We start from the raw sequence: 56,988 nt of genomic DNA, 5'->3' as shown, positions 1-56,988 counted from the left end.
CACGCTGTCGCCTCGCCGTCGCGAGGCCGCGCAACCGGGAAAAGGAATCGCCATGCGCACGCAACACATCCGGCTCGACGCCGGGCAAAGCCACTTTGCGTGGTTCGACAAGGGCAGCCAGGTGATCGTGCTGGACGGCGCGCTCGCGGTCACACTGCGTCATGGCGGGCTCGACTGGCTGCCCGACGCGCCGCGGTACGTCCGCCGCGTGCTCGACGAAGGCGAATGCCTGATGCTCGAGACGGCCGGTCACGCGGCGCTGTCGGCCGATGGCCCCGGCGCGGTCAGCACGACGATCGTGGCGCCTGCCGGCCGTCCCGGCATGTTCGCGGCGTGGCGAGCAATTCTGCGCCGGCTGTCCGGGCGGGTGCGCGGCGGCCATCACGTGCGCGAGCACTCCTGACATCGCGACTCGCCGCGCCGCGTGAAGCGTCGGGGCGCTATCGCATCATCCAGCGGTGGGCGATCCGATCCAGCCGTGCTCATGTCGATCGACCCGCTCGCCCCCTGCAGCCGGCCCGGCCCGCAACAACGGCCTCGTCACCCCGCGCCCTTGCGACGTTCGATCCACTCGAACGCAGCCATCCCGACCAGCATCGCGACGACGAACACGATTCCCTTGGCCGACCCGAGGCCGATCGACACGATCGCGGGCCCCGGGCAGAACCCGGCCAGCCCCCAGCCGATGCCGAACACGGCACTTCCGGCGACGAGGCGCACGGTGATCGCGCGCAAGGCCGGCAACTGCATCGGCAAGCCGAGCCACGACCGCGTGCGGCGCTTCGCCCATGCGAACGCGAACACGGCGACGCCCGTCGCGCCGGCCATCACGAACGCGAGCGACGGGTCCCAGCGGCCCGCCAGGTCGAGAAAACCGAGCACCTTCTGCGGATTGGCCATGCCCGACACGATGAGGCCGACGCCGAACAGCAGCCCGGCCAGAAACGCGAATCCTGCCTGCATGTCAGCCTCCCAGCACGTGCCGCCGCACGAATACGGTCACGAAGCCCGCGACCATGAAAGTCGCCGTCGCCACCACCGAGCGCAGCGCACCGCGCGACATCCCGCAAACGCCGTGGCCGCTCGTGCATCCGCCCGCATATCGCGTGCCGACGCCGACCAGCAGGCCGGCCGCCAGCAGTTCGGGCCACCCCGCATCGACCTGCGGCGTGAGACCGGCTCCGGCGACACGCATCACCAGCGGCGCTGCGATCAGCCCGACGACGAATGCGGCGCGCCAGTCCCGCTCCCCCGCCCCCGCCGTCAACAGACCGCCGACGATGCCGCTGATGCCGGCAATCCTGCCGTTGAATGCGACGAGCCACGCGGCCGCGAGCCCGATCAGCACGCCGCCTGCCAGCGACAGCCAAGGCGTGAAGTGAAACGTATCAAGCTGCACGGCGCTTCCCCTTCGCGGCCGGGCCGCAGAACTGTTCGTACAGCACGCCCATCACCGCGATCGCGGCCGGACTGTCGAGCGAATAGTGGATGTTCTTGCCTTCGCGGCGCGTACGGACCAGCGCGTGGTCGCGCAACACGCCGAGCTGCTGCGACAGCGTCGGCTGGCGGATGTCCAGCGTCGTCTCCAGATCGCTGACGCAGCGCTCGCCCTGCGACAGTTCGCACAGCAACAGCAGCCGGTCGGGATTCGACAGCACCTTGAGGAGCGCGCAGGCCGATTCGGCGGCGGCGCGCATCTGGGCGGGCTCGGGCAGCCCGGCGGGAAGATCGTCGTTCATCGGGGCGGGCATCAATTAAATAATCAATATTATATTGATTTATATAATATCGGCACTCACTGCAGCCTTGTCGCCCCTTCTTGCGCCCTCCTGCGCTCAGGCTTGCTCGCCCGCGATTCCGTCGGCGCTCGACGCACGCGCCGCACCTGCGCGGACCATGCCGAGCGCCAGCACCGCGATCGCCGCGATCACGCACGGCGCCGCGACGACGGCAAACGCGGTCGTCAGCGGCACGCCCATCGCCAACATCGCGCCTCCCGCCATCGAGCCGACGACCGATCCGCCGCGACCGATCCCGTTCGCCCAACTCACGCCGGTGGTCCGGCACTCGGTCGGATAGAACGCGGCCGACAGCGCGTTCGCGCCGACCTGCGAGCCCGACACGCAGAAACCGGCAGCGAACACGGCGAGCGCGGCGCCCCACGGCGATGCGGCAAACACACCGATCGCCGCGACGAATACGCCGGCCGCCGCGTAGCTGCACGCCAGCACGCGGTGCGGGTCGAAGCGGTCCATCAGCCAGCCGAGGACGATCGCACCGAGCGTGCCGCCAACCTGGAACATCGCGGTCACCCGCGCGGCCGCCTGCAGGGTCGCGCCGGTCGTGCGCAGCAGCGTCGGCAGCCAGCTCGACAGCAGGTAGATGACGAGCAGACTCATGAAGAACGTGAGCCACAGCAGCAGCGTGCCGCGCAGCAGGTCGGCGCCGAACAGGCGGCCGAGCGGCGACCCGCCCGGCTTGCCGGCAGGCGCGACGAACGAGGCGCGCGCGAGATGCGGGTCCGGCGCGATGCGGCCGAGCATCGCCGCGATCCGCCCGGGGGCCGCGCCGGCATTGACGAGATAACGCACCGACTCCGGCAGCCGCCACGCGAGCACCGGCAGGAGCAGCAGCGGCGCCGCACCGCCGACGACGAGCACCGCGCGCCAGCCGTCCTGCTCGATCAGCGATGCGGCCACGAGCCCGCCGAGCGCGGAGCCGATCGTGAAGCCGCAGAACATCGTCGTCACGAGCAGCGAGCGGCGCCGCGCCGGACAGTATTCGGACGTCAGCGTGATCGCATTCGGCATCGCGCCGCCGAGCCCGAGCCCGGTCACGAAACGCCACGCGATCAGCTCGGTCAGGCCGCCCGCGCTCGCCGACGCGGCGCTCGCGATGCCGAAGCACGCCACGCACGCGAGCAGCAGGCGCTTGCGGCCGAACCGGTCGCCGAACGGCCCGAACACGAGCGCGCCGGCCATCAGTCCGGCCAGCCCCGCACCGAATACGGGCGCGAGTTGCGCGGGCGACAGGCCCCACTCCGCGCGGATGACGGGCGCGATGAAACCGATCGACGCGGTATCGAAACCGTCGATCGCGACGATCAGAAAGCACAGTACGACGATCGCGATCTGAAACGGCGCGACGCGATGCCGGTCGATCCATTGGCTGACGTCGATGGACAGCGTATCGGCCATGATGGTGTCTCCTCCATGAGGGCGGTCGCGCGTCGTATCGTTGAAATGCGCGCCGCCGGTATCGGGTTGAAAGCGCGTGTTATGCGACCGGCTTCAGGCAATCCTCCGCGCGCCAGCCGTGCAGCCAGTCGAGCGCTTCGTAGAACTGCGCCTGCGTGCGGCCGACCCAGAGCCCGTTGCGCACCTCCCGCTCGACGCCTTTCGCGTGATAGACCCGTCCCATTTCGCGCGCCGAATACAGCACCCGCGCGGTACGCGGAATCCGCACGCGCTCGACCAGCGCGAACGCGGCCTCGAAATCGCCGTCGGTCTGCGCGACGGCGGCGCCGAGCGTCACGGCATCCTCGAGCGCCTGGCATGCGCCCTGTGCGAGGTATTGCGTCATCGGGTGCGCGGCGTCGCCGAGCACCGTCGCACGGCCCGCGCTCCAGCGCTCGACCGGGTCGCGATCGGCGGTCGCCCAGCGCTTCCACGACGTCGGCCGGTCGAGCATCTGCTTCGGCAACGGATGCACGCCGTCGAAGTACGACAGCACCTCTTCCTTGCTGCCTTCGCGCACGCCCCAGGTCTCCCGCTCGCGGCTGTGGAACGTGACGACGAGGTTGTATTGCCGTCCGCCGCGCAGCGGATAGTGGACCAGATGGCAATGCGGGCCGGCCCACACGACCGGCGCGTTGATCCGCAGATCCTTCGGCATGTTGTCGGTGTCGACCACCGCGCGATACACGACGTGCCCCGTCACGCGATGCGCGTCGCCGATCAGCGCCTGACGGATCACGGACTTCACGCCGTCGCAGCCGATCACCGCCTCGGCACGATGGCGTTCGCCGTGCTGGTCGGTCACGGTCACGCCGTTGCCGTCCTGCTCGAATCCGCACACCTGCGTACTCGTCCGGAATTCGATCAGCGGATGGTCCTTGACCGCCTCGTAGATCGACAGATGAATGTCCGCGCGATGGATCACCGCATACGGATTGCCGAAGCGTTCGCGATACGCGGCACCCGTGTCGATCCGCACGACCTCGCGCGCATCGACCGCGTCCATCAGCTGCAGCCGGTCGGTGAACACCGCGCGGCCGCGCGCGGCTTCGCCGACACCCAGCGCGTCGAGCGCGTTGAACGCGTTCGCGGCGAGCTGGATTCCCGCACCGATCTCGCCGATCTCGGCAGCCTGCTCGAGCAGCTTCACGCGAATGCCCTGGCGCGCGAGTGCAAGCGCCGCCGCCAGCCCGCCGATCCCGCCGCCGATCACGAGTACGCGCCGGCCGTGGTTGTTTGTCTCGTCCATGTTGTCTCCTGCTTCGTGTTACGCGACGTAATCCGGTTGCCGCTGCGGTTGCGCAGCGTCGAAAGCCGGCTCGCGCCGCGCGTGTTCATAGATCGCGAGGCAGCGCGGATACGCGCTCAGATCGCAGTCCATCCGCAATGCGTTCGCGACCTGCGGCACGAGACACACGTCGGCCAGCGTCGGGGCGTCGCCGAAGCACCAGGGCCCCTCGTCCGTGCGGTCGAGCAGCCGCTCGACGGCGGCCATCCCCTCCGCGATCCAGTGCCGGTACCACGCGGTCTTCTGTTGCGGCGTGACCTTCAGCTCGACGTCGAGATAGCGCAGCACGCGCAGGTTGTTGACGGGATGGATGTCGCACGCGATCGCCGACGCCAGCTCCAGCACGCGGGCGCGACGATGCGGCTCGAGCGGAATCAGCCGAGGCGCTGGCTGAATCTGGTCGAGGTAATCGAGAATCGCGAGCGACTGGCCGAGACGGAAATCGCCGTCGACCAGCGCCGGCACCGCCGCCGACGGGTTCACCTGCGCGACGTAGTCGGCGTCGCGATGCTCGCCGGTGCGGATGTTCACGGGCAGCGTGTCGTAAGACAGCCCTTTCAGCGCGAGCGCGATGCGCACCCGGTAGGACGTCGAACTGTTGAAGAAGCTATGCAGTTGCACGATGTGACCTTTCTGGGAAAGCGCGTCAGACCACGCGCACGGTCAGTTCGCCGAGCCGCTCGACGCCGACCTTCATCACATCGCCCGCGACCACCGCGCCGACACCCTCGGGCGTGCCGGTAAAGATCACGTCGCCCGGTTCGAGGCGGAAGAACTTCGACAGGTCGGCGATCGTCTCCGCGACCGACCAGATCAGGTGCGACACGTCGCTCTTCTGCTTCGTCGCGCCGTTGACGGTCAGCCACAGCCCGCCCTGCTCGAAATGACCGACTTCGCTCGCCGGATGCACGGGCCCGATCGGCGCGGAGCGGTCGAACGCCTTGCCGATCTCCCACGGCCGGCCCATCTCGCGCATCTTCATCTGCAGGTCGCGGCGCGTCATGTCGAGGCCGACCGCATAGCCCCACACGTGTTCGAGCGCGCGCTCGAGCGGGATGTCCGCGCCGCCCTTGCCGATCACCGCGACGAGTTCGGCTTCGTAGTGATAGTTCTGCGTCTGCGACGGATAGGCGAGATCGAGCGTTTCGCCGTACGCCACCGGCACGATCGAATCGGCCGGCTTGCAGAAGAAGAACGGGGGCTCGCGATCGGGATCGAAGCCCATTTCGCGGGCATGGGCCGCGTAGTTGCGGCCGACGCAATAGACGCGGCGCACGGCAAATCGGGCATCGCTGCCGGCGACGGGCAGCGCCACCGGGGCTTCGGGCGGGAAAACGAAAGTCATGAGGGGCTCCAGCGTAGACATGAACGAAGGGACGCGCGCCGCGCGGCGGCGCACGGAAAACGGATCGATGAAGCGGCCGAAAGACGGGCCGGCGTCAGTCGCGCGCTTCGCGCAACAGGTTCAGCGCGGACAGCACGGGCCGGTCGGAATAGCTGAACAGCACGCTGTCGGACGACGCCGACAACCGCACGGGCGCCCACGACGGCGCGACGAAGATGTCGTGCGGCTCGAACGGGAAGGCATCGCCGCCGATGTGCGCGGTGCCGCTGCCTTCGACGACGCAGTAGATCGTCGCGTCGGTGCTGCGGTACGTGCGGCCGTCGAAGCCGGCGGGCAGGAACTGCATGAAGGTCGCGATGGTCGGCATCGGCCAGCCGCCCGTCGCGGGGTTCACGTAGCGCAGCTTCACGCCGTCCCACGCATCGAGCTCGCCGCTGCGGTACAGCGTGTCGAGCGCCTCGCGGGTACGCGCATACGGGTAGCTGAACACCGGCGACGTCGGGTCGCTCGCGCGATGCCGCACCGGCGCCATGTTGTGGCCGAAGCGCGCAAAGCTGTCGCCTTCCGGGCGATTCACGGGCTGCACGGCTTCCGGGTAGTTCTCCGCAAAGCCCGCATCGAGGCTCGCGACGAGCGGAATGTCGAGCCCGTCGAGCCACACGACCGGCTCGCCGCCCTCGTCTTCCGACGGGTTGCCGTGGTCGTGCCACGCCCACGACGGCGTGATGATGAAGTCGCCCGGATGCATCGTCGTGCGTTCGCCGTTCACGGCCGTCCACGCGCCGCGCCCTTCGACGATGAAGCGCAGCGCCGACTGCGTATGCCGGTGGCTCGGCGCGATCTCGCCCGGCAGGATCAGTTGCAGCCCCGCATACAGGCTCGGCGTCATGCTCGACTTGCCGGGCAGCCCCGGGTTCTCCAGCACCAGCACGCGGCGCACGGCCTCCTCCGCGCTGATCACGCTGCCGGCCTGCATCACGAGGTCGCGCACCTGCGCGTACTTCCAGATCGCGGCCTGTGCGGCCGGTTGCGGGGAGGTCGGCACGAGGTTGTGCAGCGATTCCCACAACGGCGCGAGGCGCTGCTCGGCGATCCGAGCGTAGTAGGCGGCGCGCGGCACGTCCGGATGGCGGGTCGTCATGATGTCTCCTTGGAGTCGGCCGATCGGCGTCGGCGCTGTGTCGGGTCGGGGACCGTGCTGCGGTCCGTCAACCGATTTATATTCGACCCAGACATACCCGGTAAAATGGTTAAATCATCTGATCCATATTGTTCTGGATATACCTTTTTGCGACGAGGCATGCGATGGACTGGACCCACCGGCTGCGATTGCGGCATTTGCAGGTACTGCTGAGCCTGGCCGGCACCGGCAACCTGAGCCAGTCGGCGGCGGCGCTCGCGACCACGCAGCCCGCGCTGTCGAAATGGCTGAAGGAACTGGAGGAGGATGTCGGGCTGCCGCTGTTCGAGCGGCATGCGCGCGGCCTGCGGCCGACGCCCTACGGCGAAGCGCTGATCGAGCACGCGCGCCGTGTCGAGGCGCAACTCGACGTCGCGCGCGACGACATGGCCGCGCTGCGCGAAGGCGGCAGCGGCCTCGTGACGATCGGCACGTCGGGCGTCGCGGCGGCCGACACGGTGCCGCTCGCGGTGTCGCAACTGCTGAAACGGATGCCGCGCGCGCAGGTGCGGCTCACCGAAAGCACGATGAACCAGTTGATGCCGCAGCTTGCGCACAGCGAACTGGACATCGTCGTGGGCCGCTCGGGCTCGACGTCCGTCGATCCGCACCTGCGGGCCGAAGCGCTGTATGTCGATCCGGTCGTGTTCGTCGCGCGGCCCGGTCACGCGCTCGCCGGCGCGTCCTCGGTCGGCTGGGACGACGTACTCGCCTACCCGTGGATCGTCTGGCCGTCGGGCACGCCCGTGCACAACGCGCTGCAGGCTGCGCTGACGGCCGCCGGCCGCGTACAGCCGCCGCACTGCGTCGAATCGAATTCGTCGATCCTCAACCTCACGCTGCTGAACAATACCGACCTGCTGGGCGTCGCGTCGCACCGTGCCGCGCGGCGCTTCGCGCAACTGAACGCGATCCGCATCCTGCCGATGGAGCTCGAGGGCCAGGGTGCGGTATCGATGTACTGGCATCCCGACAGCGCGAATCGCGCGGCCGTGGCCGCGACGATCGAGTGCCTGCGCGCCTGTGCGGCGCCCCAGGTGGGCGGATGGGAGAAAGTGAAGGTGGAGTGAATGGCGCGGCCCGGCACCGACCGGGCCGCTTCGCCGCAATGCGTCAGGCGCCGTCGCAGGAGGCGCTGCCGTCCAGCATCAGCGTACCGACCCGTGCGGGCACGAGCGGCGTACGCGGCACGGGCGGCGTCCAGCCGAACAACGCCTGCGCGGCCGCACCGCATACGCGCCCCTGGCACGCGCCCATCCCGCAACGCGACTGCAGCTTCGCGGCCGTCCAGCCCGGCTCCTGCGCGACCGCGTCGAAACGCACGTCCTCGCAACGACACAGCAGCGTATCGGGCCGCGCGAGCCGGCGGATCGGCTCGCGGATCGCGAAACGCTCGCGCACGGCATCCGCGAAGGCCTGCCAGTGCGCTCGCCGCGCGACGAGCGCGGCGAGCGGCGCCGTCTGCCCGGTCGCCGCATAACCGGCGATCTCGCCTTCGACCATCGCCAGCTCGCTGCCGCCGACACCCGTGCACTCACCGGCCGCGAAGTGGCCGTCTCGGCTCGTGCGCTGGTGCGCGTCGACCGCCACCGCGCCGTTCTCGATCCTGCAGCCGAGATGGCTCGGCAGCACGGTGTTCGGCACGAGCCCGAAACCGCACGCGAGCCGGTCGCAGTCGACGTCGAACTCGCGGCCGCCCTGCCAGATTCGCACGCGTTCGAGCCGCTTGTCGCCGAACGCTTCGACGACGTACGCATCGGGCCGATAGGCAGGCGTGACCAGCTTCGCGGCCTGCGCGAGCTTCGACGGCCAGCGCCACAGCCCAGCGCCGAAACCCGTCACGTCGCCCCACGCGGCCTGTTCGAGCACGTGCGACACGCGCGCGCCGGCCTGACGCGCCGTTGCCGCGCTCGCGAGCAGCAATGGCCCGCTACCGGCGATCACCGTGCGCTGCCCGCGCACGTCGAGGCCGTACTTGATCAGCGCCTGCAAACCGCCCGCACCCGTGACGCCCGGCAGCGTCCAGCCCGGGAACGGCAGCAGCAGTTCGCGCGCGCCGCAGCAGAGAATCAGCGTCCGGTAGTCGAGCAGCAGCCCGCGTTCGTCATCTTCGAGCAACAGCGTGCCGGGCTGCGTTTCGGCGACGATGCGCGTCGCCGCGAGATGCGTGACGTTCGGCAGCCGCAGCCCGGCGAGGCGCTCGGCGGCGGCCGGCGGCGCAGCGGCGGCGGCGCCCTGCCGCCAGATCTGCCCGCCAGCACGCGGGTTGTCGTCGACGATCGCCACGGTTGCGCCGCCTTGCGCGGCGGCGCGCGCGGCCGACAACCCGGCCGGCCCCGCGCCGACGATCGCGACGTCGACGCTCAGTCGTTCCTGTTTCATCGTGTGCGCTCCACCCGCATCCCGTCGCGGCACAGCGTCTGGCACGCCAGACGGCGGCGGCCATCGATCGTCATCCTGCACTCCTGGCAGATGCCCATCCCGCAAAACGGCGCGCGCGCCGCCCCCGTGCACGACACGCGCGTCGTGTCGTCGCCGCTCGCGGCGACAGCGGCCGCGACGGTCGCACCGTCGGCGATCGTCAGCGCGCGGCCATCCAGGTGAATGATCATGAAAGCGCTCCGGCTACGGGGGACGTCGTCAAGAAACGTCCCGGCAAATACGGTTCGATGTCGATGGGCGGCCGTTCGCCGGCCATCAGCGCGGCGACGAGCCGCGCGCTGCCCGGCGCGGTCGTCACGCCGAGCCCTTCGTGGCCGACTGCGAGCCACACGCCCGGCCGCGCCGGGTGCTCGCCGAGCAGCGGCAGGCCGTCGGGGCTCGCGGAGCGGAACCCCGTCCACGCGCGGATTCCGTTCAGGTCGGCCAGGCCGGGCAGATAGTCGCCCGCGCGACGCAGCATGCGCGCGAGCACGGGCGGCTCGACGCGCGCATCCTCGGTATCGAACTGGCGCGACGAGCCGATCAGCAACTGGCCGGTCGGCCGCGGCTGCACGTTGAACGCGACCGACGTGCCGTCGCTCGCATGCGCGCTCGCGGCATAACCGAGCTCGACGAGCTGGTGCGACACCTGGCCCGGATAGCGATCGGTAACCAGCAGATGGCCCTTCTTCGGGCGCAGCGGCAATTCGGGCAGCAGCGTGCGCGCCGCGACGCCGTTCGCGACGACCACGCGCTCCGCGCGCAGCGTCTCACCGCTCGCGAGCGTCACGCTCGGGCCGTCGACGGCCACCGCGCGGTCGCGGCGCAACGTGATGCGCGGCGCGCGCTGCAGCAACCAGTTCGCGGTGACCGGCGCATAAAGGATCGCATCGCCGGGAATCTTCAGCGCGCCGCCGAGGCCCGCGCGCAGCATCGGCTCCAGCCGCGCGAGCGTCGCCGCGTCGATCAGCTCGCCGGCCACGCCGTGCGCGGCGAGCGTCGCCTGCTTCGCGCGGGCGAGATCCATCTCGTGCGCATCGGCCGCGAGCCACAGCGTGCCGCAGTTGCGGTACGCGCAGCCTTCCGGCATTTCGCCGCTCAGCGCGCGCCACAGTTCGATCGAGTAATGGCTCAGCGCGAGCTCGGCCGCGTTGTCGTCCATCGCGACGAGGTGGCCCATCCCCGCGCCGGTCGCGCCGCCGCTCGCGTCGTCGACGACGAGCACGCGCAGCCCGCGCTGCGCGAGTTCGTGCGCGCACGCCGCGCCGACGATGCCGGCGCCGATCACGACGACGTCGTAACGCACGTCGCTCACGACACGATGCCCCAGCCGAACGGATCGTCTTCCTCGATCAGCAGCGTCGCTTCCGCGCTCAGGTGCGCGCTGCCGCGGATCGTCGGCACGATACCGGCGTCGGCCTGTTCGTAGCTTGCCTGGAACACGCTGCCGATCACGCTCGCCTGCCGCCACACGGCGCCCGGCGCGAGCTTGCCGTCCGCCGCGAGGCACGCGAGTTTCGCGCTCGTGCCGGTGCCGCACGGCGAACGGTCGTACGCGAGGCCCGGGCACAGCACGAAGCTGCGGCTGTCGTGGTCGGGATCGTCGGCGAACAGCTCGATGTGATCGATCTCGCCGCCGTTCGCGCCGGTGATGCCCGCGCGTTCGAGCCCTTCGCGCACGGCCGATGCGTACGCGGTGAGCGCCGCGACGTTGTCGCCGGCGACGCGCTGCCCGTGGTCGCTGATCAGGAAGAACCAGTTGCCGCCCCACGCGATGTCGCCCTTCACGGGGCCGTAACCCGGCACGTCGAGCGCGACGTCTTTCGCGTGGCGATACGCGGGCACGTTGCGCACGCTGACCGACAGGTCGTCGTGCAGCGTCGCCTCGACGGTGCCCACCGGCGTTTCGATCAGATGAATGCCGGGCCGGATGCGCCCCATGTGATGCAGCGTGCGCACGACGCCGATCGTGCCGTGCCCGCACATCCCGAGATAGCCGCTATTGTTGAAGAAGATCACGCCGGCCGCCGCGTCGGGCGACACCGGTTCGCACAGCAGCGCGCCGACCAGCACGTCGCTGCCGCGCGGCTCGAGGATGCACGCGGTGCGATAGCGGTCGTGCTCGCGCGCGAGCACGTCGCGGCGCTCGGCCATCGTGCCGCTGCCGAGCGAAGGAAAACCGGACACGACGAGCCGCGTGGGTTCGCCGCCCGTGTGCGAATCGATGATCTGGATGCGCTTCATCATGAGCTGTCCGAAGTGGGGAAAGGAGCATAGCTTCCTCCGTCGCGCGTCCGTCCGCTTGTGGCTTTTCGATGACGACGACGACGAAATCGGCATAGTGCGGGGCGCCCTTCCCGCCCCGTCCGGCCGCTGTGCCGATTTCGTCATTTTGCTCCGCGATAGGACTCAAGCGTGATGGGCGTTTGCGCGGCGATACTGGTTGCCACACCGACACACCTGTCGGCCGACCGATACGAACGTAGGAGATTTCAGTGAGCCGCAAAGCCATTCAATGGACCGGGGTTTTCCCGGCCGTCAGCACCCAGTTCAAGCCGGACTTTTCCCTCGACATCGACGCCACGCACCGCGTGGTGAAGAACCTGGTGAACGACGGCGTGTCGGGCCTCGTGGTCTGCGGCACGGTCGGCGAAAACACCTCGTTGTCGACGAGCGAGAAGCTCCAGGTGATCGAGGCCGCACGCGACGCGGCCGGCGGCAAGATTCCGGTGATCGCCGGCATCGCCGAATTCACGACCGAATTCGCGCGCAACACGGTGCGTGAAGCGCAGCGCGTCGGCGTCGACGGCGTGATGGTGATGCCCGCGCTCGTCTACTCGGCGAAGCCGCACGAAACGGCCGCGCACTTCCGCGCGGTCGCGACGAGCACCGACCTGCCGGTGATGGTCTACAACAACCCGCCGATCTACAAGAACGACGTGACGCCCGACGTGCTGATCGCGCTGCAGGACTGCGAGAACATCGTCTGCTTCAAGGATTCGTCGGGCGACACGCGCCGCTTCATCGACCTGCGCAACGCGGTCGGCGATCGCTTCGTGCTGTTCGCGGGCCTCGACGACGTCGTGGTCGAGAGCATCGCCGTGGGCGCCGAAGGCTGGGTGTCGGGCATGTCGAACGCGTTTCCGAAGGAAGGCGAGACGCTGTTCCGCCTCGCGAAGCAGAAGCGTTTCGACGAAGCGCTCGCGCTGTATCGCTGGTTCATGCCGCTGCTGCACCTCGACGCGCGCCCTGACCTCGTCCAGTGCATCAAGCTGTGCGAAGAGCTGGTCGGCCGCGGCAGCGCGATCACCCGCCCGCCGCGCCTCGCGCTGCAGGGCGACACGCTCGCGGAAGTGAAGGCGATCGTCGCGAAGGCGCTCGAAACGCGCCCGACGCTGCCCGACGTCGGTCTCTGACCGACGCTCCCCGGCGGCGGCGCAAGGCTTTCCCCCCTCGCGCCGCCGCTTCCGGTCCGGCATGGCCTGCGGACCCGTTCGCCCCGGCGCCTGCCCGCGCCGCGCGTGAACGGCCCGCGGCCCGCCCCGGTCGTTCGAACCGGGCGATGCCGGCCGGCAGGCGTGCGCCGCTGCTCCGTCGGAGCGCGGCGCACTCGACGCCTGTGCCGATATACCCCCCAGGAGACAAGCCCATGCCAGGCCAAGGCAACGCTCATCCGTCCGTCCCGCTTTCCCGTTCCGCGCACCCCGACGCGGGTCACGGCAAGTTCAAGAAACAGTTGTCGCTGACCGATCTCACGTTCATCGGTCTCGGCGCCATTTTTGGTTCGGGGTGGCTGTTCGCCGCGAGTCACGTGTCGACGATCGCGGGCCCGGCCGGCATCTTCTCGTGGCTGCTCGGCGGCTTCGCGGTGCTGCTGCTCGGCATCGTCTACTGCGAGCTCGGCGCCGCGCTGCCGCGCGCGGGCGGCGTGGTGCGCTACCCGGTGTTCTCGCACGGCCCGCTGCTCGGCTACCTGATGGGCTTCATCACGCTGATCGCGTTCTCGAGCCTGATCGCGATCGAAGTCGTCGCCGCGCGCCAGTACGCGGCCGCGTGGTTTCCGGGCCTGACCGCCGAAGGATCGAGCGACCCGACCACGCTCGGCTGGCTCGTGCAGGCCGCGCTGCTGTGCTTCTTCTTTTACCTGAACTATTCGAGCGTGAAGACGTTCGCGAAGGCGAACAACATCATCAGCATCTTCAAGTTCATCGTGCCGCTGTCGGTGATCGCGGTGCTGTTCACGTTCTTCAAACCGGCAAACCTGACCGTGCACGGCTTCGCGCCGTTCGGCATGCCGGGCATCGAAATGGCCGTGTCGGCCGGCGGCATCATCTTCGCGTACCTCGGGCTCACGCCGATCGTGTCGGTCGCGAGCGAGGTGCGCAATCCGCAGCGCACGATCCCGATCGCGCTGATCCTGTCGATCCTGCTTTCCACGCTGATCTACGTGCTGCTGCAGCTCGCGTTCATCGGCAGCATTCCGACCGCCATGCTCGCCGGCGGCTGGCACGACGTGAGCAAGGCGTTCTCGTTGCCGTACCGCGACATCGCGCTTGCGCTCGGTGTCGGCTGGCTCGCGGTGATGGTCGTCGCCGACGCGATGATCTCGCCGAGCGGCTGCGGCAACATCTACATGAATGCGACGCCGCGCGTCGTCTACGGGTGGGCGAAAACGGGCACGTTCTTCAAGGTGTTCACGCGCGTCGACGAAGCATCGGGCATCCCGCGCGCGGGCCTGTGGCTCACGTTCGGCCTCGCGATCTTCTGGACGATGCCGTTCCCGTCGTGGGAAGCGCTGATCAACATCGTGTCGGCCGCGCTGGTGCTGAGTTACGCGGTCGCGCCGGTATCGGTCGCCGCGCTGCGCCGCACCGCGCCCGACCTGCCGCGGCCGTTCCGCGCAATCGCGTTCGGCATCACCGGCCCCGCATCGTTCGTGATCGCCGCGCTGATCGTCTACTGGTCGGGCTGGAGCACGGTGTCCTGGCTGCTCGGGCTGCAGATCGTGATGTTCGTCATCTATCTCGCGTGCCGCCGCTGGGTGCCGACCGCGCACCTGAGCCTCGCCGAACAGGTGCGCTCGTCCGCGTGGCTGATCGCGTTCTACGCGGCGATGATCGTGCTGTCGTATCTCGGCGGCTTCGGCGGCACGGGCCGGCTTGCGCATCCGTACGACACCGTCGTGGTCGCGGCCGTCGCGCTCGTCATCTACTACTGGGGCGCGAATACGGGCGTCCGGTCCGACAAGCTGCAACTCGACGACGACGAGGACTGAAGCCCCTTCGTTTCGCACCATCCCTTCGGCCGGGCGCCTCACGCCCGGCCCCTGCTTTTTACGAGGAAAACCATGCAACTCACAGGTCAGCTCCTGATCGGCCAGTCCGCCGTCGCCGGACAGAACGGCACCCTTCACGCGATCGCCGCCGCCACCGGCGAACGGCTCGAACCCGCTTTCGGCGGCGCAAGCCTGCACGACCTGGAGACGGCCTGCGCGCTCGCCGACGACGCATTCGACACGTACCGCGAAACCCGTCCCGACGCGCGCGCCGCGTTTCTCGACGCGATCGGCCGCCACATCATGGCGCTCGGCGACGACCTGATCGAGCGCTGCGTCATCGAAACGGGCCTGCCGCGCGCGCGCATCGAAGGCGAGCGCGGCCGCACCGTCGGCCAGCTCGCGCTGTTCGCGTCGCTCGTGCGCGACGGCGGTTTTCTCGACGCGCGGATCGATCCGGCGCGCCCCGAGCGCAAGCCGCTGCCGCGCGTCGACCTGCGCCTGCGCAACGTCGCGGTCGGGCCCGTCGCCGTGTTCGGCGCATCGAACTTCCCGCTCGCGTTCTCGGTCGCCGGCGGCGACACCGCATCGGCACTCGCGGCCGGCTGCCCGGTGATCGTCAAGGCGCATTCCGCGCATCCGGGCACGTCGGAGCTCGTCGGCCGCGCGATCCAGCAGGCCGCGCGCGAGTGCGGGATGCCGGCCGGCGTGTTCTCGCTGCTGTTCGACGCGTCGCGCGAGATCGGCCAGGCGCTCGTCGCCGATCCGCGCATCAAGGCGGTCGGCTTCACCGGCTCGCGCCGCGGCGGCGTCGCGCTGATGCACATCGCGGCCGCGCGCCCCGAACCGATTCCCGTCTATGCGGAAATGAGCTCGATCAATCCAGTGCTGCTGTTTCCCGCCGCGCTCGACGCGCGCCACGATGCGATCGCGCCGCAGTTCGTCGCGTCGCTCACGCTCGGCGCGGGCCAGTTCTGCACGAACCCGGGCCTCGTGCTCGCCGTCGACGGGCCCGCGTTGCGCGCGTTTGAAGCCGCAGCGGCCGAGGCCGCGCGTGCGGCGGCCGCGCAGACGATGCTGACGCCGCACATCCACGCGAGCTATGTGCAGGGCGTCTCGGCGCTGCGCGATCACGACGCGGTCGAGCTGCTGGCGCAAGGCGCCGAAGGCGGCCGCTACCAGGCGCGCGCGGCGCTGTTCGCGACGTCGGCCGAGGCGTTCATCGCGCGGCCCGAACTGCGCGAAGAAGTGTTCGGCCCCGCGTCGCTGATCGTGCGCTGTCCGGACGCCGACACGCTGCATCGCGTGCTGAAGTCGCTCGAAGGCCAGTTGACCATTGCCGCGCACCTCGCCGACGGCGACGCGACGCTGTTCGCCGCGCTGCGCCCGACGCTCGAACGCAAGGCCGGCCGCATTCTCGTCAACGGCTTCGGCACGGGCGTCGAGGTCGGCCATGCGATGGTGCACGGCGGCCCGTTCCCGGCGACGTCCGACACGCGCACGACGTCCGTCGGCGCCCGCGCGATCGAGCGCTTCCTGCGGCCCGTTTCGTACCAGGATCTGCCGGACGCGCTGTTGCCGGACGCTATCCGCGACGGCAATCCGCTGAACGTGCCGCAGCGCATCGACGGCGTGCCCGCGCCGCGGGAGGTGAAGCATGTCTGAGCAAACCGCCGAAGTCGTCCTGTCGCTCGATGAAGTCCATGCGCTCGCGCTGCGCGTGCTGACGCACAACGGGATGTCCGACGCGCATGCGCGCGCGATCGCCAACGTGATCACGCAGGGCCAGCGCGACGAATGCCATTCGCACGGCGTGTACCGGCTGCTCGTCTGCGTGCGTTCGCTGACGAAGGGCAAGGTCGATCCGCAGGCCGTGCCGACGCTGCGGCGGTTGTCGTCGTCGATCGTCGCGGTCGACGCGCATCGCGGTTTCTCGCTGCTGAGCTTCGAAACCGGGCTGCCGGTGCTGGTCGAGATGGCGAAGCAGCACGGGATCGCGGCGATGGCGATCAACCACTGCTACCACTTCTCCGCGCTGTGGCCCGAGGTCGAGGCGATCGCGGCCGAAGGGCTGGTCGGCATCGCGATGAACCCGAGCCATAGCTGGGTCGCGCCGGAAGGCGGCCGCGAGCCCGTGTTCGGCACGAACCCGATCGCGTTCGCGTGGCCGCGCCCGGGCGGCGAGCCGTTCGTGTTCGATTTCGCAACGAGCGCGATCGCGCGCGGCGACATCGAACTGCACGCGAAGCAAGGCAAGGCGATTCCGCCGCACTGGGCGATCGACGCGAACGGCCAGCCGACCACCGACCCGAAGGCCGCGCTGCAGGGAGCGATGCGCACCTTCGGCGGCCACAAGGGCTCGGCGCTCGCGGCGATGGTCGAACTGCTCGGCGGCGCGCTGATCGGCGACATGACGAGCCAGGAGTCGATGGACTTCGACGAAGGCGTCGGCGCGACGCCGTGCCACGGCGAGCTCGTGATCGCGTTCGACCCGAAGGTGTTCCTCGGCGACGATCTCGACGCGGGGCTCGCGCGCGGCGAACGGATGTTCGAATCGATCGTCGGGCAAGGCGCGCGGCTGCCGTCGCAACGGCGCTTCGACGCCCGCGCGCGCAGCATCGCGAACGGCGTGCGGATTCCGAAGGCGCTTTACGACGAGATCCTGACGCTGCTCGATTAATCGCCGGCGCGCGGGGCGGCTGTGCGGATTCATCGTCGATGAACCTGCGATCCGGCCGCCTCGCGCACCGAACCGGTCGCGCGGGCATGCCGCGCCGGGCACGCCGCCCGCGCCGCTCACCGGCCCCGCAGGCGCCACGCGCCCGGCGGCTGTGGGATAATCGCCCGGTTTGCCCAGGGCGCAGCTCAAGAGGTTGTTCGCACGGGCGCGAGAGAGGCCTTTATTCCCGTGCCTCCACCCTTTTCCGCGATATTTCTTCAGCCACAACAATGCCCACTTACCGTTCCAAAACCTCCACCGCCGGCCGCAACATGGCAGGCGCGCGCTCGCTGTGGCGCGCCACCGGCATGAAAGACGACGATTTCTCGAAGCCGATCATCGCGGTCGTCAACTCGTTCACCCAGTTCGTGCCCGGGCACGTGCACCTGAAGGATCTCGGCCAGCTCGTCGCGCGCGAGATCGAGGCCGCCGGCGGCGTCGCGAAGGAGTTCAACACGATCGCGGTCGACGACGGCATCGCGATGGGCCACGACGGCATGCTCTATTCGCTGCCGAGCCGCGACATCATCGCCGACTCGGTCGAATACATGGTGAACGCGCACTGCGCGGACGCGATGGTGTGCATCTCGAACTGCGACAAGATCACCCCGGGCATGCTGATGGCCGCGATGCGCCTCGACATTCCGGTGATCTTCGTGTCGGGCGGCCCGATGGAAGCCGGCAAGACGCGCCTCGCGAACCCGGTCACCAAGACCGTCGAACTGAAGAAGCTCGACCTCGTCGACGCGATGGTGATCGCGGCCGACCCGGCGTATTCGGATGCCGACGTCGCCGAAGTCGAACGCTCGGCCTGCCCGACCTGCGGCTCGTGCTCAGGCATGTTCACCGCGAACTCGATGAACTGCCTGACCGAAGCGCTCGGCCTGTCGCTGCCCGGCAACGGCACGGTGGTGGCCACGCACGCCGATCGCGAACAGCTGTTCAAGCGCGCCGGCCGCCGCATCGTCGAACTGACGCGCCAGCACTACGAGCAGGACGACGCGCGCGTACTGCCGCGCTCGGTCGGCTTCAAGGCGTTCGAGAACGCGATGACGCTCGATATCGCGATGGGCGGTTCGACCAACACGATCCTGCACCTGCTCGCGATCGCACTGGAAGCCGGCATCGACTTCACGATGAAGGACATCGACCGCCTGTCGCGCACCGTGCCGCAACTGTGCAAGGTCGCGCCGAACACGAACAAGTACCACATCGAGGACGTGCACCGCGCAGGCGGCATCATGGCGATCCTCGGCGAGCTCGATCGCGCCGGCAAGTTGCACACCGACGTGCCGACCGTGCACGCACCGACGCTGAAGGACGCGCTGGACCAGTGGGACATCGTCCGCACGCAGGATGAAGCGGTCCGCACGTTCTACATGGCCGGCCCGGCCGGCATTCCGACGCAGGTCGCGTTCAGCCAGAACACGCGCTGGCCGAGCCTCGACCTCGACCGCGCCGAAGGCTGCATCCGCTCGTACGAGCATGCGTTCTCGAAGGAAGGCGGCCTCGCCGTGCTGACGGGCAACATCGCGCTTGACGGCTGCGTGGTGAAGACGGCCGGCGTCGACGAGAGCATCCACGTGTTCGAAGGCTCGGCGCACGTGACCGAATCGCAGGATGAAGCGGTCGAAAACATCCTGAACGACAAGGTCAAGGCCGGCGATATCGTGATCGTCCGCTACGAAGGTCCGAAGGGCGGCCCCGGCATGCAGGAAATGCTCTACCCGACGAGCTACATCAAGTCGAAGGGGCTCGGCAAGTCGTGCGCGCTGCTGACGGACGGCCGCTTCTCGGGCGGCACGTCGGGCCTGTCGATCGGTCACTGCTCGCCGGAAGCGGCAGCGGGCGGCGCGATCGGCCTCGTACGCAACGGCGACAAGATCCGCATCGACATCCCGAATCGCACGATCGACGTGCTGGTGTCGGACGAGGAACTGGCGCGCCGCCGCGAAGAGCAGAACGCGAAGGGCTGGAAGCCGGCGCAGCCGCGTCCGCGCAAGGTGTCCGCGGCGCTGAAGGCCTATGCGAAGCTGGTCATGTCGGCCGACAAGGGCGCGGTGCGCGACCTGTCGCTGCTCGACGACTGACGTCACGGGCGGCGGGCCGCACGGCCCCGCCCGCTCGCCTGACTGATCCCGAAGCCGCTCTCCGGAGCGGCTTTTTTTCGTCCGGCGCCGGGAGGAAGCCGCGGCGCCGGCGCCATCAGTGACGGAGTTCGTCGGGGCCGCCACCACCACCACCGCCGCCACCACCGTGGTTCCCGCCGCCGTTTCCACCGCCACCTTGCGGCCGCGCGCCGTAACCGCCACCACCACCTTGACGCATCGGCGGCGGCATCGAGCGGGCTTCGCCGCCCGGCGCGGCCGGCGGATGCAGCACGGCCGGCGGTGGCCCCGCCGGACGCGCATTGCCGGCACCGCCCGGCATCGGCGCAGGTGCCGCCGGGGGCGGCGTGCGGATCGCGCCATTCCAGCCGCCGCGCGCGGCCGACGGCCGCGCATCATGCTGCGCGGGAGGCGGGCCGCCCTGCGCGCCCGGCATCGGCCGGCCCGGTTGCGGATGGCCCTGTCCCGGCGGGAATCCACCGGGGCCGAGCCGTGGCTCCGGACGATGCGCCCAGCGATCGCGGTCGTGATACCACGGCCGGTTGCGATAGTAGCGATCCCAGTATGCGGCGATCGCGAACCCGGTTATCGGGACGCCGATGATCGCGCCATATTCGAGCATGGGCACGTAGCTGCCCTGGTACGGATATTCGAGCAACTGCGCGTCGATCCAGCCGCGCACGCCCGGCAGGGCGACGTCGCACCACGAGTAGTCGCTCAGGCAGCCGAATACGTCCAGCGCCGTGTCGGGCGGGATCTGCGCGACGACCGGGTAATCGGGCGCCGGCCCGGCGTACAGCTCGGCCGGCGAGTTCGTGTAAGCGCTGCTCTGCGCATCGGCGACGCCCGGCGCGGCCGCGAGGCCAAGCAGGACGACGCACAGACTTCGGACAATCGTGTTCCTCATGATGCTCTCCCGCGCGGTGCCACCGCGCGCCGGTCAGTGCCGATGGCCGCCACCCCAGTGCCCACCGCCCCAGTGCCCGCCGCCCCACGGACGATGCCAGTACCCGCCGCGCCCGCCCCAGTATCCGCCGCCCCAGCGGCCCCAGAAGCCGATCGTGACGGGCGGCCCGTACCAGCCCGGGTAGTACGCGGGGTAGTAGACCGGATACGGCGGCGGCACATAGGCCGGCGCGACATAAACCGGTGCCTGCGCGACGACGTCGGCCGGCGCGTCGGGCGCCGTCGAAAGGGCCGGACCGGGTGCGGCCGGCGCAACCGGGGTTTCACGCTGTGTCACCGTGGCCGGCACCGGCGCGTAATATGGCGCATAGCCATACGGGCTCGTGTAGTAACAACCGCCAAGCGTCAGCACGGCAAGTGCAATGACGACGGGCCTCGCGGCGGGAATCGGGTTCATCTCGTGCTCCGGCAGAATCCGCGCGTCGCCGCCAGGCGCGCGCCTGACTGTAGCTTACGTCCCCTGCAGATTTCCGCAGGTATGATCGGTTACTTTTTGTTTCCTGCACCGGGCGATCGTGCAGGCATGCCGCGTGCTGGCAGGTCAGCCGCGCCCGCGTTGAAGTTGGCGCAAATGCCCTCACCTTGAACGATGTCAGGCAGACCGGCGCGGACGGGCGTTCGCGGCCAACCGGCAGCCCGAACCCGGCGGACTTCGGCCCGCCCAGACAGGAACGCGGCTCGCGCCGCCATCGACATGACTACGCCACGCCCCACTCCTCGGGCGGACACGCCGCTCGATCCGATCATCCAGTTGCTGGCGCTCGCCGGCGAACAGGGTTATCTGACACACGCCGACCTTGTCGACGTGCTGCCGCCCGAAAGCGACAGCCCCGACGCGCTCGAGGTCGTACGCGCCGCGCTCGCCGACATCGGCATCGCCGTGCTCGACGAGCCGGCCGTGCCTGCGCCGTTCGCCAGCGCGGCACCGGTCGACGTCGATCGCGACGCGCTCGACGAAGGCCGGGCCGTGCTCGGCGATCTCGCACGCGGCACGAGCGCGTCGACCGATCCGCTCGCGCTCTACATGCGGCGCATGCACGCGGTGCCGCTGCTCACGCGCGAAGGCGAAATCGTCCTCGCCCGCGAGATCGAGACGGGCCGCCATCAGATGCTGCACGCGATCGCCGGTTATCCAGCGGCGGTCGACGCGCTGCTTGCGCGTCACCGCGCAACGGGTGCCGCCGGTGCAACCGGCGCGGCCGATGACGACGACGCCGACACGCCGGCGCCCGCCAGCTACGACGCGCTGCACGCTGCCGTCTCGGCGCTGCGCAGCGCATTGCTGCAGCATGGCTGCCGTTCGGCCGAATACCGCGACGCACGCAACGCCATGGCCGCCCTGCTCGGTTCGCTCGCATGGAACGCGCCGGCCGTCGACGACGCAAGCCGTGTCGTACGCGCGCTCGCGGCCGCGCCGCGCGACATCGCCACGGGTGAAACCGCCGGCTTCGACGCGGTCGCGCGGCGGGCACTCGGGGCCGCGCTGAGCGATGGCCAGCAGAAAGTGCGCGACGCGACGCGCGCAATGCTCGAGGCGAACCTGCGGCTCGTGCTGTCGATCGCGCGCAAGTACCTGAACCGCGGCGTCGACCTGTCCGATCTCGTGCAGGACGGCTGCGTCGGCCTGATGCGCGCGATCGAGAAATTCGAATACCGGCGCGGGTTCAAGTTCTCGACCTATGCGACCTGGTGGATTCGTCAGGCGGTCACACGCGCGGTCGCGGATCGCGCACGCACGATCCGCGTGCCCGTGCACGTCGGCGACCAGTACCAGCGCGTACAGCGGCATGCGCTGCGCTTTCGCCAGCGCACGGGCCGCCGCGCGACGCCAGCCGAACTCGCGGCCGAAACCGGGCTCGCCGAGGACAAGCTGCGCGCAGTGCTCGCGCTGCCCGCCGAACCTGTCTCGCTCGACACGCCGCTGCCCGACGCGGACACCGGCCTCGTGGAACTGATCGAGGATCAGGCGTCGCCCGGCCCGTTCGAGCAACTGGCCGACACGCGCATGCGCGAATGCGTGACGGCGCTGCTGCGGTCGGTCACGACCGCCGAGGCCGACGTATTGCGCCGGCGGTTCGGCCTCGGCGGCGGCGAGCCCGATACCTACGACGCAATCGCGCAGGACGCGGGCATGTCGCGCGAACGCGTGCGGCAGATCGAAAAACGCGCGCTCGCCGCGCTGCGCACGGCCGCCGAAGCCGAAAACGCGCAGTCGTTTCTCGACGCGTAACCGCGTCGCGCCACACACGGTCGTGCCTGCCGGCACGACCGTGGCTTCACGCAAGCGTTTGCCATTGACGTGCATCAAGTTTTGTTGATCGTGTGTCACGACAATGGAGAAAAGCCGACCGGCGCATCGCTCGCCGCGTTAATTTCGTTTGTGCTTCCCCACGTCCCTCGTCATGCAGACGATCGCCAGCCAAACGTACGAGGAAAACCGGCATATCGCGGCATGCCTGCGCGAGGCCGCGCAACGCCTTGCCGAACAGGGCGCGAATCCGTATCGCGTCGCCGCGTACCGCGCGTCGGCTGAAACGGTCGATGCGCTCGACCACGACATCCGCGCGCGGTTCGAGGCCGGCGGCGTCGACGCGCTCGGCGCGCTGCCCGAAATCGGCACGGGCGTCGCGCAGGCGATCGCCGAGTTGCTGGTGACGGGACACTGGCGCCAGCTCGACCGGCTGTGCGGCGACGCCGAACGCGCATCCGCGTTCGAAGCCGTGCCCGGCATCGGCCACGGGCTCGCGCTGCGCATTCACGACCTGCTGCACATCGATACGCTCGAGGAACTCGAACGGGCGGCCCGCAACGGCCAGCTCGAAACGATCACGGGCGTCGGCCCGCGGCGCGCGGCCGGCATCCGCACCGCGCTCGACGACGTGCTGAGCCGCCGCCGGCGCTGGCAAGGCCACGTGCAGGACGCCGGCCCCGGCACGGAGCCCCCCGTCGAGCTGCTGCTCTACATCGATCGCCTGTACCGCAACAAGGCCGCCGCCGGCGTCCTGCCGACGCTCGTGACCCGGCGCCTGAACGCGGACATCAGCGAGCCGCCGCCCGTGATGCACATGACGAAAGGCGGCTGGCACTTCACGGCGCTGTGCCTGCACGCGGCCGCGCGCGCGCCGGAATCCGGCCGCACGACGGACTGGGTCTCGCTCTATTTCTACGACGCGGTGCAGTGCGAGCATCAGCGCACCGTCGTCACTGAAACGTTCGGATCGCTCGCCGGCAAGCGCATCGTGCGCGGGCGCGAGATGGAGTGCCGCGTGTATTACGCGGGATAACGCATCCGTCGATCACGGAAACAGCGTGTGACGTCGCGCAGGCGCGCCGCTCAGGTGCCGTTCGTCTTCGTTGCGCGGCGCGCCGGATGACGTTGCGCGACGATGCGCAGCAGCTTCTGGAACGACGGGCATTCGAGATGGCTCGGCGCCGGGCACACGGCCGCATGCCGCAGCGCATCGCGCACGGCACCGAGACGGCGGATCGTGCGGTCGAGTTCGTCGGCCTTGTCGTCGAGCTTCGCGCGATCGATCGCGGGCCGGCCGTCCGCGCCGAACATCGCGAGAATGTCGTCGAGCGAAAAACCGGCCTCGCGGCCGAGCGCGATCAACGCCAGGCGCTCCAGCACCGATTCGTCGTATTGCCGACGCAAACCGTGGCGGCCGTTCGCGACGATCAGCCCCTTTTCCTCGTAGTAACGCAGCGTCGATGCAGGCAATCCCGTGCGCCGCGCCACCTCCGCAATATCCAGACGGCTCATGCTTGACCTCAAGTGAACTTGAAGTTGCAAGATAGTCGCTCGACTTCGTAAAGACAAGCCTGGATTGCCATGAAACCGCTGAAACCCAACCCCATTCCGCTGCGCCGCGCAGCCGTCGCCGTTCGTTCCGGAGGCGTGCAATGAATATGCTCGACGTCCTGCTCGACGTGCTGCTGATCGGCGCGGGCGCCACGCTCCTGCTGGATCTGTGGACGGTGTTCCGGCGGCGTGCGTTCGGCGTTCCGTCGCTCGACTACGCGCTGGTCGGCCGCTGGATCGGCCACATGATCCGCGGCCGGTTCCGCCATGTGTCGATCGTGGCCGCGCCGCCCGTGCCGGGCGAGCGTGTGCTCGGCTGGATCGCGCATTACGCGATCGGCATCGCGTTCGCGACACTCCCCGTCGTGATTGCGGGAACGGCATGGATCGGCGCGCCGACACTGCTGCCCGCGCTCGTCGCCGGCCTCGTGAGTATCGTTGCGCCGTTCTTCGTGATGCAGCCCGCGTTCGGCTTCGGCATCGCGGCGTCGCGCACGCCGCATCCGGGCGTCGCGCGCCGGCGCAGCTTCGTCACGCACCTGTCGTATGGCGTGGGGCTCTATCTGGCGGCGCTTGCCCTGTCCGCGCTCGTCCGCTGACGCGTGACGCGTTGACGCGCAACCGGCTGCCGCGCCGCCACATCATCGACGGCCACGCGCGCCGGATGGAAGGCAGCCGGCTCATGCCGATCTGGCGCGAAACGGACCGATGACCGGCGTCAGTCGCCGTCGCTTCGTTGCGCCGTTTTCTCGTAATGGTCGAGCGCGTCGAGCAGTTTGCCCGGCCGGCTCATTTCGGCTCGCAGCTTCGCGGCTTTCTCGAGATCCGCCGGCGCGGTGAGCTTCGCGCCCTGATCGAGATACGGCTGCGCGCGCGTGTTGCCTGCGGCGGCGGCCAGCTCGAAAAGCACGTTCGCGACGATCGGATCATGTTCGACGCCGCTGCCCACGTAGTACAGCATCCCAAGGCGGAAAAGCGATGTATTGACGCCCTCCGCCGCGGCAAGTCGATACCAGCTCGCGGCCTCGGCGTCGTCTCGGCGCACGCCCTGCCCGTTTTCATACATCATGCCGAGATTGTTCTGCGCGCTTGCGTTGCCCTGTTCCGCGGCGAGCCGATACCACTTGAACGCCTCGGTGTCGCTCCGGGTCACGCCCTGCCCGGCGTCGTACAGGTAGCCGAGGCTGTTCTGCGCCTGCGGATCGCCCTGGTCCGCCGCGCGCCGATACCATTTGGCGGCTTCCGCGAAATCCTGCCGCACCCCGGTTCCGGCGTCGTACATCATCGCCAGATACAACTGCCCCCTGGCCAGCCCCTGTTCGGCGGCGAGGCGATAGAGCCGCACCGCTTCCGCACGATCCTGCGGCGCGCCTTCGCCGTCCTCGTACGCGCGGCCGAGATTGCACCACGCGTTCGCATTGCCCTGCGCGGCCGCGCGCCGATACCAGCTCACGGCCTCCGAACGGCTTTGCGCCACGCCGGTTCCGGTTTCGTAAAACGTGCCGAGATTGTTCTGCGCGGACGCATCGCCATGATCGGCGGCCCGCTTGTACCACTTCGCCGCTTCGACGGGATTGCGCTCGACGCCGTCACCGTGCTCGTACATCAGCCCCACGTTGAACTCGCCGCTCACGTCGCCGAGCTTCGCCTTCGCCATCGATTCGTCGAACGTCTCGGGCGCATCGCCCTGCGCAAGCCACACGATGCCGATCACCAGGCTCAGCACCAGTGCGAGCGCAGTGAAAATCGCGATACGGGCCTTCCGGCCGATTCGTCGTGCCTGGGTCATCTCTCAGTGTTCTCTTTGTTTTTGTCATGGGCGGCGCGCCCGAGCGGGCGCCCGCGTCACTCGCCGCCGCAGTCGATCAGGTTGTGGCGCACGCGCCCGAGCAACCGCACCAGCGTGTCGCGCTCGTCGCGCGTGAAGCCGCGCAGGCCGTCGTCGGCGACGGTATCGCCGACTTCGAGCATCTGCGGAAAGATCTCGCGCGACTTGTCGGTCAGCCGGATCACGAACGCGCGGCGGTCGTCGTCGTTCGCGATGCGTTCGATCCAGCCATAACTTTCCATCCGGTCGAGCAGCCGCGTGAGCGAGATCGGCGTGATCTCGAGCCATTCGGCGAGCCGCGCCTGATTCATCTCGCCCTTCCACGTCAGGTACGCGAGCACGCGGCTTTGCGCGCGCGTCAGCCCGATGCGCTTCGCGCGCCGGTCGTACAGGCGTCCGTGCAGGCGGGCCACGTCGGAAATCAGGTAGCCGATCCGGTTCTCGTAGGTCTTGTCCATCCGCGGATTATAGGGTCAAGCCGCGAATGGCCCCGGTCTCGAGACCAGGCGATGAGCGGATATATAATAAGCGTGCTTATAATTTGAGCCATACCGGATCGCCGCCCACGGCGACCGCCCCACGGAGACACCCGCTTGAACCCCGCCGCCGACGCCCCCGCTTCGCCCGCCCTGAACCGGCCGATGCTGACCTTGTCGATCATGCTCGCCACGCTGATCCAGACCCTCGACAGCACGATCGCGAACGTCGCGTTGCCGCACATGCAGGGCACGCTGTCCGCATCGCAGGACGAGATTACGTGGGTGCTGACCTCCTACATCGTCGCCGCGGCGATCGCGACGCCGCTCACCGGCTGGCTGTCCGACCGGCTCAGCATGAAGCGGCTGCTGATCATCTCGATCGGCGGCTTCACGATTGCATCGGCGCTGTGCGGGCTGTCCGAATCGCTCGTGCAGATCGTCGGCGCGCGGCTGCTGCAGGGCGTATTCGGCGCCGCGCTGGTGCCGCTGTCGCAGTCGATCCTGCTCGACATCAACCCGCGCGAGAAACAAGGCCAGGCGATGGCGATCTGGGGGATGGGCGTGATGGTCGGCCCGATCCTCGGCCCGACGCTCGGCGGCTGGCTCACCGACAGCTACAACTGGCGCTGGGTGTTCTTCATCAACGTGCCGATCGGCGCGTTCGCGCTCGCCGGCGTGCTGACCTTCCTGCCCGCGCGTGCGCCGCGCCCGCACGTGAAATTCGACGCGTTCGGCTTCGCGACGCTCGCGCTCGCGATCGGCGCGTTCCAGGCGATGCTCGACCGCGGCGAACAGCTCGACTGGTTCGGTTCCTACGAGATCCGCATCGAGGCGCTGGTCGCAATACTCAGCTTCGCGTTCTTCCTCGCGCATACGGCGACCGTCGGCAAGGCGTCGTTCTTCAAGTCGGAGCTGCTGCGCGACCCGAACTTCGCGACGGGCACGCTGTTCATCTTCGTGGTCGGCGCGGTGCTGTACGCGACGCGCGCGCTGCTGCCGCCGATGCTGCAGAACCTGATGGGCTACCCGGTTGCAACGACCGGGCTCGTCACCGCGCCGAGCGGCGCGGGCACGATGATCGCGATGCTGTTCGTCGGACGGCTGCTGAAATACGTGGATGCGCGAATGCTGCTGCTCGCGGGGCTATCGATATCGGCGCTCGCGCTATGGCAGATGATGCAGTACACGATCGTGCTGTCCGAATCGGACATCGTGTGGCCGGGCGTGGTCCAGGGCTTCGGGCTGGGGCTCGTGTTCGTGCCGCTGAGCGCGCTGTCGTTCTCGACGCTGCCGCCCGAGTTGCGCGCGGACGGCACGGCCACCTACAGCCTGATGCGCAACATCGGCAGCAGTATCGGCATCTCGATCGTGCAGACGCTGATGACGCGCAACACGCAGGTGTCGCACGCCGATCTCGCCGCGCAGATCACGCCGTTCAACCCGGCCGTGCAGGCGATGTCCGGCAGCCACCTCGACATCGCGCTGCTCGACCGCACGATCAACCAGCAGGCAACGATGATCGCGTACCTGAACGACTTCAAGCTGATGTTCGTCGCGACGCTGCTGATGATTCCGCTGTTGCTGCTGATCCGCCCGCCGCAGAAAGCGCCGAGCGTCGATCCCGCGCACGCGGTGATGGATTGACGACGACGGCGGGCGCACGCGCGCCCGCCGCGGGCCGCGTCAGGCCTTCATCGTCCCCGTGCGCACGTAGCGCTCGTGCCACGACAGCGCTTCGGCGAGCAGGTGCGGCGTGTGCTTGCCGAAGCTCTCGCGCGACGCGCGCTCGAAGTAATCCTCGAGCATCGGCCGGTAGTCGGGATGCGCGCAGGTCGCGATGACCTTGCGCGCGCGCTGCCTCGGCGACAGGCCGCGCAAATCGGCCAGGCCCTGCTCGGTGACGACCACCGCGACATCGTGCTCGGTGTGGTCGACGTGGCTCGCCATCGGCACGATCCGCGAGATCGCGCCGCCCTTCGCGGTACTCGCCGACATGAAGCACGACAGGTAGCCGTTGCGCGCGAAGTCGCCCGAGCCGCCGATGCCGTTCTGGATCTTCGTGCCCATCACGTGCGTCGAGTTCACGTTGCCGTAGATGTCGGCCTCGATCATCCCGTTCATCGCGATGCAGCCGAGGCGGCGCACGAGTTCCGGATGGTTGCTGATCTCCTGCGGGCGCAGCACGATCTTCTCGCGGAACGTCGCGATTTCGTCGGCGAAGCGCTGCACGGCGGCCGGGCTCAGCGACAGCGCGGTAGCCGACGCAAAACTCAGCGTGCCGTCGTCGAGCAGGTCGAGCATCGCGTCCTGGATCACTTCGGTATACGCGGTCAGGTTCGAGAAACCGGCCGAGCTGAGTTCCGCGAGCACCGCGTTCGTGATGTTGCCGACGCCCGACTGCAGCGGCAGCAGGTTTTCCGGCAGGCGGCCGCGCTTCACTTCGTGGCGCAGGAAGTCGATCAGTTGCAGCGCGATCTGCTTGGACGTTTCGTCCGGCGCGGAGAACGCATTACTGCGATCCGGCGCATCGGTCTCGACGATCGCGACGATCTTGTCGGCCGGGCAGCGCAGGTACGGCTCGCCGATCCGGTCGTCGCTCTTCGTCAGCGGAATCGGCTGGCGATGCGGCGGCAGCGCGGTGCCGTAATAGACGTCGTGCATCCCGTCGAGGCCGAGCGGCTGGCGCGAGTTGACCTCGAGGATCACGTGCTTCGCACGTTCGAGCCACGTCTTGTTGTTGCCGATCGACGCGGACGGGATCAGCAGCCCGTCCTCGCGGATGCCCGCGACTTCGACGATCGCGACGTCGAGATCGCCGTACAGCCCGAACCACGCGTATTGCGCGACGTGGCTCAGGTGAACGTCCTGGTAATCGACTTCGCCGGCGTTGATCTTGTCGCGCAGCGTCGGGTCGGACTGGTACGGCAGCCGCATCGAGATGCCGTTGGTGCGGGCGAGCGCGCCGTCGAGTTCCGGCGCGGTCGATGCGCCCGTCAGCACGTTGATCCGGAAGTCCTCGCCGCGCGCGTGCGCCGCGTCGATGTGGGCGGCAAGCGCGGTCGGCACGGCCTTCGGATAACCCGAGCCCGTGAAGCCGCTCATGGCGACGGTCATACCGGGACGGATCAGCGCGGCGGCTTCGTCGGCGGTGCGGACGAGCGAACGCAGGGCGGGAGCGAGGATGCGTGATGAAGACATGGCTGGTTTCTGACGCGTGGGGTCTGTCGTTGACGTCGCGGGGGGTGTCTCCTGAGCGACATGAAGCCCTTGGGGCCGCTAGGCGCGGCCGGCACCACAGGCACGGTCGGAGTATCGCAGAGGCAATCGCCGCGAAATGTCCGCCGGATGCAAAAGATCCTTGCCGAATTTGCCGGGTATCGAACGACCGTTCTGTGACAGACGATGCGCGTGCGCCGAATGCACACGAAAGGTGCGCGAAAGCGTCGGTCCGAATGACCGGCCGGCAATCGCCAACCATCCCGCATTAATTCACTGATTTCGGCCGGCATTGACCGCCTGCCGATCAACAATCGCCGATACCCGTCCGGCGCGGCCAATTGTCGCCCGATGCGCCTTTTCCCGACCTGACGTACGTCAAGGTCGCACGTACCGCGCGCCGTCCGCCGGCATCCGCGAAAACCGCCGCCACGCGGGCCTCCGAGGCCCGCCCGTCCTTGACAGCCGCACGATGCGAACCACACTGGAATACGGGTGCGGCCGCTCCGTTTTCGCGTCCTTCCGAGCCCCTGGTTTTCGACCGGCCGACACCGGCAAGACGCCGTAACACTCCCGTATGTCAGGACATTGATCGAATAAAAAGCAACAAATTACAATTCCGTATATATTTCGCCGATGGACCAAAGAAAAACCGCCACACGTTCAGAACCGCCCCTGCCACGCACCTGGGATGCGCGGCTTGCGCGCTCGCTTGTCCGGCCGCTCGTCGACACGCCGGTCACCCCGAATCACCTCACCACCGTTCGTCTGATGATCGGCCTCGCCGGCGCCTGGTGCCTTGCGCACGGCGGCTTCGGCTGGAGCAACGCGGGCGCTTTCCTGATCGTATTGTCGAACTTCGTCGACCACACCGACGGCGAGCTCGCGCGCATCAGCGGCAAGTCCAGCAAGATCGGTCATTTTTACGACCTCGCGGCGGATGCGCTCGTGACGATCGCGCTGTTCGTCAGCATGGGCCTCGGCATCGTCGCCCAAGGCGGGCAAATGGCCGCGTCGCCGGTGCTGCTCGGCGCGGTGGCCGGTGCGGCCGTCGCGCTGATCTTCTTCCTGCGCATGCGGATCGAATCGATCGCCGGCAAGGCGGGCACCAAGCAGGCATTCGCCGGCGGCTTCGAGACGGAAGACGTGCTGTACCTGCTGCCGATCGTGACGCTCGTCAACGGCGTCGAGCCGTTCCTGCTCGCGGCGTCGATCGGCGCCCCGCTGTTCGCCGCCTGGGTCGTGATCGACTGGTGGCGCGTCGTCCGGCGCGGCAACCTCCCGCAGAACCCAACCGAAATCCAGGCTTCCAAATGACTCAGAGCACGCGCGACGACTCCGTGCTGAGCCCGGCACGCCCCGCGCCTGCGCGCGCGGCCGCGTCCGGCCCCGATCGCACCGTGGCCGACAGCGTCGGCCAGCTCGATCTCGACCGCCTGCGCGGCGACTACACGCGCCAGGGGTCGTTCCTGTATCTCGACACCTTCCTGCCGGCCGACGCGCACGCGAAGCTCGCAGCGGCCGCACGCGCGATGCAGCCCGGCCTGAACCGCAATTACCTGCCCGGCCACAAGCAGGGCGGCAGCGTGAGCCGGCACACGATCGACGAGCAGGCGCCTTACATCGCCGAGCTGTACCGGTCGAAGGCGCTGATCAGCTTTCTCGAGAAGGTCACGGGCGACAAGCTGATGCTGTCGCCGGACGACGATCCGCACGCCTACGCGCTGTATTACTACACGAAGCCCGGCGACCACATCGGCTGGCACTACGACACGTCGTACTACGACGGCCGCCGCTACACGCTGCTGATCGGCGTGATCGACGAATCGTCGTGCCGGCTCGACTACGAACTGCACACGCGCAACCCGGACGTGCCCGATCAACCGGGCTCGGTGCAGATCGCCGACGGCGGCATCGTGCTGTTCGACGGCGACAAGCTGCGCCACCGCATCACGCCGCTCGGCCAGAACGAGACGCGCGTGTCGCTCACTTTCGAATACGTGACGAACCCCGGCATGCGGCCGTGGAAGCGCTTCATCTCGAACATGAAGGACGCGATCGCGTATTTCGGTTTCCGCCAGGTGTTCAAGCAACTGGCGACGCGACGCACGACCGGGTCATGACACGCGCCGGCCTGATCCTGCTGTCCCTCGGGACGGCGCTGTTCGTGGCACTGCTGGCGTGGCAGGGCGTCGGCGCGGTCGCGTCCACGTTCCTCGCGGCCGGCTGGGGGCTCGCGCTCGTCGCGGCGTTCCACGTCGTACCGCTCGTGATCGACGCCATCGCGATTTCCGTGATGTTCCGCCCCGGCCAGCCGGGCGCCGAACTCGGCAACGCGCTGCGCGCGCGCTGGGTCGGCGAATCGGTCAACAGCCTGCTGCCCGCCGGGCAGATCGGCGGCCCGGTGCTGATGGTGCGCCACCTCGCGCAGCGCGGCACGCGGATGGCCGATGCGGCGGCGGCCGTCACTGTCAGCACGACGATGCAGGCGCTCGCGCAGATGGCGTTCGCGCTGATCGGCATCGCCGCGTTCAGCCTGTATGCAACACACGAGTCTGTCGCGCACCTGCGCACGCCCGCGCTGATCGCGACCGGCGTGCTCGGCGCCCTCGCCGCACTGTTCTATCTGGCGCAGCGGCGCGGGCTGTTCGGCCGCGGGCTGCGTCTCGCGTCGAAGCTGCTCGGCCCGCGCGACTGGTCGTCGCTCGCGACCCGCGCCGATGCCATCGACGACGCGGTCACCGCGTTGTACCGCGATCGTGCGAAGGTCGCGAAGACGTTCGCACTGAGCCTCGTCGGCTGGATCGTCGGCACCGCGGAAGTGTGGCTCGCGCTGCATTTCCTCGGGCACCCGGTCAGCTGGCTCGACGCGCTGCTGCTCGAAAGCGTCGGCCAGGCGATCCGCGGCGCGGCCTTCGCGATCCCGGGCTCGCTCGGCGCGCAGGAAGGCGGCTACCTGCTGCTCGCGCCGCTGGTCGGCCTGCCGCCCGACGCGGCGCTCGCGCTGTCGCTCGCGAAACGCGCGCGCGAACTGGCACTCGGCCTGCCCGGGCTGCTCTATCTGCATTTCAGTGAAAGAAACTGGCAGCGGCGTCGTGCGCCGCAGCCGCTCGCCGACTGATCGTTCAGATCCGCCGGCTTTTTGGTTGGAGAACCCATGCGAGCCATCATTCTTGCGGCAGGCCTCGGCTTGCGCCTGCAACAACCGCCCGAAGCGCAGTTCCCGAAGTGCCTGCTGCGCTTCGACGACGTATCGCTGCTCGAGCGCCATCTGCGTGTGCTCGATGCCGCGGGCGTCGACGAGATCGTGCTCGGGCTCGGCTTTCAGCACGAGAAGGTCGAGCAGGAACTGAAGCGCCTCGGCCGCCAGGCCGAGATCGTGATCAACGACCGCTACGACCTCGGCAGCGTGCTGACCGTGCATACCGTCGCCGACGCGATGACGCGCGGCGGCGACGTGCTGCTGATGGACGCCGACGTCCTGTACGACGAGAACATCCTGCACGCGCTGGTGGCCGATTCCGACAAGACGGTCGATCGCCTGCTGATCGACCGCGACTTCGAAGCCGGCGACGAGCCCGTCAAGCTGTGCCTGAAGAACGGCGTGCCGGTCGAGCTGCGCAAGCAGCTCGCGGTCGACCTCGACTACGACACGATCGGCGAATCGGTCGGCTTCTTCCGCTTCACCGAAGGCACCGCGCGCCGCCTCGCGACGATCGTCGCGGGCTACGTCGACAGCGGCCGCGCGAACATGCCGCACGAAGAAGCCGTGCGCGACCTGCTGCTCGAAGGCGGCCACTCGTTCGACGTCGCCGACGTCACCGGCTCGCCGTGGATCGAGATCGACTTCCCGAACGACGTCGCACGCGCCACGCAAGACATCCTCCCCCTGATTCAACGTACTACCGCCGGAGCCGCACGATGAACGCACGCGAACCCAACTTCACCGAATCGCGCAGCGCACGCCTGCGCCGCATGCTCGTCAGCAGCGACCTCGAATTCCTGATGGAAGCGCACAACGGCCTGTCCGCGCGGATCGTCCGCGAAGCCGGCTTCAAGGGGATCTGGGCATCGGGCCTCGCGATCTCCGCGCAGTTCGGCGTGCGCGACAACAACGAAGCGAGCTGGACGCAGGTCGTCGACGTGCTCGAATTCATGGCCGACGCCAGCGACCTGCCGATCCTGCTCGACGGCGACACCGGCTACGGCAACTTCAACAACGTGCGCCGCCTCGTGAAGAAGCTCGAGCAGCGCGGCATCGCCGGCGTCTGCATCGAGGACAAGCAGTTCCCGAAGACCAACAGCTTCATCGGCGGCGAGCGCCAGCCGCTCGCGGAAATCGACGAGTTCTGCGGCAAGATCAAGGCCGGCAAGGATTCGCAGACCGATCCCGATTTCTCGATCGTCGCGCGCGTCGAGGCGCTGATCGCGGGCTGGGGGATGGACGAGGCGCTGCGCCGCGCGAACGCGTATGCGGAAGCCGGCGCCGACGCGATCCTGATCCACAGCAAGCTGTCCCGCCCGGACGAGATCCTGCAGTTCGCGCGCGAATGGAGCGGCAAGGCGCCGCTCGTGATCGTGCCGACCAAGTACTACAGCACGCCGACCGACGTGTTCCGCCAGGCCGGCATCAGCACCGTGATCTGGGCGAATCACCTGATCCGCGCGTCGGCCTCCGCGATGCAGGCGACCGCGCGCGAGATCCACGAGAGCGAAACGCTGATCAACGTCGAGGACCGCGTTGCATCGGTCAACGAGATCTTCCGCCTGCAGGACGCCGACGAGTACTCGGCCGCCGAACGTATCTACCTGTCGTCGTCGTCGCGCGCGTCGAACGCCGCGATCGTGCTCGCCGCGAGCCGCGGCAAGGGCCTCGAAGCCGTGACCGAAGACAGGCCGAAGGTCATGCTGCCGGTCGCCGGCAAGCCGCTCTTGCGCTAGCTCGTCGACGGCTTCAAGACGCACGGCGTGAACGACATCACCGTGGTGGGCGGCTATCGCGCCGACGCGATCGACACGTCGGGCATCAAGCTCGTGGTCAACGAACGCCATGCGCAGACGGGCGAGCTCGCGTCGCTCGCATGTGCGGCCGAACGCCTGACCGGCGACACCGTGATCTCGTACGGTGACCTGCTGTTCCGCAGCTACATCGTGCGCGACCTCGCGGAGAGCGAGGCCGAGTTCAGCGTGGTGGTCGATTCGTCGCTCACCGAAACCAACCAGAGCGTGCGCGATTTCGCACTGTGCTCGGCGGCGGACGATCGCGGCCTGTTCGGCCAGAAGACCTACCTGCAACGCGTGTCGAGCGACGTCGCCACCGGCACGCCGCACGGCCGCTGGATCGGCCTGCTGAACGTGCGCGGCGCCGGTGTCGAGCGCCTGAAGGCGATGCTCGCGACGCTGCAGGCGCGCGACGATTTCGACACGCTCGACATCCCGTCGCTCCTCAACGAACTGATCGCCGCCGGCGAGAAGATCGAGGTGCAGTACGTGCACGGCCACTGGCGCGGTGTGAACGATCTCGAAGACTTCCGCCGCGCGGGCGACTTCGCGCACGGCCAGACGCCGCTGTCCGAACCGGGCACCGGCAACGGGGGCGCGCAATGATCGAAGCGGCCCAGTTCGTCGAGGCCGCGCGCGAACGCGGCTTCGACTGGTACGCGGGCGTGCCCTGCTCGTACCTGACGCCGTTCATCAACTATGTGCTGCAGGACCCGACGCTGCACTACCTGTCGGCCGCGAACGAAGGCGACGCGGTCGCGCTGATCGCCGGCGCGACGCTCGGCGGCAAGCGCGGGATCGCGATGATGCAGAACTCGGGGCTCGGCAACGCGGTGAGCCCGCTGACCTCGCTGACCTGGACGTTCCGCCTGCCGCAACTGCTGATCGTCACGTGGCGCGGCCAGCCGGGCGTCGCCGACGAGCCGCAGCACGCGCTGATGGGCCCGATCACGCCCGCGATGCTCGACACGATGGAGATTCCGTGGGAGACGTTCCCGACCGACCCCGAACAGGTCGGCCCGGCGCTCGACCGCGCGATCGCGCACATGGACGCGACGGGCCGCCCGTACGCGCTCGTGATGCAGAAAGGCAGCGTTGCACCGTATGAGCTGAAGGCGAACCCGGCGGCGCAGCCGCGCGCGCATGTCGCCGCGCAATCGTCGTCGCGCGCCGCATCGGCCGAGGCCCGGCCGACGCGCCAGGCCGCGCTCGAGCGCGTGATCGCGCACACGCCGGTCGATTCGACCGTCGTGCTCGCCTCGACCGGCTTCTGCGGCCGCGAGCTCTACGCGATCGACGATCGCCCGAACCAGCTGTACATGGTCGGCTCGATGGGCTGCGTGACGCCGCTCGCGCTCGGCCTCGCGCTCGCGCGCCCCGACCTGCGCGTGGTGGCCGTCGACGGCGACGGCGCCGCGCTGATGCGCATGGGCGCGTTCGCGACGCTCGGCACCTACGGCCCGGCGAACCTCACGCACGTGCTGCTCGACAACGGCGCGCACGAATCGACGGGCGGCCAGGCGACCGTGTCGCAGCATGTGTCGTTCGCGGGCGTCGCGGCCGCATGCGGCTACGCGTCGGCGGTCGAAGGCGACACGCTCGACGTGCTCGATGCCGCGCTGGCCGCGTCGGGTAACGGCGCGCAGTTCGTGCGTCTCGCGATCCGCACGGGCGTGCCCGACGGCCTGCCCCGCCCGATCGTCACGCCGGTCGAGGTCAAGACCCGTCTGATGCGGCACATCGGCGCCGCGCAGACCGAAGCCCACGTTGAAGGAGCCCTTTGATGCTGCTGCTGAACCCCGGCCCGGTCACGCTCACCGAACGCGTGCGCCGCAGCCTGCTGCAACCCGACCTGTGCCATCGCGAAAGCGAATTCTTCGATCTGCAGGATGAGGCGCGCGCGCGCCTCGTCGCCGCATACGAACTCGATCCGGCCGAATGGACCGCCGTGCTGATGACCGGTTCGGGCACGGCCGCCGTCGAGAGCATGATCGCGGCGCTCGTGCCGCAGGACGGCAAGCTGCTCGTGATCGAGAACGGCGTGTACGGCGAGCGGATCACGCAGATCGCGACGCAGTACGGCATCGCGCACGATGTGCTGAAACACGAATGGATGCAGGCGCCCGACCTCGCGCAGATCGGCGCGCGTCTCGATGCGGGCGGCTACTCGCACGTCGCGGTGATCCATCACGAAACGACGACGGGCCGCCTGAACGATCTCGGCGCGATCGCGGAAGTCTGCCGCGCACGCGGCGTGAAGCTGCTCGTCGACGGCGTCAGCAGCTTCGGCGCGGAAGCGATCGACTTCGCCGGCGGCGACATCGACGCCGTTGCCGCGACCGCGAACAAGTGCCTGCACGGCGTGCCGGGTGCAGCGTTCGTGATCGTGCGCCGCAGCGCGCTCGCGAAGGCCGCGAGCCGCACGTACTACCTCGACCTCGGGCGTCTCGCGAAGCTGCAGGACCAGCGCAATACGCCGTTCACGCCGTCCGTGCACGCGTACTACGCGCTCGTCGAGGCGCTGCGCGAGTTTGACGAAGCCGGCGGCTGGCGCGCGCGTCATGCGCATTACAAGGCGCTCGCCGACCAGGCACAGGCCGGCCTTGCCGCGCGCGGGATGCCGCTCGTGCTGCCGGAAGGTGCGTCGTCGGTCGTGCTGCGCGCGTACCGGCTGCCGCAAGGCGTCACGTACGAGACGCTGCATGACGGGCTGAAAGCGCGCGGCTTTGTGATCTACGCGGGGCAAGGCGGGCTGTCGAAGGAGTTGTTCCGGATCTCGACGATGGGTGCGATTCAGGCGGCTGATGTTGAGCGGTTGCTGGAGGGGTTTACGGCTTTGACGCGGTAAACGTTGCTCGTACCTTCGTCTATGAAAGGCCCTTCTCGCGAGGGCCTTTTTTTATTCTTTGTGGATTTCTTGGAAACTCTGGGCGAGGTGTCGGCATTTGGTCGTGCGGGGACACTCGATGACACCGTCCGGATCGTCGACAATCACTTCATGCGCCACAGGAAAATCCTCGTTAGCGCTTCGCCTCCCCGCTATTGCAGAGCGTTACATTGATCGATAAAACCCGCGATCACGCTCGTAAGCTCCTGTGGCCGTTCGAGGGACGGCAAATGTGCGGTTCCTGATATCTGGTGGAACGTCCCACGGGATACGTTAGCCGAAACGTAACGACTTCGCTCCTGAATTCCGGGAAGATCCAGATCCCCACACATCACCAGCGTCGGTACTAATAGTTCGCCCAACCGTCCGTACGCGACCGGTGAATCAGTGTTCGTGCCCGTCGGCGGCAAACCGAGAGCCGCAACGTTCATCTCGTCAAACAGCTTGCGAGCTTCACCCGTCACACGCCCCTCGGGTTGAAACGGACCATCAAGCCAGAGCGTCGCTCGAATCGCGACGGCCTCCTCAATATCTTTCCTCGCTTCTGCCGCCGCCAAACGGGTGACCCAGTCTTCAACCCGCGCTGCATGAGTCATTTTCGGCGCACCTGGCACACTCGGTGCGACAAGAACGAGACCGCGAACATACGACGGATACCGAAGAGCGGCGTCGAGGGCTATGCCTCCACCTTGAGAGCAGGCAACGAGTATTGCAGGAGATCCACCTGCCACCGATTGGAGAACGGCGATCAAATCTTCAACGGCAGAGTGGTCCTCTGCCTCGGCAACTGTTTCGCCAAATCCACGTCGATCATAGGCGATAGTTTGGTTGCTAGCGCCAATTTCGCGAATCTGCTGGCGCCACATCCGGCGGTCCGCGACCCGCGCGTGCAAAAATACAATCGGTTCTCCACTTCCGAAGACTTCCGTTGCCAGCTTGGCACGACCTGAAGCGACTAGAAGGCTTTTCATCGCGAGCCACCGCATGTTTGAGAATGTGCATGGTACACGCAGCGCTGACTTGGAGTCTTCGCCGCTGAATGGTCGCTTTGCAGGAGATCGGGAGCCTGAAATGGGTCGGGTTAAGCCAGTCGCGGTTTGTCCGAGCGGCCACCGACCGGGTGCGGCCAAGAGTGGACATCTCCAGAACCGCTCACTATCGTTATGGGCGGTTATGGTGCATATCATTGCCACTCGGAAAACAACCAAGGGAACGGGTACTAATGAGCATTCGAGGGAAAGACCGTCAGATTGATAACATCGAATTCAATGTCAGCGACATTCGACAAAGCAAGGCCTTCTATGGCAGCGTTTTCGGCTGGACCTTCACCGATTACGGTCCGACCTATACCGAGTTTCGCGACGGCCGGATCACGGGTGGATTTACAACCGGCGAGCCCATCAGGCCGGGCGGCCCACTAGTCATCCTCTACGCTGATGATCTGGCTGAAGTCCAACGAAGGATCGAGGCGACGGGTGCCACCATCAGCCGTCAGACTTTCTCGTTCCCGGGCGGCCGACGCTTCCACTTTACCGATCCCGACGGTTATGAGCTGGCTGTATGGTCAGCAGACGAATCGAGCAAGTAACCAAGACGAGTATCCGTAGACGATGAGATCCGTCGCCTCAAAGACACCCAAAACCAAGGAGCTTTGAGGCTCACGGTGTCCGCTCCGGTTGGCGGCTTCGGCCGATCGCGTTGGACGACAGTCGGCCACAACCGGTCGTTGGGCACGGGCCGCTCGATCGTTCACCATCCTCGCCAAGGTCGCTTCGTGCTTAGGCCGCACTGAAGCCCAAATCAGGACGCCACCAGCCTACCGTCGTCACCGCGCCATATCACGCCTGGCAGGCTATAGAAGTAGTCAACGAGCAAGAGGTCATGCTCGTGCCCTGCATCTTCTGGCCATCTAGCTCGGAGATAGGAAATTATCTCGTGAGGAGAAGCCTGCCAATACGCGTCACAGTCGTGGATCGTAAATCGGGGATTGGGATGTTCGGGCGAGACGTAGCAATCCGCTCCCGGGGCAATGAACTTGATTCTTCCCGTCTGAAGCAGATACTCGACAATTCGAAAGAACGCATCCCGGTGACTATCGAACGCGATACCGGGTGAGTTTCCGCTGATCGCGCTGAAAAGCCCGGAAATCCAAAGGCCAAATGAATTTTTTACAATCTCGTCGATTTTATTGGGATCATCCATGACGGAACGGGAACGAAAGACGGTCGATCGAGAACGACACCATCGATTCAGTGTACTGCTGGATGACCGGCTCCGGACAAAACTGACAGACTGCTTCGAATCGTAAGCAACATCCCCTGCATCAATGAAGAACCTTTGGACTATGAGAATCCTTCGTTTCGCCCCGCTGCTGGCGCTCGTCGCCGCCTCCGCCGTTCAGGCTGCCGACAACCAGCCTTGCGGCGACGCTACCGTCACGGCCGTCGCCCGCTGGGCCGGCATCGCAAGCGCGCGCATCGCCACGCGCGATGCGGACCGGCTCGTCGTCGCGTCGGCGTGCAAGGTCATGCCGAATGCGCCGGACACGACGATCGCGGCCATCGCGTTCGATTCGCTTTCCAAAGGCAAGAACCCGGACGACAGCGACAAGCTGCAGGTCGTCGCGCTCGTCGAGGGCGGCAAGGTCGTGGCGGCCGAAAAATCGGTAATCGAAGAAGACTCCGCAACTGAGATCGGCGAGAACAGCTATCGCATCGATACGGCGCCCTACCGGCTGTCGCCTGACGTGCGCGCATTCGGCGTCGTGTTCACGAGCAGCGCGCGCGGGGCGAGCTGCCCCGATGCAGACGCCAGCGAAGAGCTGACGCTGTGGGTGCGCGAAGGCAACCGCATCCGTCCGGTGTTCGGCACCAATCTCTACGGATGGGTCAGCATCGAAGGCGAAGCCTGCGGCCCCGGTGTCGGCGACGCGAGCAGCGAAGATGCCCGTATGACGATCGCTGTCGAGAAAACATCGAGCCACGGCTTCTCAGACCTGTCGATCACCGCACACATCACCAAGTCGCAGCGCAAGGACCGCGAATACTCGGTTACGGGCAAGCGCACCGCACGCACGACCGTCCACTACGACGGCAAGACCTACGGGATCGATATGTTCCGGAACTTCTGGTATTAGCCTGCCGCGATGAAGCGCTTCAAGTAAAACGACAGCGGGCTACCCCGCCCGCCTACTCCACCACCTTCGCTCCGATCGCCTCGCCCGACGCCGGCATCCGCCGCGCATCCTCTCGCCCCCGCCGCATCTCACGCGCCGTATACCGATCCTTCAGCAGCAGGAACGGCTTCTCGACAAGGAAATAGCTGGCAGTCGCCGCCAGCAGCGCCCACACGATCCCAAGCGGAAACGCGTGTGCGACCGGCAAATCCGGGTTCGCGAACGGCTGCTGCCACAGATACAGGCTGAACGAGATCGTGCCGATGAACACGACCGGCTGCGCACGCAACCATCGCGCACACCAGAATTCGCCGCGGAAATTCAGCACGACGATCACGATCGCGATCAGCGCGGCTTCGAGCGTCACGCCGTACGTCGCATTCCAGAAACCGCCGAGCCGATGTTCGGCGAGCGGCATCCCGAGCAGCACGATGAAGACGATCGCCGTCACGATCCGCGTCTCGCCGCGCCACGAGCGAATCCACGCTTCGAGCCGTTCGCGGTTGAGCGACGCATAACAACCGATCAGGATCGGATCGACGCCCGTGTGAAGCATCATCCCGAGCTGCCCGCGCAACGCCGGCGCGACGAAATACGTCACGGCGCGCACCAGCGGCACGATCAGGATCAGCGCGGCCAGCCAGCGCGTGCCGCCGCGGCGCGCGCCGTACATGAACAGCAGCGGCCAGAACCAGTAGAACTGCTCCTCGAGCGCGAGCGACCAGAAATGGCCGAGATACCACGCGCCGTCCGGATGCAGCAGGTTGTCGGCGGTCAGCCCGAACCACGCCGAGTAATTCCACAGATGCAGCGCGGCATACAGCCACTGCCGGCGGTCGACGTCGAACCAGCCCGCGAAGGCGACGATCGCGACGGCCGCGAGATAGACGTAGCAGGCCGGCCAGATCCGCAGCGCGCGGCGCACGTAGAACGACGTCAGCGCGATGCCGCCCGTGCGGGCGCGCTCGGCGCGCAGCACGTTGGTGATCAGGAAGCCGCTGAGGACGAAGAAGATCAGCACGCCGAGCCGGCCGTCGGCGATCAGCCGCAACGGCGCGAACCAGCCCGTGTAGCCGCCGGGCAGCACATGCTCGGCATGTCCGACGACGACCATCGTCACGGCGACGGCGCGCAACCCGGTCAACTGCGTGACACGATGGTTCATCGGCTGGTTTCCGTTGGCACGGTGGATGGGCAGCACACCGGCGGCGCCGGTCCGGCACGCCGATATGCCGCCGGGATTTTGTATGAAAAATATCGGAATGAAATTGCTTCAAAATTCCCGTGGGGAACGCCGGCGGCCGCAAACCCCACAGCGAGCCGACGCCGGCGCCAACGAATGGGCATAATGACAAGCCTTGTCCGGCGGCGGCCGGTCCGATGCCCACGCAACGAATTTTTGCGGCGCTGCAATATCCGCAGTAACGCACTCCGCCCGCACACCGGCCCGCGCCTCGTCCGCCCCCGTCGACCATCACCCGGAGCCTGTCTGTGTACCCACCGATCGAACCCTACGCCCACGGCCACCTCGACACCGGAGACGGCCATCGCATCTACTGGGAGCGCTGCGGCAACCCGGCCGGCAAGCCCGCCGTGTTCCTGCACGGCGGCCCCGGCGCGGGCTGCAGCCCCGACCATCGCCGCCTGTTCGACCCCGAGCGCTACGACGTCCTGTTGTTCGACCAGCGCGGCTGCGGGCGCTCGACGCCGCATGCGAGCCTCGAAAACAACACGACGTGGGACCTGGTCGCCGATATCGAACGCCTGCGCGAAATGGTCGGCGCCGAGCAATGGCTCGTATTCGGCGGTTCGTGGGGCAGCGCGCTGTCGATCGCGTACGCGGAGACGCACCCCGAGCGCGTGAGCGCGCTGATCGTGCGCGGCATCTTCACGATGCGTCGCGCGGAATTGCTGTGGTACTACCAGGAAGGCGCATCGTGGCTGTTCCCCGATCTGTGGGAAGACTTCGTCGCACCGATTCCGGAAGCCGAGCGCGGGGACCTGATGGCCGCCTACCATCGCCGGCTGACGGGCGACGACGAAGCCGCGAAGCTCGAAGCCGCGCGCGCGTGGAGCATCTGGGAAGGCCGCACGATCACGCTGCTGCCCGATCCCGCGCTCGCCGCGCACTTCGCGGATGGCCACTACGCGCTCGCGTTCGCGCGGATCGAAAACCACTACTTCGTGAACAGGGGCTTCGTCGAGGAAGGCCAGTTGCTGCGCGACGCGCATCGCCTCGCCGGCATTCCGGGCGTGATCGTGCAAGGCCGCTACGACATCGCGACGCCCGCGCGCACCGCATGGGAGCTGTCGAAGGCCTGGCCGGACGCGACGTTCGAGATCGTGCCGGGCGCGGGGCACGCGTACAACGAGCCGGGGATCCTGGAAGCGTTGATCGCGGCAACCGACCGGTTCGCGAACTAGCCGCGCGGCATCAGGAAGTCGTTTCCCGGCGCGCCGCCGCCTCGTCGGGTGCGTCGGGAGTCGCCCCTTGCTCCCACGCACCGGGCTTCGGCGGCTTCGTCGCGCGAATCAACACCAGCGCAACGCAGAACGTCACGACCACGTAGACCATGATCGGCTGCCAGGGAATGACAAGCGCCGTGCGCTGATATTCCAGTGGCATATGGCGAACCAGCGGCGTCGCGATCGACACGTAGCCCGCCAGCATGCCCAGCATCGCGATCGCCGCCGTCATCAGCGACATGCCGCAACTCCACATGCGCAGCCCACGCGGCGCGACGGCGGTACCCAAGACCAGCGCGACGACGGCCGCCTTCAGCAGATTCATCGGCCGGGTATTCGGAAAAATGTAGGCAAAGGCGCCCGTGTGCGCAGCCGCGTACGATATCGCCCAGTAATACAGCGCGGACGCGGCGGCCAGCAGACAAAAGGACACGCAGTGCCGCATCGTCAGGCCTGACATGATCTGCGGCGGCCTCAGGTAGTCGCTGCTGAGCCGGTTGTACATCAGCGCGAAACCGATAATGCCGAACGGCAGCCCGACGAGTACCGGGACCCACGTCGACAGCATGAGCCACACGACACTCGATACGCCCCAGTTCGCCAGAGCGAGCGTGCGTCCCCAGCGACGACGCAATGCCAGTGCGACATGACTGACCAGCCCGGCAATCGCCGTTGCGAACAATGCGGCCTGCAGTGCCCGGAACTGCCACGACCACGACGAAAACGCATTCAGCGACCGTTCGTGCAGGACGAGCAGCACGAACGGGACAAACTGCAGCAAGGACGTGGTGTTTTGCAGAATGCCGTGATACGCGATCACGCGAATCGTCGTATAGCGGCGGGGAGCGGGAATGGCAGCGCCTGTCGTGGACATGAGGCAGCGTCGAAGAACCGGTCGGACCGGAAGGATACTCCCTGGTCCGACCGGACGCACCGTGCAGATGTCGTCACAGCACGGTTTCGACGATCGCCTTGCCGCTGATCGCCCGCTCGACGAGTTGTTCGTCGCCGACCTTGCGGATCGCGTCGTCGAGCAGCCCCTCCGGTTCTTCGGTCGCCACCTTCAGCAGGCCCGACAGGCCGCGCGCGTCGAGCACCACCAGCGTCTCCATCGAATCCGCACGGCTCACGAGCACGCGGCGCAACGCCGGCCCCGCGCCGAAGCTCGCGCAAAGCGCAATCGTCTCGCTGCCGAGCGTGTAGTCGAAGTGCTTGATCATGGTCTGCCGCCGTTGCAAGGAACTGGCAATGCGCGACGGCGCGGCGCCGTAACGTCGACGCACCCGCGCATGCCGCCGGCACGCGGACCGGGTCCGATCCGCGCGCCGGCATCACCATGCTAGGCGTGCAGTATTAACGAAGACTTAAACGCCGAATCCGTCGAATCGCCCGGCCTTACGGCGTGTCGAGCGGCTCGACCGTCACACCGACCTTCAGCTCCTGATCCGCGCCGCCGCCGCGGATCACGCCGCGCAGCGGCGTCACGTCCGCGTAGTCGCGACCGATCGACAGCATCACGTAGTCGTCGCCCGGCGCGCGATCGTTGGTCGGATCGAGCTGCAGCCAGCCGCCGTCCTCGGGCCACGCCGGGTCGTACACCTCGACCCATGCATGCGACGCGTCGGCGCCGATCAGCCGCGGCTGTCCGGGCGGCGGCTGCGTGAGCAGATAACCGCTCACGTAACGCGCGGCGAGCCCGAGCGAGCGCAACGCGCCGATCATCACGTGCGCGAAATCCTGGCAGACCCCCTTGCGCAGCCGCAGCGCATCGAGCGCGCTCGTCGTGATGTCGGTGCTGTTCGGCGTGTACGCGAAATCGGCGTGCACGCGCCGCATCAGGTCCCACGCGGCCTGCACGAGCGGCCGTTGCGGCGTGAAGCTCGCGGCCGCGTACGCGGCGAGTTCAGGGTCGCACGCGACGTGCGGCGACGCGAACACGAATTCGCTCGCCGCGTCGTAAGGCTGCCCCGCACGGAACTGGAGCCGGTCGCGCACGCCCTCCCATGCCGTCGCATGTTCGCCATCGGGCTTCGCGATCGCGGGCGGCGGCTCGCCGCGCGCGCCGCGCGACCACACCGGCGGCGTCACGCGCACCGTGCTGCGGCTGCGCACGAGCAGCGCGTCGTGCGGCTGGTTCAGCGCGAACGACGCGCGCGCGTTGCCGAACGCGTCGATCTCCGTGCAAACCGATTCCGGCGCGGGCTCGATGTCGAGTGCGAACGACAGCACTTGCTGGCGCGGCGTCGCGAGCGGTTGCAGGCGCGCCTGGTGCTGCGCCGATTCGACGCGCGCCGCGTAACGGTATTCGGTATCGTGCGTGACGCGCAGCAAGCGGCCGGGCGCAACGGCAGCCGGCGTCGGCGTAGGTGCCGCTGCCGCGCCCTGCCGCGCATTGCCGGAACCGGGCGGCGTTTTCGCCGCGCCTTTCGTCGTCACCATAACGTCCTGCCTGCCTCGCGCACGTGGCTGAAATAGCGTTCGCCGATCCGGTTCGACAGTTCCCAGACCGCCTTCACCGTCGTGTCGAGCGCGTCGAGCAGCTTGTCGTGCCGGCCGCCATCGGCGGTTTCGCACAGCTCGTGCAGCGACCACGCGGGCACGTCCGGAATCGTCTCGGCCAGCTCGGACAGCGCATAACCTTCGCTGCGCTCGACCTTCGTCAGCCGGCCGCGCAGCGCCTGCACGACCCAGCCGAGCGAGCGCGGGTTGTCGGTATCGAGCACGACGAGCGACAGCAGCGGCGCAACGTCGAAGCCGCGCTGGAAACGCGAGCGGAACGTGATCGTGCTGTCGAACAGTTCCAGCACCAGCTCGAAGCCGTCCTGCCGGTGCACGGCGCCTTCGTCGAACGCGAACTTCAGCACGCTGCACAGAAAATCCAGCCGGTCGATCTGCCGACCGATCGACAGCAATCGCCAGCCGTCGTCGCGTGTCATGTTGTCGGTCTGCGCGCCCGTGATCGCGCCGAGCAACAGACCCAGACGCTCGAGCAACTGCAACGCCTCGTTGCCGATCTGCTCCTCCGCTTCCGGAAGGCCGGCGCTGTCGGCGAACAGTTGGGTCGCATCGTCGATCAGCCGCCACTGATCGCTCGACAGCCGTTCGCGGATCGCCGCGGCGGCGCCGCGCATTCCGAACAGGCACGACGCGACGCCCGACGTGCGATCCGCGCCTCGCGTCAGCGAGGTCGCCAGCGCGTGTTGGAACGCGCGCGGCGCATCGACTGCATTCGGCGCATCGGCCGCGATCAGGCCCGTGTCGCGGCACAGCGTGTCGAGCAATTCCAGGTGCGCGGGGCTGTCGACGTCGTCCTCGCCGCGCAGCCGCTCGAGCGCGGCGCGCGCGAGGCGCATCAGGTTGGTCGCGCGCTCGGTGTAGCGGCCGAGCCAGAACAGGTTCTCGGCCGCACGGCTCGCGATCGCGCGCGGCCGCTCGACGAGATCGTCGGGGCCGAGGTGCGTCTGCAGCAGCGTCGTCGAATCGACGATGCCTTCGGTCATCACCCACGTATCGACGGTGCTGCCGCCGCGCGGCATCGGCGCGTTGAACAGCGTGTCGCGCGTGCCGACCCGCGACAGCCCGCCCGGCAGGAGCCGCCAGCGCTGCGCGCCGTCGGCGAGTGCGAACACGCGCAGCAGAAGCGGTTTCGGCACGATGCGCGCGCCACCATTGCCGTCGGGCGCGCCGTGCCCCGGCCAGGTCGGCGCCTGCGATAGCGGCAGGTCGGCCTGCACCGTGTAGTGTTCGGGCCGCGCGAGAATCCGCGCTCGCCATTCGGCAAGCTGCGCCTGCGTGAGCCGCGCGCCGATCACCGGGTCGAACGGGCCGCCCGCCTGCACGTCGGCCGGATACGACGCCTTCACGATGCCGCGCGCGAGCTGCGGCAGCGCGTCGTCGCACGCGGCCGCCTCGCCGCACCACCACGAATGCACGGCCGGCAGCGTCAGCGTTTCGCCGAGCAAGCCTTCCGCGAGACGCGGCATGAAGCCGAGCATGGCCGGCGATTCGAGAAAGCCCGAACCCGGCGCGTTCGCGAGCAGCACGTTGCCCGCGCGCACCGCTTGCAGCAATCCCGGCACGCCGAGCATCGAATCGGGCCGCAGTTCGAGCGGATCGAGCCACGCGTCGTCGACGCGCCGCAGGATGCCGTGCACGGGTTCGAGCCCGCGCAGCGTCTTCAGGGACACGCGGTTGTCGCGTGCGGTCAGGTCGCCGCCCTCGACGAGCGTGAGGCCGAGATAACGCGCGAGATACGCATGCTCGAAATACGTCGCGCTGTGCGGCCCCGGTGTCAGCAGCACGATCCGCGAATTCTTCGCGGTCGGGCTGAGCGCCTGCATGCTCTGCAGCAGCGCGCGGTACGCGGATGCGAGCCGCTGCACGCGCAGCCCGCGAAACCCGCGCGGAAAGAGCCGCGACACGATCAGCCGGTTTTCGAGCAGGTAGCCGAGCCCGGCCGCGCCCTGCGTGTGCTGCGCGACGATCCGCCACTGCCCGTCCGGGCCGCGCGCGAGATCGAACGCAACGACGTGCAGCCACGTGTCGCCCGGCACACGCGCGCCGCGCATCGCGCGCAGGTAGCCGGGATGCCCGGTGACGAGCGCGGGCGGCAGCAGCCCGCGCTGCAGGATCGTCTGCGGCCCGTACAGGTCGGCCATCGTCGCGTTGAGCAGCCGCACGCGCTGCAGCACGCCGCGCTCGATGGAAACCCAGTCCTCGGGCGTGACGATCAGCGGCAGCAGGTCGAGCGACCACGGGCCGGCCGCGCCGTCGCCGGCGCGTTGTTCATGCAGCTGATAGAACAGGCCGTTCTCGCGCATGCGCCGGTGCAGCGCGTCGGCGCGGCGATCGAGGTCGGCCACGCCGTCGCTGCCGATCGCCGTGAAGAAGTTGCGCCACGCAGGCGCGAGCGCGGGCGCGTGCAGGCCGGCCGCGCTGCCGCGCAGTTCGTCGTAACGGCCGGCGGCGGCCGGCGCCGCGAGCGCGGCGGCCAGTTCCGCGGCATCCGGCTGGGCGCCGGTATCGAAAAGCGTGGGCATCGCGTCGGGGGCGGCGAGATGGTCGGAGTGAATGGGCGGCACGGTGTCGTTCGATCGTCAGGGCGCGGGCGCGCATGCGCGCCGCCGCACCAGCGGCGGGCCGCGGCGCGCGGCCGCAATCTGCCCGCATCCTAGCACCCTGGCCAGTACGCAGGAAGGTCGCGGACCGCGCATCTTCATCGGTCCCGTCATCGGCCGGTCACGGCCGCCGCAGGTCGAGCGTGAACGGAAATTCGCGGCTCGGCACGGCAGCCGACCCGTCCATCCGCCCCGGCGTGTGCCCCATCTCGACGAAACGCGCGAGCCGGCGGCTCTCGGCCTCGTACGCATTGACGGGGAACGTCGCGTAGTTGCGCCCGCCCGGATGCGCGACGTGATAGCGGCAGCCGCCGAGCGAACGCTGCAGCCACGTATCGACGATGTCGAACGTGAGCGGCGCATGCACACCAATCGTCGGATGCAGCGCCGACGGCGGCGCCCACGCCTTGTAGCGCACGCCCGCGACGTATTCGCCGACCGTGCCGGTCGGCTGCAACGGCAACGCGCGGCCGTTGACGGTCACGACGTGCCGGTTGTCGTTCAGCCCGGTCACGCGCACCTCGAGCCGTTCGACCGACGAATCGACGTAGCGCACCGTGCCGCCGGGCGCGCCCTCCTCGCCCATCACGTGCCACGGCTCCAGCCCGCCGCGCAGCGAAAGCGCCATCCCGTTCACCGCGATCTGGCCGAACAGCGGGAAACGGAATTCGAAGTGCGGCGCGAACCATGCCGGATCGAACGCGAAACCGGCATCGCGCAGTTCGGCGAGCACGTCGTCGAAATCCATCTGAAGAAACGCCGGCAGCATGAAGCGATCATGCAGCGCGGTGCCCCAGCGCGTGAGCGGCGTCGTGTAAGGCGCGGCCCAGAAGCGCGCAACCAGCGCGCGCAGCAGCAGTTGCTGCACGACGCTCATTCGCGCATGCGGCGGCATCTCGAACGCGCGCAGTTCGAGCAGGCCGAGACGGCCGGTCGACGAATCGGGCGAATACAGCTTGTCGATGCAGAATTCGCTGCGGTGCGTGTTGCCGGTCACGTCGATCAGCAGGTTGCGCAGCACGCGGTCGACGAGCCACGGCGGCATGTCTTGCCCGTAGAGCAGCTTGTTGCGCTGGATCTCGGCGAACGCGATGTCGAGTTCGTAGAGCTGGTCGTTGCGCGCCTCGTCGACGCGCGGCGCCTGGCTCGTCGGCCCGATGAACAGCCCCGAGAACAGGTACGACAGCGACGGATGGTTGTGCCAGTACGCGATCAGGCTCGCGAGCAGGTCCGGGCGGCGCAGGAACGGGCTATCGGCCGGCGTCGCGCCGCCGAGCACGACGTGGTTGCCGCCGCCCGTGCCGACGTGGCGGCCGTCGACCATGAACTTCTCGCTGCTCAACCGCGACTGCCAGGCCGCGTCGTACAGGAATTCGGTGTGGTCGACGAGTTCGTCGAAGCTCGCGGCCGGGTGGATGTTCACCTCGATCACGCCGGGATCGGGCGTCACCTGCAGCACCTTCAGCCGTGCGTCGCGCGGCGGCGGATAACCTTCGAGCACGAGCTTCACGCCGAGCGCGTGCGCGGTCAGCTCGATCGCGCCGAGCAGCTCGAGATAATCCTCGAGCGCGGCGAGCGGCGGCATGAACAGGTACAGGATGCCGTTGCGCACTTCGACGCACAGCGCGGTGCGCGTGATCCACGCGGCCGATTCGAAACGCTCGGGCCGGCGCTGCGGATCGTGCGCAGGCGCACCATGCCGCCCGTTAGCCGTGCCGTCGTTGCGCCACTGCATCACGGTCTGCGCGGACGCTTCGCGGTGCACGCCCGACAGGTAGCGCGGCGCGTCGGCCGGCCCCGCATAACGCGCGCGGATCGCGGCGGCTTCCGGCAGCGCGTCGCGCGGCGCGAACGGATCGCGCTCGACCAGGTACGGATGATCCGCGCGCGTAGCCCACGGCAGCGAATCGAGCGGCAGCCGATAGCCCATCGGCGAATCGCCGGGCACCAGGTACATGCGCTCGTCGCGGAAGAACCACGGGCCCGTCTCCCAGCGCGGCCCGTCGAGGCCCGGCTGATGGCGGCCCCGCGCGTCGTCCGCGCGCTTCACCGGCAGCACGTAGCCGACCACGCTGTCGAGCTGCTGCTCGAACACCTTGCGCAGCCGCGCGCGTTCGAGCTCGTCGTCGAGGCGCGAGTCGAACGGATCGACGTTGACCGGCAGCCGGCGCTCACGCCACAGGTAGTACCAGACGTCTTCAAAGCCGGGCCGGATGAATTCGCCGGTCAGGTTCAGCCGCGCGGCCAGCGCGTCGATGAAGCGCTTCGCATCGTCGGTCGTATACGCGGATGGCTCGCGCTCGTCGGCGAACAGCGACGGATCGTGCCACACGGGCTGGCCGTCCGCACGCCAGAAGATCGACAGCGCCCAGCGCGGCAGTTGCTCGCCCGGATACCACTTGCCCTGCCCGAAATGCAGGAAGCCGCCTTCACCGTATTCGGCGCGCAGCCGCTGCACGAGTTCGGTCGCGTAGCCGCGCTTGGTCGGGCCGAGCGCATCGGTGTTCCACTCCGCGCCGTCGCGATCGTCGATCGACACGAAGGTCGGCTCGCCGCCCTGCGTGAGCCGCACGTCGCCGGCCGCCAGCGCGCCGTCCACTTGCGTGCCGAGCGCGCGCACCGCGTCCCATTGCGACTCCGTATACGGCTTCGTCACGCGCGGCGATTCGTACACGCGCGTCACGGCCATCTCGTGCTCGAACGACACCTCGCACTCGTCGATCAGCCCCTCGACCGGCGCGGCGCTCGTCGGCTGCGGCGTGCACGCGAGCGGAATATGGCCTTCGCCGGCGAGCAGGCCCGAGGTCGGATCGAAGCCGATCCATCCCGCGCCAGGCAGGTAGACCTCGCACCACGCGTGCAGGTCGGTGAAATCGACCGACGTGCCGCTCGGGCCGTCGAGCGACTTCACGTCGGGCGTGAGCTGGATCAGGTAGCCCGACACGAAACGCGCGGCGATGCCGAGATGCCGGCACAGCTGCACGAGCAGCCACGCGCTGTCGCGGCACGAGCCGGACGCAAGTTCGAGCGTCTGTTCGGGCGTCTGCACGCCGGGCTCCATCCGCACGAGGTAGCCGATGTCGCGCTGCAGTTGCTGGTTCAGCGCGACGAGGAAGTTCACGGTGCCGGCCGGCGTGCGGTCGACGCCGTCCAGATACGCGCGGAACAGCGCCGACGCGCCGGTCTGCGGATCGCACACGAGATACGGCGCAAGCTCGGTCTTCAGCGCGTCGTCATAGCTGAACGGGTATTGCTCGGCGCTGGCTTCCAGAAAGAAGTCGAACGGGTTGTACACCGACATCTCGGCGACGAGATCGATCGTGATCTCGAAGTGCTCCGTGCGCTCCGGAAACACGAGCCGCCCGAGATAGTTCGAGAACGGGTCCTGCTGCCAGTTGATGAAGTGCTGCGCGGGCTCGACCGTCATCGAGTACGCGAGGATCGGCGTCCGGCAGTGCGGCGCGGGCCGCAGCCGCACGACCTGCGGGCCGAGGTTGACGAGCCGGTCGTAACGGTAGCGGGTGGTGTGATGCAGCGCGACGTGGATGGACATGGGAGCTCGGTTCGGGTTGGGCCGACCGTGCCGCCGCGTCGCCTTCGACGCGGCGGCACGGCACGGCGGATTCGGCGAAAGCGCGCGTCAGACGAGTTCCGGCGTCTGCACGACGCTGATCTCGACACCCACGGCCGTCGCGCCGAGCCCCGTCACCGGCTGCGCATCGCGATAGTCGAGGCCGACCGCGATGCGCACGTAGCGCTCGTCCGGGCAACGGTTCATGAACGGATCGAATCCGACCCAGCCGAGCCCTTCGACATACGCCTCGGCCCACGCATGGCCGGCCGGCTGCTGCATCAGCCCGGCGGCCTGCGGCTGCGCGCCGAGCGCCGCCTGCGACTGGCCTTGCGACTGTCCTTGCGATTGCGACTGCCCGGCATGCGACGCGCCGAGCACCTGCTGCATGCCCTCGCCGCTCTGCAGCGCGAGCGCTTCCTCCTCCTCGTCGCTCACGTTCTGCTTCGCATCGGCGATGCGCTGCATCGCGCTGTCGGCGAGCACGTAGCCGGAGATATAGCGCGCGGGAATCTTCAGCGCGCGCGCGGCCGCGATGAATGCGTGCGCATGGTCGCGGCTCGTGCCCTCGCCGCTTTGCAGCGCGGTTTCCGCATCGACGGGCGCCTCGGCGGCCAGGTTCGGCGCGTACGCGATGCGGCCGTGCACTTCCGTCATCAGCCAGTGCAATGCGTCGAGGCCGAGCGGCTCGATCGGCAACGCTTCGGCAAGCGCGCGCACCGTATCGCCCACCTTCGTGAGCGCGGTCTCGCGCTCGAAGATCCACGGCGGCGCATACCCTTCCGGGTTGCCCAGGATGCCCGCGCGGTCCTGCGTCTCGACGACGCCGGCCGCGACGACGACGATCTCGGCCTTCGCGCCGCGGTCATGACGCACGAGGTCGATCCGGTTGCCGAGCCCGTCGGCGTACGACAGCGTCGGCTCGACGCCGTCGATCGTGACCTGCCACGCGCGCACCGTCTGCCCGGGCCCCGACTGCGGGCGCAGCCGCAGCCGTTGCAGCGCATGGGTGGCTTGATCGTCGAACTGATAACGCGAAATGTGTCGAATGGCGAGTCGCATGGCAAGTCTCAGTCGAAGTTGTAGGCCTGGGCGATTTCGAGCCCCAGGCTGTTGTTGCGGCCGATGAAGTCGGTCAGGAATTCGTGCAGGCCGCTCTTGAAGATCCGCTCGACCGAGGTATCGGACAGCATCTGCAGGATCTTCGTGGCCGTGTCGTGACACGGGTGTGTCACGCCGTAATCCTTCGCAAGCAGGTTCAGGCTCGACACGACGCGCCCGTAGCAATAGCGCAGCGAGCGCGGCATGCGGCCGTTCAGGATCAGGTAGTCGGCGATGTTCATCGGCTTGTACTGCACGTCGTACACCCAGCGGTATGAACGGTGCGCGGCCACGCAGCGCAGGATCGTCTCCCACTGGTAGTTGTCGAGGATCGTGCCGACGTGCGACACCGACGGCAGCAGCAAGTGGTATTTCACGTCGATGATCCGCGCGGTGTTGTCCGCGCGCTCGACGAACGCGCCGATCTGCGCGAAATCGAAGATCTCGTTGCGCAGCATCGTGCTGTAGAAGCTGCCGAGGATCAGCGCGGTTTCGCGCTTCACCTGGTCGAGCACGGCCGGCAGCTCGCTTTCCGGCACCGGCCGCTCGAACGCGCGGCGCAGCGCGAGCCACGCGCCGTTCACGCTCTCCCACGCCTCGCGCGTGAGCGCCGTGCGCACCATCCGCGCGTTCGAACGCGCGGCCTCGATGCACGACAGCACGCTCGACGGGTTGTCGCGGTCGCGCAGCAGGTAGTCGGTCACGGTATCGGCCGCATACGCGTCGTATTTCTCCCGGTAGCCGTCGTCCGCACCCGAGCTGACGAGCACCGACGACCATTCGGCCGGCGCGTCGGACGTGCGCGTGAGCGCCATCCTCAGCCCGGCATCGACGATGCGCGCGATGTTTTCCGCGCGCTCGATATAGCGGTACATCCAGTAGAGACCGCTTGCAGTACGTCCCAGAAGCATCTCGTGTCCACTCCGTCTTCGTTCGGTTGGCGCGCCGTGCCGGCGCGCGCGGTCGCGTCCGGCTCAGTCGGCCAGCACCCAGGTGTCCTTGGTGCCGCCGCCCTGGCTCGAGTTGACGACGAGCGATCCCTCCTTCAGCGCGACGCGCGTGAGCCCGCCCGGCGTGATGCGGATCCGGTCCGACACCAGCACGAACGGCCGCAGGTCGACGTGGCGCGGCGCGAGGCCGGCTTCGGTCAGGATCGGCGTCGTGGACAGCGCGAGCGTCGGTTGCGCGATGTAGTTCGCGGGGCGCGCGCGCAGCTTCGCGGCGAACGCCTCGAGCTCGGCCTTCGACGCGCACGGCCCGACGAGCATCCCGTAGCCGCCCGAGCCGTGCACTTCCTTCACGACCAGTTCGTCGAGATGGTCGAGCACGTACTTCAGGCTGTCGGCTTCGCCGCAGCGCCAGGTCGGCACGTTCTCCAGCAACGCCTTGCGGCCCGTGTAGAACTCGACGATCTCCGGCATGTACGAGTAGATCGCCTTGTCGTCGGCGATGCCGGTGCCGGGCGCGTTCGTGATCGTGATGTTGCCCGCGCGGTACACGTCCATGATCCCGGCGACGCCGAGCACCGAATCGGGGCGGAACGTGAGCGGGTCGAGGAATGCGTCGTCGACGCGCCGGTACAGCACGTCGATCGGGCGGAAACCCTCGGTCGTGCGCATCGCGACGCGGCCGTCGATCACCTGCAGGTCGCTGCCCTCGACGAGGTGCACGCCCATCTGGTCGGCGAGGAACGAATGTTCGTAGTACGCGGAATTGTGGATGCCGGGCGTCAGCACGGCGATGGTCGGGTTGTCGGCGTTGCCGCCTGGCGGGCACACGGCCGCGAGCGACTGGCGCAGCATCTGCGGGTAGGTCTCGACCGGGCGCACCTTCACCTGCTGGAACAGCTCCGGGAAGAGCTGCATCATCGTCTCGCGGTTTTCCAGCATGTACGACACGCCCGACGGCGTGCGCGCGTTGTCCTCCAGCACGTAGAACTCGTTCTCGCCGGTGCGCACGATGTCGACGCCGATGATGTGCGTGTAAACGTTCCCGGGCGGCCGGAAATCGATCATTTCCGGCACGAATGCCTCGTTGTGCGCGATCAGGTGCTTCGGCACGATGCCCGCGCGCACGATTTCCTGCCGGTGGTAGATGTCGTCGAGGAACGCATTGAGCGCCATCACGCGCTGCTCGATGCCGAGCGAGAGCCGGCTCCATTCCGAACCCGAGATGATGCGCGGGACGATATCGAACGGAATCAGCCGCTCGGCGGCCTCCGCGTCGCCGTAGACGGCGAACGTGATGCCCGTCTTGCGGAACACGCCTTCCGCGTCGTGGGCTTTCTGGGCGAGGCTCGCGGGGTTCTGCGTGTCGAGCCATTGCTTCAGGCGCGCGTAGGGCGCCCTTACCATGTCGCCGGATTGCAGCATTTCATCGAATGGCTTCATCGATCTTTTCTCCATCGATCGTTTTCCCCGGCATTGCGCATGCCGGACCGGCGTAACGACTGCGTTGCAAGGAACGTGCCTTGTGTGCCCCCCATTTTTGCGCCGCGCCGGGCAAGCCCGCGCGGCATGCCGCACCATCACGGTGCAGCGCGCGATGCCATTCGCGGCATCGATGCGCCGCGATCGCGCACGGCCGATGCTGCGCCGCGTCTGACGAACATAGTTCTCCCGCGTGTCACGAATGTGCAATCTGCACTGCACAAAAAACGGCCGGTTTCGGGCACTGCGGCACCGGCGCCGGATCGGAAGAGGAAAAGGCGGGCCGGCACGCGCACCGCGCGGCCGGGCCCTGGGGAAGTACCGTCTGCGGCGCCCCGGCAGTTCGACGCGGTGAACTGACCGGTTAGCCGGGTCCGGCACCTCAACGCTATGTAGCCGTAATCCCGCCGACAATGCTCATGCATATTTCGACTGACACCGATCGAAAAAAAACATCGGGTCGATTCGCTCCGGGCGCGGTACGCTAGAAAATTGGTGCAGCGAAGCGGCGCCGCCCTTCTGGCGCCCGACTATAAAAAGCGACGATCGAAATGGAAGCAAAGTGGCTGGAAGATTTCCTGAGCCTTGCGGATACCAAGAGCTTTTCCCGGGCCGCGCGTCACCGGCACCTGACGCAGTCGGCATTCAGCAGACGAATCGCCGCGCTCGAAACCTGGATGGACGCGAAGCTGGTCGACCGGAGCATCAACCCGATCACGCTGACGCCGGCCGGACAGATGTTCCGCGGGCTCGCCGCGGACATCCTGCGCAGCATGTATGCGGCGCGCAATCTCGTGAACGGCTACGACCAGTTCGCGGCCAGCGACCAGGTCGTGCGTTTCGCGGTCGCCCATACGCTCGTTTTCACGCTGTTTCCCGAATGGCTCAAGCAGCTCAACGGCGAGGTCGGCCACGTGACCGCGCGCGTGAACGCGGTGAACGTGCCGGAAGGCGTGCAGCAACTCGTTGAAGGCGAATGCGACCTGCTGCTCGGCTATCACCATCCGCAATTGCCGATCGTGCTCGACCCGAACCACTTCCCGTTCGTCAGCCTGGGCGTCGAGCGGATCCTGCCCGTGTCGACACCCGACGCGCGCGGCAAGCCCGTGTTCCAGCTGCCGGGCACACCCGATGCGCCGCTGCCGCTGCTCGCGTATTCGTCGGGCGCGTTTCTCGGCAACATCGTCGAGATGCTGCTGCTCAATGCAACCGAGTCGTATGCGTTGCACCGGTGCTTCGAGACGCACATGTCCGAGGCGTTGAAGGGCATGGTCGTGGCCGGGCACGGGATCGGCTGGCTGCCGGAAAGCTGCGTCGCGAAGGAACTCGCGGAAGGCACGCTCGTATGCGCGGGTTCCGGCGACTGGATCACCGAACT

Annotated in this window: 50 protein-coding genes and 1 pseudogene (1 of these 51 only partly in view); 22 read left to right on the top strand and 29 right to left on the bottom strand. The window is 68.1% G+C overall.

The features are described from left to right. The first annotated feature begins 52 nt into the window (after window positions 1–52). Complete coding sequence (locus tag BBJ41_RS19385; protein ID WP_069747974.1) at window positions 53–403, top strand: hypothetical protein; 351 nt, start codon at window positions 53–55, stop codon at window positions 401–403. Between the two features lie 137 nt (window positions 404–540). Here BBJ41_RS19385 and BBJ41_RS19380 read toward each other — a convergent pair whose 3' ends face one another. From BBJ41_RS19380 to gtdA, 8 genes are all read right to left on the bottom strand, one after another. Then, on the bottom strand, window positions 541–963 hold the full coding sequence (locus tag BBJ41_RS19380) for a DUF6691 family protein (RefSeq protein ID WP_069747973.1): 423 nt from the start codon (window positions 961–963) through the stop codon (window positions 541–543). A 1-nt stretch (window position 964) separates the two neighbouring features. After that, complete coding sequence (locus BBJ41_RS19375; protein WP_069747972.1) at window positions 965–1,399, bottom strand: YeeE/YedE family protein; 435 nt, start codon at window positions 1,397–1,399, stop codon at window positions 965–967. Next, window positions 1,389–1,739, bottom strand: coding sequence for an ArsR/SmtB family transcription factor (locus BBJ41_RS19370; protein ID WP_069747971.1), 351 nt, complete (start codon window positions 1,737–1,739; stop codon window positions 1,389–1,391). Before BBJ41_RS19370 ends, BBJ41_RS19375 begins: the two co-directional genes overlap by 11 nt. 96 nt (window positions 1,740–1,835) lie before the next feature. Further along, window positions 1,836–3,197 (bottom strand): MFS transporter, encoded by a 1,362-nt coding sequence (locus BBJ41_RS19365; RefSeq protein WP_069747970.1) that lies wholly within the window; start codon window positions 3,195–3,197, stop codon window positions 1,836–1,838. A gap of 79 nt (window positions 3,198–3,276) precedes the next feature. Further along, window positions 3,277–4,485 (bottom strand): 3-hydroxybenzoate 6-monooxygenase, encoded by a 1,209-nt coding sequence (locus tag BBJ41_RS19360; protein ID WP_069747969.1) that lies wholly within the window; start codon window positions 4,483–4,485, stop codon window positions 3,277–3,279. A gap of 18 nt (window positions 4,486–4,503) precedes the next feature. Then, window positions 4,504–5,145: a maleylacetoacetate isomerase gene (maiA, locus tag BBJ41_RS19355; RefSeq protein ID WP_069747968.1), complete on the bottom strand. Its 642-nt coding sequence runs from the start codon at window positions 5,143–5,145 to the stop codon at window positions 4,504–4,506. A 25-nt stretch (window positions 5,146–5,170) separates the two neighbouring features. Next, the gene (locus BBJ41_RS19350; RefSeq protein ID WP_069747967.1) at window positions 5,171–5,869 is read right to left on the bottom strand and encodes a fumarylacetoacetate hydrolase family protein; all 699 of its coding nucleotides are present in this window, start codon (window positions 5,867–5,869) and stop codon (window positions 5,171–5,173) included. 94 nt (window positions 5,870–5,963) lie between these two features. Next, a complete protein-coding gene (gene gtdA / locus BBJ41_RS19345; protein WP_069747966.1) occupies window positions 5,964–7,010 on the bottom strand; it encodes a gentisate 1,2-dioxygenase in 1,047 nt (348 codons plus the stop codon). Between the two features lie 164 nt (window positions 7,011–7,174). Between gtdA and BBJ41_RS19340 the strand changes: the two genes are divergently transcribed. Continuing rightward, window positions 7,175–8,119: a LysR family transcriptional regulator gene (locus BBJ41_RS19340; protein WP_069747965.1), complete on the top strand. Its 945-nt coding sequence runs from the start codon at window positions 7,175–7,177 to the stop codon at window positions 8,117–8,119. Between the two features lie 43 nt (window positions 8,120–8,162). Here the strand turns inward: BBJ41_RS19340 and BBJ41_RS19335 are convergent, their stop codons facing one another. From BBJ41_RS19335 to BBJ41_RS19320, 4 genes are read right to left on the bottom strand one after another with little or no spacing between them, the layout of a single operon-like run. Further along, complete coding sequence (locus tag BBJ41_RS19335) at window positions 8,163–9,431, bottom strand: NAD(P)/FAD-dependent oxidoreductase (RefSeq protein ID WP_069747964.1); 1,269 nt, start codon at window positions 9,429–9,431, stop codon at window positions 8,163–8,165. Beyond that, window positions 9,428–9,661 (bottom strand): 2Fe-2S iron-sulfur cluster-binding protein, encoded by a 234-nt coding sequence (locus tag BBJ41_RS19330; RefSeq protein WP_069747963.1) that lies wholly within the window; start codon window positions 9,659–9,661, stop codon window positions 9,428–9,430. Before BBJ41_RS19330 ends, BBJ41_RS19335 begins: the two co-directional genes overlap by 4 nt. Continuing rightward, on the bottom strand, window positions 9,658–10,785 hold the full coding sequence (locus tag BBJ41_RS19325; RefSeq protein WP_069747962.1) for an NAD(P)/FAD-dependent oxidoreductase: 1,128 nt from the start codon (window positions 10,783–10,785) through the stop codon (window positions 9,658–9,660). The genes BBJ41_RS19330 and BBJ41_RS19325 overlap by 4 nt, the downstream gene beginning before the upstream one ends. Beyond that, window positions 10,782–11,714: a 4-hydroxyproline epimerase gene (locus BBJ41_RS19320; RefSeq protein ID WP_069750265.1), complete on the bottom strand. Its 933-nt coding sequence runs from the start codon at window positions 11,712–11,714 to the stop codon at window positions 10,782–10,784. The genes BBJ41_RS19325 and BBJ41_RS19320 overlap by 4 nt, the downstream gene beginning before the upstream one ends. A 251-nt stretch (window positions 11,715–11,965) precedes the next feature. On the opposite strand from BBJ41_RS19320, the gene BBJ41_RS19310 reads away from it, so the two are divergent. From BBJ41_RS19310 to ilvD, 5 genes are all read left to right on the top strand, one after another. Further along, window positions 11,966–12,886: a dihydrodipicolinate synthase family protein gene (locus BBJ41_RS19310; protein ID WP_012338334.1), complete on the top strand. Its 921-nt coding sequence runs from the start codon at window positions 11,966–11,968 to the stop codon at window positions 12,884–12,886. Window positions 12,887–13,119: 233 nt separating this feature from the next. After that, window positions 13,120–14,745, top strand: a complete 1,626-nt coding sequence (locus BBJ41_RS19305) for an APC family permease (RefSeq protein ID WP_069747960.1) — start codon at window positions 13,120–13,122, stop codon at window positions 14,743–14,745. 72 nt (window positions 14,746–14,817) lie between these two features. Further along, window positions 14,818–16,410, top strand: a complete 1,593-nt coding sequence (locus BBJ41_RS19300) for an aldehyde dehydrogenase (NADP(+)) (protein WP_069747959.1) — start codon at window positions 14,818–14,820, stop codon at window positions 16,408–16,410. Continuing rightward, entirely contained in the window at window positions 16,403–17,425 is a 1,023-nt protein-coding gene (locus BBJ41_RS19295) for an Ldh family oxidoreductase (protein ID WP_069747958.1), read from the top strand. The genes BBJ41_RS19300 and BBJ41_RS19295 overlap by 8 nt, the downstream gene beginning before the upstream one ends. A 269-nt stretch (window positions 17,426–17,694) precedes the next feature. Then, window positions 17,695–19,554: a dihydroxy-acid dehydratase gene (ilvD, locus tag BBJ41_RS19290; RefSeq protein ID WP_069747957.1), complete on the top strand. Its 1,860-nt coding sequence runs from the start codon at window positions 17,695–17,697 to the stop codon at window positions 19,552–19,554. 115 nt (window positions 19,555–19,669) lie between these two features. Here the strand turns inward: ilvD and BBJ41_RS19285 are convergent, their stop codons facing one another. Both BBJ41_RS19285 and BBJ41_RS19280 read right to left on the bottom strand, forming a co-directional pair. Next, window positions 19,670–20,479, bottom strand: a complete 810-nt coding sequence (locus tag BBJ41_RS19285; RefSeq protein WP_069747956.1) for an SH3 domain-containing protein — start codon at window positions 20,477–20,479, stop codon at window positions 19,670–19,672. Between the two features lie 33 nt (window positions 20,480–20,512). Then, a complete protein-coding gene (locus tag BBJ41_RS19280) occupies window positions 20,513–20,935 on the bottom strand; it encodes a hypothetical protein (RefSeq protein ID WP_069747955.1) in 423 nt (140 codons plus the stop codon). Between the two features lie 297 nt (window positions 20,936–21,232). On the opposite strand from BBJ41_RS19280, the gene BBJ41_RS19275 reads away from it, so the two are divergent. Then, window positions 21,233–22,768: a sigma-70 family RNA polymerase sigma factor gene (locus tag BBJ41_RS19275; RefSeq protein ID WP_069747954.1), complete on the top strand. Its 1,536-nt coding sequence runs from the start codon at window positions 21,233–21,235 to the stop codon at window positions 22,766–22,768. A gap of 172 nt (window positions 22,769–22,940) precedes the next feature. Further along, window positions 22,941–23,822: a helix-hairpin-helix domain-containing protein gene (locus BBJ41_RS19270; protein WP_069747953.1), complete on the top strand. Its 882-nt coding sequence runs from the start codon at window positions 22,941–22,943 to the stop codon at window positions 23,820–23,822. 50 nt (window positions 23,823–23,872) lie between these two features. Here the strand turns inward: BBJ41_RS19270 and BBJ41_RS19265 are convergent, their stop codons facing one another. After that, window positions 23,873–24,301, bottom strand: coding sequence for a helix-turn-helix domain-containing protein (locus tag BBJ41_RS19265; protein WP_069747952.1), 429 nt, complete (start codon window positions 24,299–24,301; stop codon window positions 23,873–23,875). Window positions 24,302–24,441: 140 nt separating this feature from the next. Between BBJ41_RS19265 and BBJ41_RS19260 the strand changes: the two genes are divergently transcribed. Then, complete coding sequence (locus BBJ41_RS19260) at window positions 24,442–24,939, top strand: DUF2938 domain-containing protein (protein WP_069747951.1); 498 nt, start codon at window positions 24,442–24,444, stop codon at window positions 24,937–24,939. Between the two features lie 119 nt (window positions 24,940–25,058). Here the strand turns inward: BBJ41_RS19260 and BBJ41_RS19255 are convergent, their stop codons facing one another. Both BBJ41_RS19255 and BBJ41_RS19250 read right to left on the bottom strand, forming a co-directional pair. Beyond that, on the bottom strand, window positions 25,059–26,129 hold the full coding sequence (locus BBJ41_RS19255; RefSeq protein ID WP_069747950.1) for a tetratricopeptide repeat protein: 1,071 nt from the start codon (window positions 26,127–26,129) through the stop codon (window positions 25,059–25,061). 56 nt (window positions 26,130–26,185) lie between these two features. Continuing rightward, window positions 26,186–26,626 carry a MarR family winged helix-turn-helix transcriptional regulator gene (locus BBJ41_RS19250; RefSeq protein ID WP_069747949.1) on the bottom strand — a complete coding sequence of 147 codons (441 nt, stop codon included), beginning with the start codon at window positions 26,624–26,626 and terminating at the stop codon, window positions 26,186–26,188. A 135-nt stretch (window positions 26,627–26,761) separates the two neighbouring features. On the opposite strand from BBJ41_RS19250, the gene BBJ41_RS19245 reads away from it, so the two are divergent. Next, on the top strand, window positions 26,762–28,291 hold the full coding sequence (locus tag BBJ41_RS19245) for a DHA2 family efflux MFS transporter permease subunit (protein WP_069747948.1): 1,530 nt from the start codon (window positions 26,762–26,764) through the stop codon (window positions 28,289–28,291). Window positions 28,292–28,330: 39 nt separating this feature from the next. Here the strand turns inward: BBJ41_RS19245 and BBJ41_RS19240 are convergent, their stop codons facing one another. Beyond that, window positions 28,331–29,845, bottom strand: coding sequence for an acetyl-CoA hydrolase/transferase family protein (locus BBJ41_RS19240; protein WP_069747947.1), 1,515 nt, complete (start codon window positions 29,843–29,845; stop codon window positions 28,331–28,333). Window positions 29,846–30,499: 654 nt separating this feature from the next. On the opposite strand from BBJ41_RS19240, the gene BBJ41_RS19235 reads away from it, so the two are divergent. From BBJ41_RS19235 to BBJ41_RS19205, 7 genes and pseudogenes are all read left to right on the top strand, one after another. Further along, the gene (locus BBJ41_RS19235; RefSeq protein WP_069747946.1) at window positions 30,500–31,180 is read left to right on the top strand and encodes a CDP-alcohol phosphatidyltransferase family protein; all 681 of its coding nucleotides are present in this window, start codon (window positions 30,500–30,502) and stop codon (window positions 31,178–31,180) included. Next, window positions 31,177–31,986 carry a HalD/BesD family halogenase gene (locus BBJ41_RS19230; RefSeq protein WP_069747945.1) on the top strand — a complete coding sequence of 270 codons (810 nt, stop codon included), beginning with the start codon at window positions 31,177–31,179 and terminating at the stop codon, window positions 31,984–31,986. The genes BBJ41_RS19235 and BBJ41_RS19230 overlap by 4 nt, the downstream gene beginning before the upstream one ends. Further along, complete coding sequence (locus BBJ41_RS19225) at window positions 31,983–32,984, top strand: HpnL family protein (RefSeq protein ID WP_069747944.1); 1,002 nt, start codon at window positions 31,983–31,985, stop codon at window positions 32,982–32,984. The genes BBJ41_RS19230 and BBJ41_RS19225 overlap by 4 nt, the downstream gene beginning before the upstream one ends. A gap of 36 nt (window positions 32,985–33,020) precedes the next feature. Beyond that, window positions 33,021–33,788 (top strand): phosphocholine cytidylyltransferase family protein, encoded by a 768-nt coding sequence (locus BBJ41_RS19220; protein ID WP_069747943.1) that lies wholly within the window; start codon window positions 33,021–33,023, stop codon window positions 33,786–33,788. Further along, a pseudogene (gene aepX / locus BBJ41_RS19215) lies at window positions 33,785–35,470 on the top strand (phosphoenolpyruvate mutase). The gene BBJ41_RS19220 and the pseudogene aepX overlap by 4 nt, the downstream one beginning before the upstream one ends. After that, on the top strand, window positions 35,467–36,648 hold the full coding sequence (gene aepY / locus BBJ41_RS19210) for a phosphonopyruvate decarboxylase (RefSeq protein WP_069747942.1): 1,182 nt from the start codon (window positions 35,467–35,469) through the stop codon (window positions 36,646–36,648). The pseudogene aepX and the gene aepY overlap by 4 nt, the downstream one beginning before the upstream one ends. Further along, the gene (locus BBJ41_RS19205) at window positions 36,648–37,712 is read left to right on the top strand and encodes a 2-aminoethylphosphonate aminotransferase (RefSeq protein WP_069747941.1); all 1,065 of its coding nucleotides are present in this window, start codon (window positions 36,648–36,650) and stop codon (window positions 37,710–37,712) included. Before aepY ends, BBJ41_RS19205 begins: the two co-directional genes overlap by 1 nt. A gap of 191 nt (window positions 37,713–37,903) precedes the next feature. On the opposite strand, the gene BBJ41_RS39335 is transcribed toward BBJ41_RS19205, so the two are convergent. Beyond that, complete coding sequence (locus BBJ41_RS39335; RefSeq protein WP_236872105.1) at window positions 37,904–38,722, bottom strand: alpha/beta fold hydrolase; 819 nt, start codon at window positions 38,720–38,722, stop codon at window positions 37,904–37,906. Between the two features lie 251 nt (window positions 38,723–38,973). On the opposite strand from BBJ41_RS39335, the gene BBJ41_RS19200 reads away from it, so the two are divergent. After that, the gene (locus BBJ41_RS19200; RefSeq protein WP_069747940.1) at window positions 38,974–39,339 is read left to right on the top strand and encodes a VOC family protein; all 366 of its coding nucleotides are present in this window, start codon (window positions 38,974–38,976) and stop codon (window positions 39,337–39,339) included. Between the two features lie 212 nt (window positions 39,340–39,551). On the opposite strand, the gene BBJ41_RS19195 is transcribed toward BBJ41_RS19200, so the two are convergent. After that, window positions 39,552–39,953 carry a hypothetical protein gene (locus tag BBJ41_RS19195; protein WP_069747939.1) on the bottom strand — a complete coding sequence of 134 codons (402 nt, stop codon included), beginning with the start codon at window positions 39,951–39,953 and terminating at the stop codon, window positions 39,552–39,554. Between the two features lie 142 nt (window positions 39,954–40,095). On the opposite strand from BBJ41_RS19195, the gene BBJ41_RS19190 reads away from it, so the two are divergent. Then, entirely contained in the window at window positions 40,096–40,887 is a 792-nt protein-coding gene (locus BBJ41_RS19190) for a PA3715 family protein (RefSeq protein WP_069747938.1), read from the top strand. Between the two features lie 52 nt (window positions 40,888–40,939). Here BBJ41_RS19190 and BBJ41_RS19185 read toward each other — a convergent pair whose 3' ends face one another. Then, complete coding sequence (locus BBJ41_RS19185; RefSeq protein ID WP_069747937.1) at window positions 40,940–42,091, bottom strand: acyltransferase family protein; 1,152 nt, start codon at window positions 42,089–42,091, stop codon at window positions 40,940–40,942. A 326-nt stretch (window positions 42,092–42,417) separates the two neighbouring features. Here BBJ41_RS19185 and pip point away from each other — a divergent pair, with 326 nt between their 5' ends. After that, window positions 42,418–43,350, top strand: a complete 933-nt coding sequence (pip, locus tag BBJ41_RS19180; RefSeq protein WP_069747936.1) for a prolyl aminopeptidase — start codon at window positions 42,418–42,420, stop codon at window positions 43,348–43,350. Window positions 43,351–43,360: 10 nt separating this feature from the next. On the opposite strand, the gene BBJ41_RS19175 is transcribed toward pip, so the two are convergent. The 8 genes from BBJ41_RS19175 to BBJ41_RS19140 form a co-directional block, all read right to left on the bottom strand. Beyond that, on the bottom strand, window positions 43,361–44,212 hold the full coding sequence (locus BBJ41_RS19175) for a hypothetical protein (RefSeq protein ID WP_069747935.1): 852 nt from the start codon (window positions 44,210–44,212) through the stop codon (window positions 43,361–43,363). 127 nt (window positions 44,213–44,339) lie between these two features. Continuing rightward, the gene (locus BBJ41_RS19170) at window positions 44,340–44,612 is read right to left on the bottom strand and encodes a hypothetical protein (protein ID WP_069747934.1); all 273 of its coding nucleotides are present in this window, start codon (window positions 44,610–44,612) and stop codon (window positions 44,340–44,342) included. Window positions 44,613–44,787: 175 nt separating this feature from the next. Beyond that, window positions 44,788–45,831: a transglutaminase family protein gene (locus tag BBJ41_RS19165; RefSeq protein ID WP_069747933.1), complete on the bottom strand. Its 1,044-nt coding sequence runs from the start codon at window positions 45,829–45,831 to the stop codon at window positions 44,788–44,790. Further along, on the bottom strand, window positions 45,825–48,431 hold the full coding sequence (locus tag BBJ41_RS19160; RefSeq protein ID WP_069747932.1) for a circularly permuted type 2 ATP-grasp protein: 2,607 nt from the start codon (window positions 48,429–48,431) through the stop codon (window positions 45,825–45,827). The genes BBJ41_RS19165 and BBJ41_RS19160 overlap by 7 nt, the downstream gene beginning before the upstream one ends. 199 nt (window positions 48,432–48,630) lie before the next feature. Beyond that, window positions 48,631–52,062: a transglutaminase family protein gene (locus BBJ41_RS19155; protein ID WP_069747931.1), complete on the bottom strand. Its 3,432-nt coding sequence runs from the start codon at window positions 52,060–52,062 to the stop codon at window positions 48,631–48,633. Window positions 52,063–52,149: 87 nt separating this feature from the next. Next, entirely contained in the window at window positions 52,150–53,142 is a 993-nt protein-coding gene (locus BBJ41_RS19150) for a transglutaminase family protein (protein ID WP_069747930.1), read from the bottom strand. 8 nt (window positions 53,143–53,150) lie between these two features. After that, window positions 53,151–54,092 carry an alpha-E domain-containing protein gene (locus tag BBJ41_RS19145; protein ID WP_069747929.1) on the bottom strand — a complete coding sequence of 314 codons (942 nt, stop codon included), beginning with the start codon at window positions 54,090–54,092 and terminating at the stop codon, window positions 53,151–53,153. Between the two features lie 63 nt (window positions 54,093–54,155). After that, a complete protein-coding gene (locus BBJ41_RS19140) occupies window positions 54,156–55,571 on the bottom strand; it encodes a circularly permuted type 2 ATP-grasp protein (RefSeq protein ID WP_069747928.1) in 1,416 nt (471 codons plus the stop codon). A 590-nt stretch (window positions 55,572–56,161) separates the two neighbouring features. Between BBJ41_RS19140 and BBJ41_RS19135 the strand changes: the two genes are divergently transcribed. Beyond that, on the top strand, window positions 56,162–56,988 hold the 5' portion of the coding sequence (locus BBJ41_RS19135; protein WP_069747927.1) for a LysR substrate-binding domain-containing protein. The gene runs 169 nt beyond the window's last position; 827 of the gene's 996 nt are visible here — the first part of the coding sequence; its start codon is at window positions 56,162–56,164; its stop codon lies off the right edge, out of view.

The organism is Burkholderia stabilis, assembly GCF_001742165.1.
In the GTDB taxonomy this organism is placed as follows: domain Bacteria; phylum Pseudomonadota; class Gammaproteobacteria; order Burkholderiales; family Burkholderiaceae; genus Burkholderia; species Burkholderia stabilis.
This window is presented reverse-complemented; position numbering and strand designations above follow the sequence as displayed.

Bases quoted from the DNA above. Each gene is read 5' to 3' on its own strand.
- BBJ41_RS19385 (WP_069747974.1), top strand. From the start codon at position 53: ATGCGCACGCAACACATCCGGCTCGACGCCGGGCAAAGCCACTTTGCG.
- BBJ41_RS19380 (WP_069747973.1), bottom strand. From the start codon at position 963: ATGCAGGCAGGATTCGCGTTTCTGGCCGGGCTGCTGTTCGGCGTCGGC.
- BBJ41_RS19370 (WP_069747971.1), bottom strand. From the start codon at position 1,739: ATGAACGACGATCTTCCCGCCGGGCTGCCCGAGCCCGCCCAGATGCGC.
- BBJ41_RS19365 (WP_069747970.1), bottom strand. From the start codon at position 3,197: ATGGCCGATACGCTGTCCATCGACGTCAGCCAATGGATCGACCGGCAT.
- BBJ41_RS19360 (WP_069747969.1), bottom strand. From the start codon at position 4,485: ATGGACGAGACAAACAACCACGGCCGGCGCGTACTCGTGATCGGCGGC.
- BBJ41_RS19350 (WP_069747967.1), bottom strand. From the start codon at position 5,869: ATGACTTTCGTTTTCCCGCCCGAAGCCCCGGTGGCGCTGCCCGTCGCC.
- gtdA (WP_069747966.1), bottom strand. From the start codon at position 7,010: ATGACGACCCGCCATCCGGACGTGCCGCGCGCCGCCTACTACGCTCGG.
- BBJ41_RS19340 (WP_069747965.1), top strand. From the start codon at position 7,175: ATGGACTGGACCCACCGGCTGCGATTGCGGCATTTGCAGGTACTGCTG.
- BBJ41_RS19335 (WP_069747964.1), bottom strand. From the start codon at position 9,431: ATGAAACAGGAACGACTGAGCGTCGACGTCGCGATCGTCGGCGCGGGG.
- BBJ41_RS19330 (WP_069747963.1), bottom strand. From the start codon at position 9,661: ATGATCATTCACCTGGATGGCCGCGCGCTGACGATCGCCGACGGTGCG.
- BBJ41_RS19320 (WP_069750265.1), bottom strand. From the start codon at position 11,714: ATGAAGCGCATCCAGATCATCGATTCGCACACGGGCGGCGAACCCACG.
- BBJ41_RS19305 (WP_069747960.1), top strand. From the start codon at position 13,120: ATGCCAGGCCAAGGCAACGCTCATCCGTCCGTCCCGCTTTCCCGTTCC.
- BBJ41_RS19300 (WP_069747959.1), top strand. From the start codon at position 14,818: ATGCAACTCACAGGTCAGCTCCTGATCGGCCAGTCCGCCGTCGCCGGA.
- BBJ41_RS19295 (WP_069747958.1), top strand. From the start codon at position 16,403: ATGTCTGAGCAAACCGCCGAAGTCGTCCTGTCGCTCGATGAAGTCCAT.
- ilvD (WP_069747957.1), top strand. From the start codon at position 17,695: ATGCCCACTTACCGTTCCAAAACCTCCACCGCCGGCCGCAACATGGCA.
- BBJ41_RS19285 (WP_069747956.1), bottom strand. From the start codon at position 20,479: ATGAGGAACACGATTGTCCGAAGTCTGTGCGTCGTCCTGCTTGGCCTC.
- BBJ41_RS19280 (WP_069747955.1), bottom strand. From the start codon at position 20,935: ATGAACCCGATTCCCGCCGCGAGGCCCGTCGTCATTGCACTTGCCGTG.
- BBJ41_RS19275 (WP_069747954.1), top strand. From the start codon at position 21,233: ATGACTACGCCACGCCCCACTCCTCGGGCGGACACGCCGCTCGATCCG.
- BBJ41_RS19270 (WP_069747953.1), top strand. From the start codon at position 22,941: ATGCAGACGATCGCCAGCCAAACGTACGAGGAAAACCGGCATATCGCG.
- BBJ41_RS19265 (WP_069747952.1), bottom strand. From the start codon at position 24,301: ATGAGCCGTCTGGATATTGCGGAGGTGGCGCGGCGCACGGGATTGCCT.
- BBJ41_RS19260 (WP_069747951.1), top strand. From the start codon at position 24,442: ATGAATATGCTCGACGTCCTGCTCGACGTGCTGCTGATCGGCGCGGGC.
- BBJ41_RS19255 (WP_069747950.1), bottom strand. From the start codon at position 26,129: ATGACCCAGGCACGACGAATCGGCCGGAAGGCCCGTATCGCGATTTTC.
- BBJ41_RS19250 (WP_069747949.1), bottom strand. From the start codon at position 26,626: ATGGACAAGACCTACGAGAACCGGATCGGCTACCTGATTTCCGACGTG.
- BBJ41_RS19240 (WP_069747947.1), bottom strand. From the start codon at position 29,845: ATGTCTTCATCACGCATCCTCGCTCCCGCCCTGCGTTCGCTCGTCCGC.
- BBJ41_RS19235 (WP_069747946.1), top strand. From the start codon at position 30,500: ATGGACCAAAGAAAAACCGCCACACGTTCAGAACCGCCCCTGCCACGC.
- BBJ41_RS19230 (WP_069747945.1), top strand. From the start codon at position 31,177: ATGACTCAGAGCACGCGCGACGACTCCGTGCTGAGCCCGGCACGCCCC.
- BBJ41_RS19225 (WP_069747944.1), top strand. From the start codon at position 31,983: ATGACACGCGCCGGCCTGATCCTGCTGTCCCTCGGGACGGCGCTGTTC.
- BBJ41_RS19220 (WP_069747943.1), top strand. From the start codon at position 33,021: ATGCGAGCCATCATTCTTGCGGCAGGCCTCGGCTTGCGCCTGCAACAA.
- aepY (WP_069747942.1), top strand. From the start codon at position 35,467: ATGATCGAAGCGGCCCAGTTCGTCGAGGCCGCGCGCGAACGCGGCTTC.
- BBJ41_RS19205 (WP_069747941.1), top strand. From the start codon at position 36,648: ATGCTGCTGCTGAACCCCGGCCCGGTCACGCTCACCGAACGCGTGCGC.
- BBJ41_RS39335 (WP_236872105.1), bottom strand. From the start codon at position 38,722: ATGAAAAGCCTTCTAGTCGCTTCAGGTCGTGCCAAGCTGGCAACGGAA.
- BBJ41_RS19200 (WP_069747940.1), top strand. From the start codon at position 38,974: ATGAGCATTCGAGGGAAAGACCGTCAGATTGATAACATCGAATTCAAT.
- BBJ41_RS19195 (WP_069747939.1), bottom strand. From the start codon at position 39,953: ATGGATGATCCCAATAAAATCGACGAGATTGTAAAAAATTCATTTGGC.
- BBJ41_RS19190 (WP_069747938.1), top strand. From the start codon at position 40,096: ATGAGAATCCTTCGTTTCGCCCCGCTGCTGGCGCTCGTCGCCGCCTCC.
- BBJ41_RS19185 (WP_069747937.1), bottom strand. From the start codon at position 42,091: ATGAACCATCGTGTCACGCAGTTGACCGGGTTGCGCGCCGTCGCCGTG.
- BBJ41_RS19170 (WP_069747934.1), bottom strand. From the start codon at position 44,612: ATGATCAAGCACTTCGACTACACGCTCGGCAGCGAGACGATTGCGCTT.
- BBJ41_RS19165 (WP_069747933.1), bottom strand. From the start codon at position 45,831: ATGGTGACGACGAAAGGCGCGGCGAAAACGCCGCCCGGTTCCGGCAAT.
- BBJ41_RS19160 (WP_069747932.1), bottom strand. From the start codon at position 48,431: ATGCCCACGCTTTTCGATACCGGCGCCCAGCCGGATGCCGCGGAACTG.
- BBJ41_RS19155 (WP_069747931.1), bottom strand. From the start codon at position 52,062: ATGTCCATCCACGTCGCGCTGCATCACACCACCCGCTACCGTTACGAC.
- BBJ41_RS19150 (WP_069747930.1), bottom strand. From the start codon at position 53,142: ATGCGACTCGCCATTCGACACATTTCGCGTTATCAGTTCGACGATCAA.
- BBJ41_RS19145 (WP_069747929.1), bottom strand. From the start codon at position 54,092: ATGCTTCTGGGACGTACTGCAAGCGGTCTCTACTGGATGTACCGCTAT.
- BBJ41_RS19140 (WP_069747928.1), bottom strand. From the start codon at position 55,571: ATGAAGCCATTCGATGAAATGCTGCAATCCGGCGACATGGTAAGGGCG.